A 57,671-nucleotide genomic window follows, 5' to 3' on the forward strand; every position below is an offset into this window, starting at 1 on the left:
TTGTTATTAAACAAGAGATTATGGCTTTTGGCTATTTATGCAGGCTTAATGGTTGGGATTGTTGTTAATGCTTTTTCTGAACTTTACGATGTATTATTTCTTGAGCAAGTTTATGGTATTAGTGCTCATATTGCTGCAAAAATAAGTGTAATGATGTTTGTGGGAATAGCAGTCGGTGGACCTAGTCATGGATTTATAGCAAGCTTATTTGGAGAAAAAAGAGTTTGGATGCTTATATGTAATATAATAACGCTTGGTTTATTTTCAGCTGTGATTTTAGCAAATAACTTCATCTCTCAAGATTTTCTTTATGTGATATTCTTTTTAATAGGTTTTAGTGTTTCTAGTATGCTCTTAGCTTTTTCAGTAGTTGAAGAAATCTTCCCAACCCAAGTCAAAGCTACAGCATTGGCAATTGTGAATATGGTTATTGGTTTATGTGGAGCTATTTTTCAGTACTTTATAAGTTATATAAGTGTCTATATTAATGGAGGACCATTAACAGGAGAAATAAGTGAGAAAGTGTTTGATAAAGCATTTATATTTTTATTACTTCCTCTTCTAGTTAGTACTATAATTATGAGTAAGCTGATTCTAGATAAATATAAAAAAGGTGTATAAAAGGTTTGTAACTACTCTACTATGATAACTTCTTTAGTTGATCTGCAAAAAGTTTCTTTAACTAAGAAAGTACTTATGATTATCCCAAGAGCTGTAAATCCAAGTAAAATGCTTAGACTTATTTCATAATCATGAATACAAGCCTTTTTACCACCAGTTAGTGTATCTAAAACACTACTAACCAGTGGAGCTCCTATCGCTACTGAGAACATAATTAAGAAGTTATTCACACCAAGGCCGGCTGCTCTATAATTAGGCTTACATTGTTCTGCAATGATCGCAAAACCGATGCTTTGCCCACTAGCTCCTAAGCCTAAGCATATAAATGCTGCGTAAAGTATAAATTCATTAATAGGTAAATAAATAATAGTAGCTAATGAAACAAATGCTAATGATACAGCTCCAATCATTACAGGTTTTCTTCTCTTTAAGCTATCTGAAATGAACCCTAAAGTAGGACAACCTATACCGTAACCTAACCAAGCTAGAGTTATAAGATAAGAGCCTAATTTAGCATCATAGCCGTTAAGCTGTAAAAATGATTTAGTGGCATTTTCAGAAAGGTATTCTATAGCAAGATATGTTGTTGCAGAAAATATTGCTATTAACCATACTTGCTTATCTTTAATTAAAGTTTTAATGCCATCTATAAGCCCTGATGAGCTTTCAACGATGACAAATTTATCGGTAGATTCATCATTGTTCTTAACTATGAAAATAGTGATAGCTGCTAAAATAACACCAACAATAGCAAGTATGATAAAGACATAACGCCAGTCAATACCGCCAGATTGAGATAACGAATCTAAAGGCCCAGCCGCCATCATAGGACCTAATACTCCAATAAACTGAGATAATCCTATGAATAGGCCTATGTGCCTATGAGGCAACCAATCATATACAGCGATTAAAAGACATAAGAAACCAAAAGATGCACCAAAACCAATCATCACTCTATAAACAAGAGCTGCTGCAAAACTACTTGATAAACCAAACAATCCAACACCTAAGGCACACACTAGTATTGCTAAGGTGAGGGCTTTTTTTAGGCCAAGTTTATCTGTAATAATACCAACAGGTATTTGCATAACTCCATAAGTAAGCTGATAAGCTGTTGAGCTAAGAACACTAAAAGTAAGTAGGCTTAGATTAAGGTCAGAAATAATTTGATGTTCAAATGTACCAAGAATAGTCCTTAGCAAAAACTCGTACATAAAGAAAATAGCACAAGTTAACCATATTGATATACTTAGTATTGATAGTTTATTATTCATCGTTGAAGTTTTCTTCTGCTATTTTTTCCCAGTCTTCTAGTTTAGCTTCAGCTTTTTCATCATCATGAAATGATGAAACTTTAAAAACTAGATCACCTTCTTTGATAAGAGGATAGTTATTTATACCAACAATTATCCCATCGATTGGAGATCTTAATGCTACAGGTTCATTATTACCAAAAGGGTCTATTAATTTACCAATTTTTTGATTTTCTTTGACTCTAGTTCCTAGTTCTATTTCGGTACGCAAAATGCCTGATTGATCAGAAATAGTCCACTCTGTATCTTCAGATACGACTGGTTTGACTAGCTGTTTATATTCTTCATCATCAAGTACTTCAAGCTTTCTAAATACATTTTTAACACCAGAAACACCAATGTTTATAGCTTCTTCATTAAACTTATTTGCCTCACCAGCTTCATAACAGATGAATGGAATATCTAAATCTTGGTGAATCTTGCGGACACTGGTTCTTGACATGTTTACACTTGTAATTACGGGTGTTTGAAATGCCCTAGCCATCTTCAAAGAAACATCGTCATCGTCATTATAGTAAACTTGAGGAAGAATTTCAGAATCTAAGTTACCAGTTTTGAGTTGGATAGAATAGTCGGCCTTTTTAATAATTTCCTGAGTGATTCTGTTGGCATATCTATGCATATATGAGCCGTTTTCATCACCAGGAAAGGCGTGTTCTAATGGAGTATTATGCTTTACTGTTTGAACAAGGCTAAATATATTTAAAACAGGAATAGCAATAATTGTACCACTTAAGTTTTTAGGATTAACCTCATCGAGTAGATTATTTATGATTTCAATGCTGTTAAATTCATTGCCATTAAGCATACCAAAGACTAATATACATGGACCTTCTTTTGTACCATTTAGTATTTTTATTGGTAAATACATAGGTGCACATGAATACATACTAGGTAAAGGCATCGCAAGAGTAGCAGACTCACCAGCTTGAAAGGTCTTATCAAAGAGTTTAAATTTCATAAATATTTTATTGGCTTAGAAATGTTTTAATGAAGTCATCATTATAGCAAACCTATGGGTTTTAATCAAAATTGCTGTATCTGAATTAGAAATTGCTTTTTAAATGCTATATGGTAGAATCATGAGTTATGATTTTTAGGCTAGATATGGTCTAAAATTTGATTAACTTAGATATAGGCATTTTTAAGTGAGGTGATAAGATATGCCGAGCATTAGAGTTAAAGAACGAGAGCCTTTTGATATAGCGCTTAGAAGATTTAAAAGATCTTGCGAAAGTGCTGGAGTGGTTACAGAAGTACGCAAAAGAGAGTACTATGAAAAGCCAACTAGTGAGCGTAAAAGAAAAAAACAAGCTGCTGTTAAAAGAGCCTATAAAAGCAATATAATAGCAAGAATATAATAATTTAATCGACCTTAAGGGTTTACTTATGGTAAGCTCTTTCTACTACTTTTAGGAATCAATTTTAATAAATGTCACAAATATATCAGCAATTGACTCAAGATATGAAAGAGTCAATGAAAAATAAAGATAAAAATAGACTTACAACTATTCGAATGGCAATGTCTGCAATCAAGCAAAAGCAGATTGATGAAAAAGTTGAGATTACAGATGATATTACTATTGCAATAATCACAAAAATGATCAAGCAGCGCCAAGATTCATATAAACAGTTTATTGAAGCGGATAGGTCTGAGTTAGCTGAAGGTGAAAAAAGTGAGATAGAAATACTTACAAAATATATGCCTAAACAGTTAAGTGACGATGAGGTTATCGAGATAGTTCAAAAAGCTATAGAGTCAGCTGGAGCTACATCTATGAAAGAAATGGGTAAAGTTATGGCAGCAGTAAAAAATGAGCTAGCTGGCAGAACAGATATGAGCAAAGTAAGCGCTATAGTTAAATCAAATTTAGTTTAACCGATAATTCTAATATATGGCAAAGCGGATTCAAAACAACTTCATTAAAGAGCTAGTTTCAAGTGCTGACATTGTTGAAGTTGTTTCTCGTTTTGTGAATTTAAAAAAAGCAGGTAAAAATTATAAAGCTTGTTGTCCTTTTCATAATGAAAAAACACCATCATTCACTGTAAATGCCTCTAAAAACTTCTTTCATTGTTTTGGTTGCCAAGAATCTGGTGATGCACTTACGTTTGTTAAGAAGATAAATAATCTTGAGTTTATAGATGCTGTAAAGACTCTTGCTGAGATAGTTGGAAAACCTATAGAGTATGAAAACTACTCAAAAGAAGACATTCAAAAAGACGAGCTTTATAAAAAATGTATAAGCTTCTTAGAAACAGCACAGAAATGTTATCGTTGGAATTTAGGTAATGCACCTACAAAAGATAAAGCAATTGGATATCTTAAAGAACGAGAAGTGGATGGAGCTTTAGCTAAGACTTTTGGTATTGGATATGCACCAGAAGGATGGACATATGTTACGGATTTTGCAAATAGTATTAAAATACCTCAAGAGATATTACTTGAAAGTGGTCTAGCTATCAAAAATGATAGCGGTAGGGTTTATGATCGTTTTCGCGGCAGGATTATGTTTCCAATTCGTAATATTCAGGGTAGTGTGATTGCTTATGGTGGCAGAGTTATTGAAGATGTTGAAGGAGTTAAATATATCAACTCACCTGAGACACTAGTTTTTCAAAAAAACAATGTGCTGTACGGGCTTTATGAGTATCGCCAATTAAAAAAACAACAACAAGTTAGCGAAAGCCTTGTAGTTGTTGAAGGCTATATGGATGTGGTTGGTTTGGCCGGCTTTGGTTTTTATGGAGCAGTTGCAACGCTAGGAACAGCTTTTTCACAGAATCATGCAAAAATATTGTTTAGAGAAACAAACTCAGTTGTATTGTGCTTTGATGGTGATTCAGCTGGACAAAAGGCTGCGACTAGAACTATCAAAATTGTATTACCAATTTTAGATGCAAATAAAAAGCTTAAAATACTTAGTTTAGCAGATGGTAAAGATCCGGATGATTTTATCAAAAGTCATGGTTTAAGTGTGTTTCAAGAGAAAGTTGAAAATGCTGAACCAGTAGCAGAGTTTTTGGTTAATAGTTTTATTGCTGACAAAGATTTATCAAAAGCTGAATCAAAGGCTGAAGTTGTTGAGAGCCTTAAAGATTTTGTTTCTGAGGTTGAAGCAAATATATATTCTGAAAGCATTATAGCTACTATTTCAGAGAGGATTGGTTTAAAGGTGGAGCAAATACAGAAGCTTTTAAAATCGCGTAAAAAATTCGTAGACGTGAACGATGAAAATCATCCAAATCAGCCAAAAATAGTACAGAAAAAAATAGCTCAAAATCTTTTGTTAGAGGAGAAGTTACTTGCTGAGATTTTTGTAAATACACAGGATGTGATTGAAGCTATAAAAAGCAAAGATGTTGAGGTTTTTGAAGGTTCAAAAAGATTAGCAATATTATCAAAGGCCTTGAAAATATTAAAAGAAGACTCATCTATAGATATGCAACCAGTAATATTGATTCAGCTTTTGTGTGAAGAGTATCCAGATTTTAGAGATTATTTTTTTGAATTGATGAGTTATGGATTAGAGCATAGTTTTAAGAAAAACTGTGAAAGCTCTTATAATCATCAGCTTTTAAGTAATTTAAAAGTTGCTGAAAGCCGTAGTATTAGACAAAGACTTAAATATCTGGGGACATTGCCTTTTAGAACAGAAGTTCAGGAGATGGAGAGGAAATATTTGGTAGCAAAAATGAGTAATTAGTTTAAAATATAAAAGATAAAAACCTATTATATAAAATATAGAAAATCCTATTGGAGTATTATAATGACAAAAGAAGACTTACTCTCGGACTTAAAAGATCTGATAGTTGATGGTAAAGAAAGAGGTTATTTGACTAGAACCGATATCCTTGATGCTCTACCAGGCGATGTCTCAGACGACCCTAAAAAATATGAAGAAATTGAAGCAATATTAGTAGATGCTGGTATCGAAGTATATGATAGAACTCCACAATTAGAAGAAGAAGATGAAAGAAAAGTTAGTGAGGCTAATCTTGATGACCTTAAAGGAAAAACTTCTGACCCTATCCGTATGTATATGCGTGAAATGGGGATTGTTGACCTTTTAGATAAAAAAGGTGAAACAGAGATTGCTATTAGAATTGAAGAGGGTACGACAGAAGTTTTTAGTACAATTTTAGAATACCCTATAGTTATCAAAACATATATTGAAAGATTTCGTGAGATAGAAGAAAAAGCTAAAGACTATATGAGTTCTCAAGATATAGAGGATGAACCAGTAGCTAAATATCTTCGTTTTAATGAAATTATGGCAGGCTTTAGTGATGAACAAGTTTCTGAGGAAAAAGTTGCTGAAGATGATCATGATGAGAAGATTGATACACAAAGGGCTTATAATTTCTTTATTGATCTTGAAACTCAATTTGATAAGTACCGTAAAAAACCTACTAAAAAACTATATACTCAAATAGTTAAAGAGTTTGATTGTCTAAGGCTTTCAACAACTCATTTGCAAAAACTCGTTGACTATATCAAGCAACCTTTTGTGCGAGTAAAAGAGTTTGAAAGAAAGATTATGCGACTAAGTGTTGAACGAGCAAAAACTCCTAGAGCTGAGTTTATAAAAGTTTATACTATTGGTAAGACTGATTGGCTTGCTCCGTTGACTAAAAAATATAAGTTTACTGATAATATCGTTCGAGAAATTGAACTTTTAACTAAGCAAGTTATCCAGTTTCAAGATTTAATGATGATGGATATTGCAGAGCTTAAAAAAGTAAATATAGAAATATCTAAGAGTGAAGCAAAAATTACTCAAGCTAAAAAAGAGATGATTGAAGCAAACTTAAGATTGGTTGTTTCTGAAGCTAAAAAATATACAAACAGAGGTTTACACTTCTTAGATATTATCCAAGAGGGTAATATTGGTCTAATGAAGGCCGTTGATAAATTTGATTATCGTAAAGGTTTTAAGTTTTCAACTTATGCTACTTGGTGGATTCGTCAAGCAATCACAAGATCTATTGCTGACCAAGCTAGAACTATTCGTGTGCCAGTACATATGATAGAGACTATCAATAAAGTTAATCGTATTAAACGCCAAGTTTTACAAGAAAAAGGACGTGAAGCGACGGAAGAAGAGATTATCGAATTTACTCCAAATATGACTAAAGAGAAGCTTAAAAAAATTCTTAACATCTCACATACTCCTATTTCTATGGAAAGTCCTATTGGCGATGATGAAGATTCTACTGTTGGTGATTTTATTGAAGATAAAAACAACTATTCTCCAATAGAAGCTGCAAACCTAGAAAATCTTCGTGAAGCTATAAAAGAGCTTATTGAAACTGGGCTTACAGAAAGAGAAGCAAAAGTTTTAATGATGCGTTTTGGTATAGGTATGAACACAGACCATACTTTAGAAGAGGTTGGTAAGCAGTTTAATGTAACTCGTGAGAGAATTCGTCAAATTGAAGCAAAAGCTCTTAGAAAACTTAAGCATCCATCAAGATCATCATTCTTGAAAACATTTTTATAATTTAAGGTAAGGTTTTTTAGTATGAAAAAAATACTTTCAGCAATTATTGGAGTTTCTGCATTAGCATTAGTGAGCTGCTCAAATAAATCAGAGCCACCAGTAGCCCCAGAAGCATATACACAAACTCAAGCAAATGGGTTTGTAGAGACAATTGTAACACCAGTAGTTATTAATGAAATCCTAAATGATCCGAAAACTCCAACATTTGGACCTAAAGATGCAAAACAAGCAGTCGTTGTCTTTTTTGATTTTGGCTGTGGAACATGTGCTCAAATCTCTAAGCAGGTTGCAAAGCTTACGAAAGAGCATCCTAATGCTAAATTTATTTTTAAAGCATATCCATCACCAAAAAGAGATGCAAAAGTTCCTAACTATGCATCACTAATTGCAAGTGAAGCATATCTTCAAGGTGGATCAGAGTTGTTTATGGCATATGATAAAGCTATCTTTGATCAGCGTATTGCTAATGGTAAACTTACAGAGTCTGATGTTGATGGAGTAGCTAAACAGTTAGGTATAGATTTTGATAAAAAAGAACTATTAGAAAAAGCCAAAACAGAAGAGTTACAAACAAGAAAACTTGGCAAAACAATTGGTTTTAAAGGTCCTCATGATATTATTATTATGCCTACTAAGCTTGCTGGAATGAGTCAAGCAGAATTAAATCAAAATGCTGATAGCATAAAAAAAGATATCTTTGTTATTTCACATAGAGATGCTGAAAAGAAAGGCTTAGATAGTGTTGGCATAGCTAAGTGGGAAGGTCAAGAAATTACAAGGACATTAAATAAGGTTGGAAAATAAATCTTATTAGCTTCTATCACTAAAATATATTCTAAAAAGTTTTTGATACGTTTATTATTCGTTGATAAACGTATTTCTTCTTGTAAGATTCTTTACTCAAACGCTAGATGTAGTAATTTGACAGCCTATCTTAATTATTAATATTTTTTCATATATTTTATTGGTGATTTTGTTTTATGAGTTGCTAAGGTTATTTAAAATCTGCGATAATACAGTAATGCTTATATAAATCTTGCTTCATACAATGTTTCTTACAGAAAAACAAAATAGAGAAATAGAAGACTATGCTATTAGTGAAAATCTTAATCTTATAGATCTAGCTTCAGATGAAATTGTAAAATTTATAAAGAATAAATTTAATAAAAAAACCAAAATTCTTCTGGTTGCGGGCACAGGTAATAATGGCAGTGATGCAATAGCAACAGCTATTAAATTAATTCATAAAAACTATTGTGTTGACCTATATCGTTATAGTAAGCAGACAAATGAAATTAATAACATATATTATCATGAATACTGCCAGCTGAAACAACCTTTACTTAAGCTGCCTAAAGTTAGTAAGTATGATGTTGTGATTGATGGGCTATTTGGTATTGGACTTAATCGAAATCTAGATACAGATATATTAGAGTTAATAAGTGCTATAAACAAGCAGTCAAAATACACTTTAGCAATAGATGTTCCAAGTGGATTAGGTGCTTTTAATGCGAAGATTTATGGTGATGCAATAGTAGCTAATGAAACCATTACATTTTTATCAAATAAACAAGGTTTGCATACAGGTGCGGGTCTAGACCATGCTGGTATGGTTACAGTGTCTAAACTCATCGATAGCTCTATAATCAAGCTTAGTGAATCAGGTTATTGTGTTTATAAAAATACAGTAAAAAATATTGATTTGACTACTATACTTAGAAAAAAGAAAAACACTAATAAAGGTACTTACGGCAATCTTGGCATTATCGGTGGTAATACGGGCATGAATGGAGCATTGCAGTTAGCAGGTGCTTCGGCTCTTTATAGTGGATGTGGTAAAGTTTCAATGATACCTTTAGATCAAAGTTTTAAAGCTGATATGTCTATGCCTGAGCTAATGACTAAATCTTTGAAAAATGTCCCTAAAAATATCAATATTTTTTCAGCTTTAGCCGTTGGTGTTGGTTTTGATACTACTGATGACTCTCAGCAAATTTTAGAATCGATAATTGATAATCTAACTCAACTAGCAATTTTTGATGCAGATGCGCTAAATATAATCGTAACAAATCAGCAAATTAGAGAGAAGTTCATAAATTTAGAAAACAAAATAATAACACCTCATCCAGCGGAAGCTGCAAGGTTGCTTGATTGTACAACCAAAGAAATTCAAGAAGATAGATTTACTGCAATTAGAACTTTAGCTAAAAAATATAATGCTACAGTAGTACTAAAAGGAGCTGGAAGCTTAATTTGTAAAGATAATAAAATATATATAAATACTACTGGTAATCAAGGTATGGCAGTAGCAGGGCAAGGCGATGTTTTATCTGGAATTATTGGAGCATTTTTAGCTCAAGGTTTAAATACTCTATCAGCAAGTAGATTAGCCGTATATGTTCATGGTCTAGCTGGTGATAACGTAGCAAAAAAACTTGGAGGTTTTGTTGGAATATTTCCGAGTAGGGTTGCTGAAGAGGTTTGCGAGGTTTTGAATAAGATAGGAGATGAAAATGCAAATATATCTAACTAATGTTAAATATGAAGAAAATAGTAGACAAATTAGTTTCATATTTAATGATGGGTATAAGTATGTTAAAGAAGTCCCTATAAATTGTCATATTTCATTAATAGAAGATAATATCCCAGAAAAATATAATGTTATAAAAAAGAATTTTGTGATTTTTCTTAAAGATTTACCTAATTTAGAAAATTGTTCTAGTTTGAGAGGTAAGCCTATCTCTACTATTTATTTTGATATTTCACCGATAGATATATTTAAAGAGGATAAACTTCAATGTTCTGGATTTATTGACTGTATATTTACATCTTCAGATCTTTTGAAAGAAATACTGAACAAAAATGATAGTAGTAAACATGTAGGTAACATTCAAATAATTCGTTGTCATTTTCTCAGACTTGATCATATACCTAGTTTAGAATGTGTAGAAAGAGTCTCTTTTGAAGGTTGTTATTTTAATCAGCTAGAAATAACTAAAAATTGCTCTAATTTAGAGTTTAAAAAGTGTGCATTTAAATGGCTAAATATAGATGAAAACATAGAGTTTACAGGTAATATTATATTTAATAATTGTTCTTTTTTAGAAAAATTCGATTGTAGCTTACTTTTTAAAAATGCTAAAAGTGTATCTTTTACAGAGAATATTTTAGATAAAGCTTTTATGTTTAATGATACGCAGGAGACTAAAGCAGAATATGATTTCTCAAATAATACCTTTAATGGAAAAGTAGAAATTAAAAATAATACTTTTATGAGCGATATATTTTTTAGTAATTCTTCATTTAATGGCACAGCTGATTTCTTTGGTACATGCTTTGAGCAAAAAGCAATATTTAGCAGAGTTAACTTTAATGATATTTCTGTATTTGATAAGGTGATTTTTGAGACTAAACCTAGTTTTCAGTATACTACTTTTTATGATTTAGTAGTGCTTAGAGATACTGTGTTTAACAAGGGACTAAATCTTGCATATATAAACTTAAGAGATAAAGGAGGCTTAGGTTTTTATAATGAAAGTATCAAAAATATGGATTATAATTGTATAGATGATCAAGAAACTTTTAGAATACTTAAAAGTGAGGCTCAAAAAAAAGGGGACTCAATTAAAGCTATAGAGTATTATCAGAAAGAATGTGAAAGTCATAGAAAAAGTCTAAATTTTTTTAAGAATTCATCACTTGAGCAATTCTTTAATAAATTCACATTAAGTTATGAGAAGGTAGTGAGTAATTATGGTACATCCATACCCAAAGCTCTTTTTTGGGTTCTAGCTTTTAACTTTGCCTGTTTTATATGTTTTATAGCAAATCCAATATATTTTAATTGGGACTATTATACTTTCAATAATATAAAGTCTTTGATAGATGGTTTTTTTAGCAGTTTAACTCCTAATATATTATCTGGAGGAGAGAGTTTTTATAAGGAAGCTTCAGGATTGTTTAGGTTTATTAATATTTCATTTAATATTTTACTGATATATGAATTACAAAAGAGTTTTAGAAAATATTCTAGAAAGTTATAAGATTTGTGGAGAACTATTTAAAGGTTTATAATATTTATATGATTTTTCCAATGCATAGGCTTATAGAGTGATAAATACATGTAAAAAAATTATACTATACCGCATGATAACCCCTGAGAAAACTTGTCCGTATGGTGTAAAAGCAAAAGAACTATTAGAAGAAAAAGGCTTAGAATTTGAGGATATTATTTTAAAAACTAAAGCTGAAATAGATGCTTTTAAAGCTAAGCATAATCTTCAAACTACACCTTTGATACTCATTGATGAAAAGAAAATCGGTGGTTATAGTGATTTAGTTGAATTTTTGGGTAGCCAATGAAAAATCAACTGAAATACTTTGTATATCCAACAAAAGTTTTACCAGAACATATTGACCCAAATAACCATCTAAACAATATTGTTTATCTACAATGGATGCAAGATATTGCTATTGAGCATGTCAAAGCTAACGGAGTATTTGAAATTACTGAAGAATTAGGACTTACATGGTTTGCAAAAAAACATACTATTGAATATATGTCTCAAGGGTTTTTAGGTGATGAAATTACAGTTATTACATGGGTTGAAAGTGCGACAAAGATTTCTACTTTGCGTAAGTATCATATATACAGAAAATCAGATAAGAAACTCTTATGTAAAGCTGAAACCTTATGGATTATGATAAATTTAGAAAAAGGGCGACCAGCTAAGATCCCTGCTGACTTGATAGGAATATTTGATAAATATAATGGTTTTGAAATAGATGATGTTTCTAGTTTAGTCTAGTAGTTCTAGTTATTTTTCAAACACTTTTAAAGCTTCTAAAAACACATCTACGCTAGCACCTTTTTTATTAGTATTTTCACTTAAATACCTACGATAAACTTTAGCATTTGGTAAGCCATTAAATAAGTTTAGAGTGTGTTTTGTGATGTTGTTTAGCTTAAGGTTTGAGTCGCGCTCCATTTGTGTTTTTATATATTCAGCCATTTTATAGGCAACCTCTAAAGGTGTTACAGGCTCTGTTTCAGTACCATAAAACTCATTATCAAAGTCGTTAAAAATCATAGGATTATGGTATGCTTCACGACCAATCATAACGCTATCAATATGTTGTAAATGCTCGTGCGATTGTTCAGCAGTTGTTATGCCACCATTTATACCAATCTCAAGATTTGGGAAGTCTTTTTTGATGTTATAAACCGTATCGTATTTTAACTCAGGGATGGTACGGTTTTCTTTGGGAGATAAGCCACTTAGCCAGCCTTTGCGAGCATGAAGACATAGATAGTCAACACCTGCATTAACTTGTTTTTCAACAAAGTTATAAAGCTCTTCATAATTATCATTATGATCATAACCAATGCGTGTTTTTACGGATACTGGGATACTAAGATTATCTTTCATAGCTTTAACACAATCAGCTACTAAGTCAGGCTCTGCCATCAATGAAAGACCAAAATTACCTTTTTTAACTCGCTCACTAGGACAACCAACATTTATGTTTATTTCATCATAACTTAGGCTTTGTGCTAATTTACCACAATAAATGAAATCTTCAGGAACGCAGCCACCAAGTTGAAGAGTTACAGGGTTCTCTTCGGCATTATAATTTAGTAAAAAGTTTTTATTTCCATGAATTATTGCGTTTAAGGTTATCATTTCAGTATAAAGCATCGTGTGTTTAGTGATTAAACGCATCATGTAACGATAATGTCTGTCAGTCCAATCAAGCATCGGTGCGATACAGATTCTACGAGGGGATATATTCATATTGGAAATACAAGTTTAAAGTGGGTCATCATCATAATCTATACGGTGTATGATACTATCAATTTGTGTGCGATATTTTTCAGTGTTTTTTGAGTATCTAGTGTATCTGGGGTCTGGTCTATCATTCATCCAGTTTGCTAAATCCCAGTTATAGGTCGTTTTAAAACAGAGCTTACCAAATTCAGTAAGATTAAAGTCGGCTTGAGTTTGTAAGCAACCGGTTAAAAAGACATCAGCATAAGTCTGCAAGATAGGGAATTTCTCAGTAGGGAACTCAGCATCTTTGAAGTCTTTTACATACATCCAATAGTCACCTTTAGGCAAGCTTTTCACACCAAGAGGTAGTAAGTCTTTTCTTGGTATTTTGACTCTGCAATAAGAAGCTTCGCGAAGATCTGTTGCTGAAATATCACTAGCTTTAGCTTTGTAGTATATAGCATTCATTACATAACCTTTATTAGGGATTCCTAAAAGGAATGTAGCCTTAGATTTGTTACCTCTAGAAGCCCAAATTCTTTCAAAGTTCTTAACTAATATAGGAGCTGCGTATGTAGCATCTGGAACAGTGATGTTACGAGAGTCTTTGTTCATTAAACTACCATAACCAATTACATAATTATTTCTCTTGGAGCTGACCCCAGGTCTACAGTCAGTAGAGTCTTCAGGTGTTTGAGATTCAAGATTTTCTTTTAGTATTTTTATCTCATTCTCATGGATGTTCGTCGCCTTTTTGACGCCTTGTTTTTGGCCTATCAAAAAACTGCCAAGGACTACGACAGATATTATAGAGATGACTACAATATTTTTCTTTTTTATCATTGTGATGTTATATCAGACCATATTAATTAGATATCTTAGCTATTTTTGAGTGAAATTTAAAGTTTTTGTTTATAAGAGGTCTTAAAGTCTGTTATATATGGGTACTAAGATGTGGTATAATACCGACTAGTTATTTTAAAAATATCATAAATAAATTGGAGTTTATGTAATGTCTGAAAATCAAGCTTATGACTCAACGAGTATTAAAGTCTTAAAAGGTTTAGATGCTGTAAGAAAAAGACCAGGAATGTACATCGGAGATACTGATGATGGCAGTGGTTTACATCATATGGTATTTGAGGTTCTTGATAATGCGATTGATGAAGCTTTAGCTGGGCATTGTGATGATATTAAAGTTATTATAAATACTGATGGTTCGGTATCTGTTAGTGATAATGGTCGCGGTATTCCAACGGATATTCATAAAGAAGAAGGCCGTTCTGCAGCTGAAGTTATTATGACGATACTTCATGCAGGTGGTAAGTTTGATGATAATTCATATAAAGTTTCTGGTGGTCTACATGGTGTTGGTGTATCTGTTGTGAACGCACTATCTGAATCTTTATCTTTAGATATTTGTCGTAGTGGTCACAGATATTTTCAAGAATATGTTCATGGTGTGCCGCAATATCCATTAAAACAACTAGAAGAAACTGATAAAAGTGGTTCGATTATTACATTTAAACCAAGTAAAGAAACTTTCTCATTTGTAGATTTTGATTATGACATTTTGATGAAGAGAATTAGAGAGCTTTCTTTCTTAAATTCAGGTGTAAAAATAGAGCTTATCGATAAGATTGCTGATAGATCAGAAACTTTCAAATATGATGGTGGTATTAAAGCGTTTGTATCTTACTTAAATAGAGCTAAAAAACCTATCCATGAAGATGTAATCGCTGTAAATGGTGAAAAAGATGATATTGCTGTTGAGTTAGCTTTACAGTGGAATGACTCGTATAAAGAATCAATATTTTGTTTTACAAACAATATTCCGCAAAGAGATGGTGGTACACACTTATCTGGCTTGAAAGCAGCTGTAACTAGAACTATGAATGCTTATATAGAAGCAGAAGGTTTCAATAAAAAATTAAAAATATCTCTTACTGGTGAAGATATGCGTGAAGGCTTAGCTGCAGTACTATCAGTGAAAGTGCCAGATCCAAAATTCTCATCTCAAACAAAAGATAAGCTAGTTTCATCTGATGTAAAATCAGCAGTTGAATCTCAAGTTAATGAGAAGCTACAGGAGTTTTTACAAGAGAATCCTAAAGAAGCAAAAATTATTTGTGAAAAAATATTAGATTCTGGTAAAGCTCGTGAAGCTGCTCGTAAAGCTCGTGATATGACTCGCCGTAAAGGCGCTTTAGATATCGCAGGGCTTCCCGGTAAATTAGCGGATTGCCAAGAAAAAGATCCAGCATCTTCTGAATTATACCTGGTGGAGGGAGATTCAGCAGGAGGTTCAGCAAAACAAGCTCGTGATCGTAAATCTCAAGCGATACTACCTCTTAAAGGTAAGATTTTAAATGTAGAGAAAGCTCGCTTTGATAAAATGCTAGGTTCAGCAGAGGTTGGTACTCTTATCAAAGCTTTAGGCTGTGGTATAGGTGTTGAGGACTATAATCCTGATAAGACTAGGTATCATAAAATCATATTAATGACGGATGCCGATGTCGATGGCTCTCACATTAGAACATTGCTTTTGACATTCTTTTATAGACAAATGCCTGAGCTAGTTGATAGAGGGTATCTATATATTGCTCAACCCCCTCTATTTAAAGTAAAACGTGGTAAGCAAGAAACATATTTAAAGGATGAAGATGCTTTAGCAGAGTATCTTGGTAATATTGGTCTTGAAAGTGCTGTGATACAAGCAAAAGATACAGCTATATCTGGACAAATTTTAAACAACTATTATGAGTTGTACCAAAAATCAGAAAAAGTTATCAATAAGTATGCAAAAATTTATCCTGAAAAATTGCTTAGGGTAATGGCTTATAACACTAAGTTTATTGATGATAATATCTCACAATGGTGGACAGAAATTGTTGAGAAATGTAATGAAAAGTCTCTTTCTTATGAAAAATTTAAACTTATAGAAAATAGATCTACTGATGAAGAGGGTGTTGAAACAGTTGCATATGGAGTGAATCATTATATAAATGGTTACGATACTGATTATGTAATGAAAAATAGTTTCTTTACTACAAAAGATTATGAAGATCTTATCACTTACGGTGAAGTGTTATCGGATATATCTTTTGAAGGTGCTTTTGTTGAAAGAGGTAATAAAAAGCAGTTTGTTGATAATTTTGAGATGGCTATTACATGGCTACTTAAAGAGGCTCGTCGTGGTCATGATATACAACGATACAAAGGTCTTGGTGAGATGAATCCCGAGCAGCTTTGGGAAACTACTATGGATCCTGATAATAGAATTTTATTACAGGTTACAGTTAAAGATGCCATTGAAGCTGATTCTTTATTTACTACGCTAATGGGTGATGAGGTAGAACCTCGTAGAGACTTTATTGAGTCAAATGCTCTAAATGTAATGAACCTAGATGTATAGTTAAACTATATTTTTCAAATATCCTAATTTATCTCAATGCAAATTTTTATCTACAAAAACTACTTAATTAATCATAAGGTATTTAATTTATCATGTCTTTTAAAATAGCTGATATTGAAATAGAAAATAATGTAGTGCTAGCTCCTATGGCAGGCTTTTGTGATAGTGCATTTAGGACTCTTTGCAAAGAGCATGGTGCTGGATTGATATACACTGAAATGGTAAATAACAAAGGTGTAGCAGATAGACATTGGGAAACTATGGAAATGCTCTATATGGAGGACTCGGAAAAGCCTCTTGGTGTACAGATTTTTGGTACAGACTTAGATAGTTTTGTTGGAGCAACTAAGTATATTGCTGAAAATACTGAGTGTGATTTTCTTGATATAAACATGGGTTGCCCGATGCCTAAAATTGCTAAAAAACTTCAAGCTGGAGCAGCGCTTTTAAAAGATGTTGATAGGATTCATGAAATTTTGAGTACTATAGTAAAAGCAGTACATAAGCCTATAACTGTTAAAATGCGTATTGGTTGGGATGATCAGAGTATAAATGCTGTAGAGGTCGCTAAAGCTTGTGAAGATGCTGGGGTAAGTGCGATAGCATTGCATGGCCGTACACGAGAACAGATGTATACAGGTAAAGCAAATTGGGATGTTATCCGAGATGTGAAAAAAGCTGTAGATACCGTAGTGATAGGCAATGGTGATGTATTTTGTCCACAAAGTGCAAAAGCTATGATGGATCATACAGGAGTGGATGCTGTGATGGTAGGGCGTGCATCTCGTGGAAATCCTTGGATATTTAAGCAAATTGCAGAATACTTAAACACTGGTGAGATAATCCCACCACCAACGGCTTTTGAGCGAGTTGATGTGTTAGGAGAGCATTTAAAAAGGCTTATTAAATTAAAAACTGCAAAAGTAGCTGTTAGAGAGATTCGTACTCATGCGAGTTTCTATTTACAGGATATACCAAACTCACGAGAGTTCAGAGCTAAGTTAAATCAGCTTGATAATGAGTCTGAAATTTTTAAGGTTTTAGGTGAGTATAAAGCTAGTTTCTAGTGGGGCATCATATTTAAAAATTAACATCAACAGCCTTTCATCAGTAAACTAAGATATGATTGAAGCTAAATTACCGATATATAGTAAATATCTAGCGTTTCAAAATATCATCATTTTTTACTTTTGTCCATTTACCTTCGGACTTATCTATATATTGAAAATATTCATTAGTGAAAGCTCCTTGAACACAAGTTTCTCTAGCGTATCTCCATGTAGTATTTTCATTATTAATGATTTTACCCATAACACCTGGTCCTGTGAGGTTCCATACTCCTAAACTTGTATCACCACTTTCTATGTTTGTTATTATAGTATTAATACATTGTTGAATTTTTTCATTACCAGGAGCAACAGCAAAGTAATAGTTTGTAATATATAACTGTTTTGCTTTTATAAACATTTCAGTTTTATCTTTTAATATTTTAGATGGTTTAGCAACTAAGCAACCGTCCATATCAATATAAATACCTCCATGTTCATATAGAGCTAGAAGACGCCACAAGTCAGCCTTTGATGCTCCAACAGTTAGCTTAGAGTATGCATCAAATGCATATGGATAATTATCTTTGATATACTGGTCAATATCTAAAATAAATCTATATTCATAACTTGGAGCAATGACTCTATTAAATAGATAATTAACATAAATAGGTAATGATACCTGATTTGTGAAATTTGTTTGCCATATGATTTTTGGTATTGCTATTTGTTTCTTTGATTTTATTAGTGGTGCACTATACTCAGGAATTGTAAACCTTTTGTTGGGAAATATTTTATGAAAAGCTATAGATATACCCTTAACTAAATTTCCTAGTATTCTTATTATTCTACTATTAATTAAATCAATATTTACCATATTGTATTGCTGTTTGAGTATACTTATTAATATTTGTATATTATATTCTATTTGATTATTATTGTTTGATTATTTTGCTGGGGTTTATAATAGGATTATAAAATAAAATATTGAGAGGGATCTTTATACTAAGTATTTATGTTTATTAAAAACAATACTTCGAGATCTCTCCGCAAAAGTAACTATACCATTATCAATGAAACTATCTGTTATTGCTTGAGGAATGTCTTTATCAAGGTTCCTTGTGATAAGTCTATAAAAAGCCTCTTTTTCAGTTTCATTAGTCTGTCTTTTAAACTTTTGATTTACAACCTCATTAAAGCATTCTAAGAAGTGTTTTATTCTAACTTTTGGATTTGTGTTACTTGTACCTATATTACAAGCATTTGGCGCTGATGTTGATATGTTAAAGCCTTTACGAGTGTAGTAGGCTGCAATTCCTTTAAAAATTCTATCATTACTAAAAATTGTAATAGTCAGGTATGTTCTATAATCTTTGTATCTTTCAACATACTCACCTACTTTAGCACAAATGTAACCATCCATGTTGTCCTTATTACCTTCACCATAAATAATAGGCACAAGTTCAAAATTATTATGGATTTGAGTCTTTTTGAAGTTTGGGTCTAGTTCTTGACTATTAGTAAACACTATAGCTCTATCAAAGTTACCTTCAGCAATAGCATCAAACTTATTATAGTTTTCAGAGTCAACAATAGCTAGTTTAAGATATTCCATAATACACAATACCAAGCACTATCAATAAATATATTTTATCTTAAAACTATCAGATTTTATAAATTTTGTTACAATTATACCAATTTAGTATAGTTTAATAGAGTTATGATTGATTTAAACCAAAGTTATAAAGAATTATCACAAGAGTTTTATACTGAGCAAGGTGTATATAAATATCCAAATGCAGAAATAGTGATATTTAATGATGAACTTGCAAAAGAATTAGGTATAAGGTTTGATGATCATAGTACTAGAGAAAAACTTGGTTTTTTATTAGGATATTCTGCAAAACAGCCAGTAGCTCAAGCTTATGCAGGACATCAGTTTGGGCATTTCACTACTCTTGGTGATGGTAGAGCTATACTTTTAGGAGAGTGTAAAAATAGTGAAGGAGACAGTGTAGATATCCAGCTTAAAGGAGCGGGTAGAACAGCGTATTCACGCGGTGGAGATGGTAAGGCTCCATTAGGGGCGATGCTTAGAGAGTATATTGTTAGTGAGGCAATGTATAGTTTAGAAATACCAACCTCAAGAATTTTAGCTGTAATCATTACAGGTGAAAATATTCAAAGAAATACTTTAGAGCAAGGAGCTATAGCAGTAAGAGTTGCAAGCAGTCATATTCGTGTTGGGACATTTCAATATGCAGCTACACTAAGCGAAAATCACTCTCAAGAGCTTTTAGACTATACGATTAAAAGACATAATATTCCTTATGAAGATAATAAAGCTTTAGGCTTACTGGATTTTGTAATTGATAAACAAAGTACTTTAATAACAGAGTGGGAACGCGTAGGTTTTATTCATGGGGTGATGAACACTGATAATATGACAATATCAGGTGAAACTATAGATTATGGTCCATGTGCTTTTATAAATAAGTATGATCCTCAAACAGTCTTTAGCTCTATTGATAGAAGGGGGCGTTATGCTTTTGCAAATCAGGCAAATATAGCGGGTTGGAATATCGCAAGGTTAGCAGAAAGTGTATTGCCTTTGATTAATTCTAACCAAGATAAAGCTGTAGAAATTGCTCAACAACGTTTAGACAATTACGCTGGATTATATACAAAAAAATGGCAACAAATGATGTCAAATAAATTTGGTTTTGAAAGTTTTGATGATAAAGAAGTATCTGAATATTTAACTAAAATGCAATCACAAGAGTTAGATTATACAAATTCATTTATTGATTTAACTCATACGAAACAACCAATTTTGGAAGTGATGAAAAACTCTAACCCAACTGTTATTCCTAGAAATCATCAAGTAAATAAAGCCATAAAACTTGCTGAAGATGGCAATTATAGTTTTTTAAATGACTTTGTTGCGACTTTAAAAAAACCTTATGGAATTAATCAAAAAACTAAATTTTATAATCAATCAGCATCACACGATGAAGATGTAGAGTTTACTTTTTGTGGTACCTAGTTTGTATTTGATAAACAAATGTTTTAAAAGCAGTAAATAAATTGTTTTAAATCTTATATAATGAATGAATAGTCTCTTAAAATATAAGATAATGAGCAAAGTAGACACTAAAAAAATAGATGTAATAGCCCCTTCTTTAGGGCGTCGATTTTCTGGTATAAATGCTAGTATGATGGCAGTAATTCCAGAACAGACCAAGTTAACTGGTATAGTAGGGCTTGGGCTCAATCTTGACTCTAATAAAGTTCCAGTAATTTCATTTAAGCAATTTTTATTTGGTTGTTGGCGAGATAAATGGCGTATTTGGCATGCGCGTAGAAATATAGATATGTTAACAGGTATTATTTTAAAATATGTTTTTAGATATAAGATAGTCCTAGTATTTACTTCTGTAGCACAGCGTTATCATAAGAGTTTGACTAAATTCTACATAAATCAAATGTCAGAGATTATCTGCCCATCAAATATTTCTGCATCATATCTAGAGTATAAGCCCAATATTGTTCCTCATGGTGTTAATACTAGTATATTTTATCCATCAACTAGTGAAGATAAACAGTCAGAGAATATTGTAGTGCCTTGTGAAAATACAATAGGCATTTTTGGAAGAATAAGAAAGTCAAAAGGCACAGAAGAGTTTATTGATGCTGTTATAAAAGTTTTACAACATCATGATAACTGGGGTGCTGTTGTTATAGGTGAATCTACACCAAAAGATTTAGAATTTAAAAAAATGCTCGAAGATAAAGTTTTGAAAGCAGGGTTAGAGTCAAGAATAGTATTTACAGGATTTTTGAAAGATTCTGCAGAAATTCCTAAATGGTATAGAGCTATAGATATAGTCGTTTGTGCTAGTCATAATGAAGGTTTCGGCTTACCAGCACTAGAAGCAATGGCATCTAAATGTAGTGTTATAGCAACTAAAGCTGGAGCTTGGCCTGAGTTTATTACAGATGGTGAAAATGGTTATCTTGTAGATACAAAATCATCTGAGCAGATAGCTGAGAAATTAGAAATCTTAATGAGTAATGATAGTTTAAGAAATCAAATAGCTCAAAATGGTTATAACCTAGTTACTTCAAAATATAAAATTGAAAATGAAGCTGAAGGCATACAAGAGATTTACGATAAACTTTTAGCTGAGAAGAATAAGGGTTGCTAGCTGTTTCTGGTACATTAACCAAAATGTTTGCTAGAATATATTTCATAAGTTTTTTTTAAACTTTATTATTAACTAGATCCATGAAAAGTAATAAAAGATTATCCTGACTCAGGGAGGTTTTGATGTCATTCTACTCTATCCAAAATAAGCTTCTAGAGAACTATAAATCCGAAGTTGAGCTTAAATATAAAATGCTAAATGGACTTTTTTTAAGTACTCCTTTAGATAAAGAGCATAATGCAACCTCAAGGTTAGCAACATTTTCTAATATTTGTGAGAATGAACTAGCGAAAGGTAAAGATCCAATAGAAATTATAAGAAGTCTATATCCTGATATATCCGAAGAAGAAAAACTCCAAATATTTATAAAATTCATACGCTATATAGAAAGACAAATAGTTCTAATAGATGCTATTGAAGAAGCTGCTTATGCAAAAACTCATGATTTAAATGGTGAATATAGCATTACTAGGCTGACAAGAAGAGTCGAAAGAAATTGTAAAGAAAATGCTCTAACAAGTGCTTTGAATGAATATAAAACGAGACTTGTCCTTACTGCTCATCCGACTCAATTCTATGCAAAACTTGTACTACCTATCATTCATGACCTTAAAAAAGCTATCATCGATAACGATATAAATAAAATTAGAGATATTTTTCTACAAATGGGAAAAACTAGATTTAGTAATAAAACCAAACCAACTCCTGAAGGTGAAGCTATATCTATTATATGGTACTTAAACAATATTTTTTATAATATTATCCCTAAAGTTCAGCATAAATTAACAAACAACAATACCAATATTGAAATAGGTTTTTGGCCTGGTGGAGATAGAGATGGTAACCCATTTGTTACAGCAAATGTAACTAAGAAAGTTTCTAAACATTTAAGAAGCAATATTTTTAACTGCTACAATAAAGATCTAAAAAGACTTATTAAAAAACTTACTTTTGAAGGTGTACACGAAGAACTCACAAAAATTAGAAAAAAACTAAAAGAAAATAAATATATTAGCGCCAATGATTTTATAAATTCTCTTAAAAAAGTAAAAAATGTAGTTGATGATAAATATGATTCTTTGTTCGTAGATAAGCTAGATAGCCTTATTTTAAAGGTTAAAATCTTTGGATTTCATTTTACAAAATTAGATATTCGTCAAAATGCTAAAATACACAATTTATTCTTTAATGAAATTTTTAAAGAAAACTATAACCTTGATTATCAAACACTCAATGATGCTGAAAAAATTAAACTTTTAACAAAATTAAGTAAAGAAAAAAGTCTAGTTGAGCTAGATTTTAGTAGTGATCTTGCTAAAGAACTACTAGAAACGATTAATACAATACAATATGTCCAACAACAAAATGGCTATAATGCTATTGAAAGATATATTATTAGTAATGCAGACTCTGCTGCAAGTATATTAGAAGTTCTAACAATATTTAGACTTTTCAATAAAAATATCAAAAACAATAATAAAAAAATCAAAATTGAAGTTGTTCCCTTATTTGAAACAATGGAAGATTTAACCAACTCAACTAAAATAATTGATGAACTACTTAAGACAAAACTTTACACCGACAACCTAATTATTTGGGATAATACTCAAACGATTATGCTAGGGTTTTCTGATGGGACAAAAGATGGTGGCTATTTTATGGCTAACTGGTCTATCCTTGAAGCCAAAAGAGAGCTTAGTAGATATTTTAATTCTAAAGGAATTAAGCCTATATTCTTTGATGGTAGAGGTGGACCTCCTTCTCGAGGCGGTGGAGATATGTTTTTATTCTATAAAGGACTATCAAATGTAGTTTCTAACCATGATGTACAGGTGACTATTCAAGGCCAAACTATATCTGCAAAATTTGGCAATACTGATAGCGCACAATATAATCTCGAGCAGATTTTAACCTCAGGATTATACGGAAAGCTAAATCTACATAATGCTCCAAAATTAACTCCTATAGAGGTAGAACTTATTGATGAGCTAGGTAAACTATCATTTGACACATATTCTGACCTAAAAAATCATCCAGAATTTATCGACTATCTTACAGAAATTACTCCATTAAAGTATATTAGTGAAATGAAAGTTGGTTCTCGTCCATCAAAACGTAATTCCGGAGAGAAAATCAGACTTGATGATCTTCGAGCTATTCCGTATGGTGCAGCTTGGGCACAAATGCGCCAAAGTATTTTAGCATTTCATGGTCTTGGCACTGCTATAAACACAATAGTAAACAGAAATGATGACAACTTAATAGCTTTAAAGAAAATATATGAAAATTCACTCATAATTAAGGGGATTTTTGATAATGCTCTACAAAGTATAGAACAGACTAACTTTAATATTACCAAACATATAAGTAAAGATGTTAAATATAAAGACTTTTGGCAACAGATATATAATGAATATACTCTAGCTAAGAAGTTTTTACTTACAATAACTGGTAAAAATGAGAAGTTTTTACATGCTAATCCAATAAAAGAAAGATCTATTCGGATGAGAGATAATATAACCTTGCCACTGGTTATATTACAGCAATATGCTCTTGATTGTCTAAGGCATAACTCTGAACACAAACATAAAGAACTTCTCGAAACTATTATTAAAAAATCTTTAGCTGCGAATATAAATGCTAATCAAAACTCTATATGACTAGATGTAAATTTTCATAAGGTTATGGCTGTTAGTTATAGTATTTAGTAAAATATATAGAGTTATTATAGTAAAACCTTAATTTCCTAAAATCAGGAAATTACTATAATGTGTCTTTCTCAATTATGATTAAAAAACTTGTAACTACTTAAGTTCTTTCAAAAAAATCTCGATAAACTCTATTCTTTGTTCAGCAGTTTTAGTTGCTTTCGTGATTTGTAAGTCGTGATCTTTAGTCAGTTTAAAATCAGTTGATTTTGATTGTATTAGCTTAATAAGTTTTTGTAAATCAACCTTTTCTGGTTCAGCAAATACAACTTTACCACTTGTTGCAAACATCTTTATTTGAGTGATACCAATTTCTAAAGCATCAAGGCGAATATGAGAGGTTTTAAGTAGATATAGCACTTCAAGAGGGAGTTTTCCAAACCTATCGATTAGCTCTATTTTGATATTGATAAGTTCTTGATGGTTAGCTTTAGAAATTCTCTTATACACATTCAAACGAGTATTTACATCATAAATGTAATAATCTGGAATTAATGTAGGGATATTTAGTTCAATTTCACATGTATTTGAATTTACTATCTGTTCAATATCTAACTTTTTACCAGTTTTGAGATTTTCGATTGTTTTATCTAAAAGCTCCATGTATAGATTTAGTCCAATACCATTAATATTACCACTTTGCTCTTTACCAAGTATTTCACCAGCACCACGAATTTCTAAGTCATGATTAGCTAGTGTAAATCCACCACCAAGAGATTCTGTGCTTCCAATAGCTTGTAGGCGTTTTGTTGCATCTTTAGTTATACCAAGTTCAGGGGTTAGCAAATATGCGTAAGCCTGATGATGAGAGCGACCAACTCTACCACGAATTTGATGAAGTTGAGCAAGCCCAAGGTTATTAGCATTTTCAATAATTAGCGTATTAGCATTTGGTATATCTATACCTGTTTCAATAATGGTGGTGCAAAGTAAAATGTGATATTTATTATGCTTAAAATCAAACATGATTTTTTGAATTTCTTTTTCACTCATTTGTCCGTGAGCGATTGCTATTCTTAGGCGAGGAAATATTTCTTGAATAATTTCTCTTTTCTTTTCTATAGTCTCGACATTATTATAAAGATAAAAAACTTGCCCACCACGAATTGTTTCACGACTAACCGCTTCTCGAATAATACCAGCATCATACTCTTTAACAAATGTTTTTACTGATAATCTTTTTGCTGGTGCTGATGCAATAATAGATAAATCACGCAAAGCAGAGAAAGCCATACTTAAACTTCTAGGAATAGGTGTAGCAGACATAGTCAAAATATCTATCTCAGCCTTTAGTGATTTGAGTTTCTCTTTTTGAGCTACACCAAAGCGATGTTCTTCATCTATTATAAGTAATCCAAGGTTTTTAAAATCAATTTTTGATGATATAAGCTTATGTGTGCCGATAATTATATCTACAGAACCATTTTTTAGATTATCGAATAATTCATTTTGAGCTTTAGTTGTTTTTGAGCGAGTAATAACATCTATATTTACCGCAGTATTTGCAAATCTATCACGGAAGTTATTAAAATGCTGTTGAGCTAATATAGTTGTAGGGACAAGTATAGCAACTTGTTTATTATTTTGAGTTGCTAAAAAAGCTGCACGCATGGCAATTTCAGTCTTGCCAAAACCAACATCACCGCATATAAGCCTATCCATAGGTTTAGCAGAAATCATATCTCTAAACACTTCAGATATGGCCTTTAATTGATCAGGTGTTTCATCATAAGGAAAGTCAGCACAAAAGCGTAGATATTCTTCTTCATCAAAAGAGTTTGTGAAGCCTTGTCGCATTTCTCGTTTGGCATAGATATCTAGTAAATTTGCTGCAGTATCGACAATTTTTTTGATGGTTTTTTCTTTTTGTTTACGCCATTTATCAGATCCAAGCCTATTTAATGCAATACTATCATCAGCAGAAGAATTATATATGCTGATCAGATTTAGTGAAGTGATTGGTACATAAATCTTAGCGTCATTTGCATATAGAAGCAGTATAAATTCATCTTTTTTGTTATTGAGTTCGATAGTTTCAAGACCAATATACTTACCTATCCCATGATCAATATGTACTATATACATACCTTGTTTTAGCTCAGCTAAATCTTTTAGATCAACCGTAGGGTAATGATCATGCTCACTAGCTTTTGACTTGGTGATATGCTCAGGAAAAAGGTCAGTTTCTGTTACAAATAAGATTTTGTCTTCTATAATTACACCATCTTCAAATGGTGAAACTATCATATTATAGAGATTGTTATTATTTAATGCTTGCTCAAAACTTTTAGCAGTTTTTATATTTAAATGTAGTTTATTTAAATGTTCTAAAAGTAAATCCGCTCGACCATTTGAATCTGTTGAAAATATTATTTTTTCAAACTTTGATTTAGCAATAAGTTCTTGTAGGTTTTTAAATGGATTACTAAGTTTATAATTTGCCGAAACCTTCTCTAAAGGTTTTATTGCTAATTGTTTTGATTTTGACTTAGATTCTATGTGCCATTTTAGCGGACTAAACTTAGCTACAGACTGACTAATTTCCTGTTGTGATAAATACAGATTATCAAAATGTAAAATAGGACGATCAATATCAAATTTTAGATCATTGTATCTTTGTTTTACCTCATCTGAAAAAGCACTTATTGAGCTTGTAGTATTTCCAAGTAAGTGTATTTTTGTATTATTTGGAATATAGTCAAATATACTCGCTAACTCTTTATAAAATAATGGCAGATAAAACTCTATACCACTAAAATACTCATTATCTTCGATATATCTACAGATTGTTGAACTAAGAACTTCAGTTGAACATAGATTTTCTAATTGTTGAAAAGCTAGTTCTGTATTTTCATTATTATAAATAAACTCATGAGAAGGCATTAAATCAATTTGTTTGACTTCATTAGCTGAGCGTTGTGTTTCTAAATTTAGCTCTTTGATGCTATCAACTTCATCATCAAACAAGTCTATTCTGTAAGCACATTTCGCACCAATAGGAAATATATCTATAATACTCCCACGAATACTAAATTCACCTTTCTCAAAAACATTATTTACTAAAGTATACCCAGCTTCTACAAGTTGAGTTTTTTGTTTTGTAATATCTAGAGTATCTTCAACCTTTAAAATAAAACTATGTTCTTTGATAAAGTTTGCAGGAGGAAGTTTTTTTAAAATTGTTGCAATACTTGTTACTAGTATCGTTTTTTTAGGGTTTTTAGTTAGTTTATAAAGTATGCGTTGGCGTTGCGATATAATGTCTATTGAAGTCGAAAATCTATCATAAGCAAGAATCTCTAAATCTGGAAAATAGAGTATTTCAAATTTAGAGTCTTGAGCTAAAAACTGTAATTCTTTATAGACTTTATAGCTTTGTTGAGAGTCTTCTGTAATTATTAGGTTAAAGTCATTATTTGACTTTGCGTATTCATTTAAAAGTATACTAAAAGATGCACCGTAGGCATTAGATACGATAGTATCTTTTTTGGATATTTGATTTGAAAGCATTTGCGAATAATTAGAAAGAAGTAGTTTAGATTAGATTCTAATATAAATTAGTCTCTGTTGCCAGCAACCGCACCGAAGATTTGTAATAAAGTAATAAAGATATTAAATAGAGAAACAAATATATTAACAGTAGCTAATATGTAGTTAGTCTCTTCACCTCTAACGATAGCATTTGTTTGCCAAAGGATAAAACCACCTGAGATAAATGCAAATACTAAAGATATTACAAAACCTAACGCTGGAATTTGTAGGAATATGTTAAGTACCATCGCAACGATAGCAACAATAGCACCAACTGCACAGAAAGAACCTACACGATTAAAGTTTCTCGCTGGAGACATTGCTACTGCAGATAGCCCTAAGAAGATAAGTCCAGTAGTACCAAATGCCATCATAATAAGCTCAGCACCATTTGTGAACTGCTTGATGTACATATTTAATATAGGACCTAACGAGTAGCCTAAAAGTCCAGTTAGAGCAAAAGTTAACACTATGCCCCAAGGAGAATTTTTAGTTGCATTAATACCGAATAGTAAACCGATATAAGCTACAATCATGATGATTGGGTTAAGCATAACGCCAGCACCATTAGATGCCTGTACAAAAGCTATATAAGCAGTGAAAGCACTAAATAGTAAAGTCATTGAAAGTAGTAAGTAAGTATTTTTAAGTACTTTATTTGCTCTTAAAGCCATTTCTGGACTTAGTGAGTCTATAACACGAGTGTTATTGTTAAATTGATTCATTTTTTTCTCCTTTGAGGTATTTTGTTTTATTCAGCATTTAAAATCTACATAAAGATAATTATGTAATACTTTAATTACATAAAAATCTTATTAACCAGCATTATATCACAACTATTTATAATTGATATATGGGGTAAATAGCTAAAAATTAAAGGATAAGTTTGCACTATATGAAAAATCATAGAGAAGAGACACAAATATTAACGATGAAAATATCATGAATAACAAGGTAGTTGTGAAGATTTCATTTTTACCACCAGCTAATATTTTTCCTAGTGAGAAATAAATTGGAGTTATGAAAATATTTAAGATAAGCCCTAAAACTGTTGCAAAGATAATCATAATATTACTTATAAGCTCATTTATAGTAAGGATTGATATTACCAAAATTGCTACTCTTATAGCTTCTATATATAGCATAGTCTTCATAAGACTAGAATTTGTTATAGACTCTACTTTTAGTGTTATAATTTTAAACCTCCAACCTACATAGATACATAAACATAATATATAAGTTAGAAGTAAAAATAAGAAGGTGCTAATTGGTGAGTTTAAGTAGTCTGGATCAATTCCAGTTTCATATCTTAAAAAGCTTAAGAACAGGAATTTATTAACAATTAGTAGAATTAAGCTAAAATATACATATTTAAGCAATATTGAACCATTTTCTTTATTATTTACACGGGTTAAAACATGTAATATAATGAGGCAAATAGGTAAAATTAGAAGATTTATTATACTAAATAACCCTATGTGAATCATTAGGTAAAAAAGAGTCAATGCAAACGTTAAATATATAACAAATACCCCATAAAAGCTTATTTCTATTCTTTCAGTTTGGCTAGTTAAAGAAGTGTTTAGTTTATAACTATTTTTTAAAAAGAACATTAACAATGAAATAGTTAATAATAAATAAAATATTTTGAAATGAAAAAAACTATTAAAGAGAACAAACTTAAGTAAAATGCCAAACGCAATACCAAGTATGGCACTCGAATAAACACCTACAAACCCATATAATCGACGTAAATCAGTTTTAAGATAAAAAGAACTAAGGTTGAGAAGTAAGTTCACAATTACAATAGCTAGACCAACCCATAAAACTGCAGAACTAAATAATTCGATATTTCTAATAAAGGATAGTAATAATGCCAGTACTATAAATTGAAGCCCATGGACTATGGATTTGGTTGAGCCAAGAAAATAATTGCTTATACAACCAAAAATACCAGCAAAGAAAATTACAAAGATTTGGTCATTACGGTTATAAAAAAAGTTAATATCGCCATGCTGGGTTTGTAATGCTATAAATGGAGCAACACTCATACAAATACAAAAAGTAATTATTGCGATAATATGTAAGCCTTGAGGCTGTTTAAAATCTATATTAGCTTTTGATATTTTTTTTGAGATTAATCTTTTCATCATATTTACTTAGTAATTAATCCTTGTAAATTTGCTAAATATTTTGATTCATCAGGAGCGCAGTTATATTTTTGTGAACTCCACATTTCTTCAGCTAGATAGTCTATCATAGTGTGATGAACCTTATGCTCATCATGGTTGTATTTTACCAGTAAATCTTTATAAATCTGATTAATACCAGCAGGGCGATTTGTTTGCACTTGTTCAATAATAGCAAGGTGTAAGCTTATATGCAAAAAAGGATTAACTTGTCCCATATCTGGCAAGTAGTCAGTGTCAATATTTTGCATAGTAAATTGATTATGGTACTCAGGGTGTAACTCTATAATTCTAGCAATTTGTTCTTCTATGGCTGTTAGTGGTTGTTTAGCTACAAATTTTTGCCAGCTTGATATCATCATACCTCGCAATTCAACTCTATCATTAGAAAATATCATATATATTTTTCCTTATCTTTAAATTCACAGTAGTCATATATAATACAGTTACGGCATTTTGGGCGTTGAGCAGTGCAAATATATCTACCATGAAGGATTATCCAATGATGAGCGTCTTGTAAAAACTCTTTAGGAATTACACGCATTAATTTTTTCTCAACTTCATTAACAGTCTTTCCTTTAGCTAAAGGTATACGATTTGCAAGCCTAAAAATATGTGTGTCAACAGCCATAACAGGTTTACCAAAAGCAGTATTTAAAACTACATTTGCTGTTTTACGACCAACACCGGCTAGAGATATTAGACTATCAAAATCATCAGGAACAGTACTATCAAACTTTTCTATCAAGTCTTTGCTAGTTTTGATTACATTTTTGGCTTTTGTCTTATATAGTCCAATAGATTTTATATATGTAGCTAATTTTTGTTCACCAAGTGCAAGTATTTGTTCTGGAGTGTTTGCCTTTTTATATAAAACCTCAGTAGCTTTATTTACAGAAACATCAGTCGCTTGAGCAGATAGTATCACGGCAATTAAAAGTTCAAAAGTAGAGTTAAACTCTAGCTCTGTTGTTGGTTTTGGATCATTTTCACGCCAAATCTCAAATATTTTAGTGCGTTTTTCTTTATTCATTGCGAGTAGTAGCTTTTTTCTTGTTTTTATACCTAGCTAATGATGCTGCTATATAAGCCTTTTTATCCATATCTTTAGCTCTTGCTATATTTGTATAAGCTTGGCGTTTCTGCTCTTTGTTTCGTTGTTCTTTTTCTTTGTGATAATCATACCTGTTACGATAATGATTTTTCTGATCTTCGTATTCGTTATCGGTTAAATTTTCTGGTTGTCTTTCAGTTGCAATATCAACTAATGAAATACAATCCATCGGGCAAGGCTCTATGCACAGCTCACATCCTGTACACTCACTTTCAATAACTGTATGCATAAGCTTTTTAGAACCAACTATTGCATCTACAGGGCAGGCTAAAAGGCATTTTTCGCAACCAATACACATTGACTCATCAACAACTGCACTAGCACGAGTCTTATGCTCACCTAGCGTGCTATCAAGAGGGAGTTCAGGTTTGTTTAAAAGTTGTGATAATTCTTTTAATGTCTTTTCACCGCCAGTTATACATTTGTTATGTGATTCACCATTTGTGATAGCTTTAGCATAGCTATAGCAGTCATCGTAAGTACATTTTTGGCACTGAGTTTGAGGTAGTATTTTATCTATTGATTCTATGGATATTATCATCTTAGTATAGTTCTATGTTTGTTTTACTTTCAATATTTTGTATGTATTTAGCTATGTTTTCAGGAAATTCAATCATTCCTTTTGCCATCGTTAGTATAAAAAATGTCGGAAAAATATTTATATCATCCCAAGAAAAATTATCTCCATTAATAAAGGGCGTGTTTATAAAAGGGTCAATTTCTTTAAGTATTTTATTTATAGCTAGTACAGCATCATACGGAGGATTTTTGAGTAATGCATCCATATCTCCAATATATTGAGATTTTTTAGATATAAAATATTCTCTAGCACTTTGGGTAGGAAAATCACACTCATTTGCAGGATGATAAGGGACCCTAGGATATACTACTCGACGGTAATGCTCTGGTAATAATGCTAAGTTTTCTTTTACTGAATTATCAATGTTTGAGTTCTCAATGTTAAAATCTTTAAGTTTTGCAATATATTTGCAAATATTATCACTTTCTTTTATAAAGCTACCATCATTAAGCTCAATAAATGGAACTTGTTTTGAGCCTATTTTATCTATATGAGATTTTTCATCATCATTAGCTAGAAAGACTAACTCATAACTTAGACTACTTAAATCTGCAACAAGTCTAACTTTAATGCAATAAGGACAGTGATGGTATACATAAAGCTTCATGTTTTAAATCTGCTAAATAATTCTTGAGAAGTATTATAACAATTATGCTAGAAGTAGAGTAGCCTTAACAATGTTTTGAGTGATATTTATTAATACTGCAAAACATGGACTATTAGTTTAATAGTAAGTGCAGTTAGCATTAAATATAAGTATTGAAATAAGTTTTTTGAAAATATAGATAGATGTGAAACTATAAAGTTCCAGGAGAGAAAGATCTTTTAGCAGCTTCTTGATCTAGTAAGTATAAACCACTATCTTTCACTAATTTTATTTTATTAATCATGTCACAGACTGTAGCTTCCTCTTCAACTTGCTCATCTATAAACCATTGTAAAAAGCTTTTAGTTGCATGCTCTTTCTCATCTAAAGCAATATCCATTAGGTGATAAAGTTTTGATGTTATATCTTCCTCATGTCTTAATGTTTCTTCGAAAACTTCAAGTAGCGAGTTAAAATGATTTTGAGGAGCAGCAGTTGCTTGAACTTCAATGCGACCATTTTTATCATTGATAAATTTCATGACTTTCTTAGCATGAAATAACTCTTCCTCATATTGAGCCATAAACCAGTTTGTAAATCCACCAAGACCTAAGTCCTCAGTGTATCCAGCCATTGCAAGATAGATATTTGCTGACTCTAATTCATAGTTAAACTGATCATTAAGTGCTTTTAAAAGTTTTTGTGATAGCATTTTTATTCCTTTTTTGTAATGTTCAAGGTAAGTTTAAATGTTTTTTAGTGGGTTTCCAAATTTTTTTAAGTATTCTTTTCCTAGTAACTCAGATCCAATATAGTTAAGGTGATTTGAGTCAGCATATATCGGTGTGTTATCTATTTCAGTATTACAGTATTTATCGTTGCATAGTGCTTTTTTAGGATCTATAACTATCAGCTGGGGATAATCTTTCTTAATTTTACCCACCAAACTTATAAAAGATTGTTGTTGCTGAGATACATAGTTAACATCAAGTTGACAAGCATTTTCTTTGAAAAGAAATGGTAAGCTTTGTTTTTCTAATGAGCAAAGATTATTCATGCTAGGGGAAAGTATAGGAGTATCTAGTATTAGTATTGGTATTGAGCCATTATCTATAATTAGTTTTACAGACTGTTTTAATGAATTTATATAATCAGAATAAATGTCTTTAGACCATTCTCCAGATAATACAACGTATTTATATTTTTTTGATTTTATCAGGTTCTTTATAGCATTATTTCTATCAGGGGCGGATACGCCCTCAATAATATTAGCTAAGTTGTAAAGAAAAGGAGTCGTTTTTTGAGTCACAACAAAGGCTTTTTGATTAACATTTTTCAACCATATTTGAAGCATTGGTACTTCAGATCTTGCATGTGAATCACCTATAATTAGATAATTAGTCTGTTTAGAATCAGCATCACCAAAAGTACAATACTTAGGGTTAGGTAGTTGTTTTGAGTACAGTTCAGTAGATTGTCTCATCAAAAAACATTTATTGTTATCAATGCTGTCAAACTTATATGAATAAGTTAGTGTATTTTGATTTGTTTTTGGTTGATTAAAACCAATATTAAGATACTTTGCTGACAAACAAAATGCAGCAAAAAATATAATTGGAAGTATCCATAAAAATAACACACTTTTGGAGAAATTAAACTTGTACTTATATCTAAAAGGTTTCTCTACAAACAAGTAGGATAATGTTGCAATAAGTATGCTAATAACGAGTATAGCAAAACAAACTAGAGATGTTTTATCTATGCTTAGGTAGTTAACAAAAGCTATGATTGGCCAGTGCCATAAATACAGAGAATAAGATATAAGACCTATAGCTACAAAAGGCTTAAAAGATAGTAACCTATTGCAAAAAGGTTTAACCTCGCCACTGCCACTATATATAAATAAACTAGCACCTAAGCAAGCAACTATTGTCCAGTAACTAGGGAAAGGTACTTCCACAAAGTATACCGGAGTGATTAAACAAATAGCGGCAATTACAGATAGAGTGTTTAGTAAAGTTTTGTTTGAGCTATAGGCTTTATATTTAACTAGTATTATCGATAATATACATCCGAAAAGTAATTCAAATGCTCTATGGAGAGGGAAATAGTACCATCTTTGAGAATTTAAAATATAGATGTTTGAGTTTACTGATAAGAAAAATAATATAGAAATTGTAAATAGTATCGTTGAGATAGTAAGTAGAGATTTTCTGCCAGAAATCTTAGCCTTATACATAACTGCTAAAATCACTGGCCATACGATGTAGAATTGTTCTTCAACACCTAATGACCAGGTATGTAAGAGAGGTATAGTTGCTGAATCAGCTCCAAAATAGCCAAAATCAAGCTTAATAAAGAAGAAAAGATTAGAAAATGATGCAATTGCACTAGTAGCTGATTCTGAATAGTTAACTAGGTCTTGAGGCAGAAGTATTAACCATGCAAAAAAAGTTGAGAATAACAATACAACTATTAATGCAGGTAGTATTCTCCTTATTCTTCTTAAATAGAAGTTTTTGATAGAAAACATTTGATTTTCTAAATCTCTAATAACAATAGTTGTTATTAAATAACCAGAAATTACAAAAAATATATCGACACCTAAAAAGCCAGATTTTACCCAGCTGATATTAAGATGAAATAAAACTACTGAAATAACAGCAAAAGCCCTTAATCCATCTATATCTTTTCTATACTGCATTAATTATAAAATATTATGAAAATATAATAGGTTAGATAATACATTCTTTTCCTATTGATTTAAACTTTTTGAAAGTGCTATGTTTACTCAAAACTATAAATTTTAATAAAAGTAACTAATAAACAAGATATAAACGGATACAAATATTGCATTTACTAGTAGGCTTTGGTAGATTAACACTTATAATTTTCTATAGTTTTATTTCCTATGAAAAAACCACATTCTGAACACAAGAAAAGATACCATAATAACAATAATAGTCGTTTTAAAGGTAAGCCGGTTGTTGACTATACAAGTGAGTTTGATAACAAAAAGTTGCAAACTCAATCAGGTGATGTAATTGAACTTTTTAAAATGATTCAAGCAGTTAGGTATGATAGAACTAGCTTTCAAGAACTATATAATGAGTCTAGGCAAAAGCTTAATAATGACCGTATGAACCTTGAATCAGAAGTCATAAAATTAAAAAAACACTATAATGCTAGAATAACTGCTTTGCAGGAAGAATATAATTCTGTAAAATCAAACAATAAGTTAGAGTTAGCCCGACTTAGAGAAGGCTAAAACTTATAAAGTTGGTCGGGCAGTCGCGCTTATCTATTTGTTTAGAGAGTGAGGAAAGTCCGGGCTTTATAGAGCAAGATGCCAGATAACATCTGGGGGGCGTGAGCCTACGGAAAGTGCAGCAGAAAATATACCGCTTTGCATAGCAGAGTAAGGGTGAAAAGGTGTGGTAAGAGCGCACCGCATTGGTGGTAACATTCAATGGCATTGTAAACCCCATCTAAAGCAAGACCAAATAGCGTCACTATAGTACTGCTCGTACTGTGGCAGGGTAGGTTGCTTGAGTATGTTAGTGATAACATACCTAGATAAATGACTGTTTATTACAGAACCCGGCTTATAGACCAACTTTATATTTTTTACTTAGTGAGTATTTATGCAAGTTATTGATTCAAAACTTTTAAATAGTAGTGGCCAAATAAAGGATGATTTGCTCATAGCTGAGTTAAGTGATTTCTATTCTGATGACAAGTTTGGAATTATAAATTCAGCATTAAATTTACTCAAAGATAAAAGTTCTGAAAGTATAAGACATCCAACAGGAATTAGTTCTTTTTTATACGCGATTGAAATGGCGTATATACTATTTAAAATTCGTGCTGATGAAGAGTCTGTTGCTGCAGGCATATTATATGAGCTATATAATTTTGCTGATATAACAGATGAAGAAATAGAAGCTTCTTGTGGTAAGACTGTGCTTCATATTTTACAAGGTACGCGTAAAATGTCTGCGATTAGAATGTATAGATCATCTTCTATATCATTAGAGCAGATAGATACCTTTAGAAAAATGCTCTTAACAATTATTGAAGATGTACGGATAGTATTAGTAAAAATTGTAGATAAACTTTGCACCATAAGACACCTTAAGTCATTAAAAGCTGAAACACAGCAAGTTATAGCTCGTGAAACGCTAGATATTTATGCGCCGTTGGCAAATAGATTAGGTTTAGGTAGTATCAAATGGGAACTAGAAGATAGAGCTTTTTTCTTTCTTGAAGCAGAAGAATATAAAAAAATAGCAAAAAGTCTAGGTGTGACCCGGGTACAACGAGAACAGTTTCTCATAGATGTTATTAAAGACTTAAAAACAACCCTCAAAAAATATGATCTTCATGCTGGTGTGCAAGGTCGTGTTAAACATATTTATAGTATCTATAAAAAGCTCCGCAATAAAGGCTATAAGGACATTGATGCACTTTTTGATATAACAGCTGTAAGAGTTATTACTAGTAATATTGATGAGTGTTATAAAGTTCTTGCTGAAGTAAACAATCTATACTCACCTGTACATGAAGAGTTTACTGATTATATTGCAAACCCTAAACCAAATGGCTATAAATCAATACATACTGTTGTTAGAAAAAATGGTAAAAACCTAGAGATTCAGATTAGAACTCATGAAATGCATGAGCAGTCAGAATTAGGTTTTGCCGCTCACTGGCGTTATAAAGAGGGTGTTAGGTTTGATGCTTCTTATGAGGCTCGTGTAGCTTGGCTTAGATCTCTTCTTGAATGGGAACAAGAGATCAATGAGGAAGAAAGCAATATTACAAAAGAATTAAATAATAGACTTTATGTATTTACTCCAGCAAATGAGTTAATTGATTTATCTGAAGGATCTACAGTTTTAGATTTTGCTTATTCTGTCCATACAATGGTTGGTCATAGAACTAAGGGAGCTAAGATAAATGGGAAAATAGTATCTTTAACAACAAAATTGGTTACAGGTGATAGGGTTGAGATTCTTACACAGAAAGAACCAAATCCAAGCAAAATGTGGGCATCTGAATCATTGGGGTATTTATCATCAGCTAAAAATCGTTCGCGTGTAACGAAGTGGTTTAATGAGCAGAATAAAGAAGATAATGTGATTCTTGGAAAGGAGAGGCTTCTTAAAGAGTTAAAGGGCTATGATGTTGAAGAGGTCAATTACCTTGAAGTTGCTCAAAAATTTAATTTTCAATCAGTTGAGAGTTTATTTGCAGCTATTGAGAATGGTAATATTAGGCTTAAGAGTGCTGTTAATCATATAATTGATGTTTATACGGCAGAAGAGACCTTAAACAAGAAAAATCAGAACAAAAATGCAAACTCAAAGTCTAACGTTAAAAAGATTTTAGTTTCAGGTTTTGATGGTATGAAATATGAAATGGCAAAATGTTGTCAGCCAGAATACCCAGATGCTATTGAGGGGTATATGAGTGTATCTAAAGGTGTAGTTATTCATACTACTAAGTGTCCTAACTTGGATCATTTAAAAGAAAAAAATGCTGAGAAGTTTATAGAGGTTAATTGGTTCAATTAGAAGTAATGTTAATTCTAATATAAATCCATGATAAAAGGTTAATACGTATTGGTATAAAACATAAAAAGTTAATTGTTTGAAACTGTCTAATAATAAGCTTTTAGTTTGCAGCAGCCCTTCGGTAGTTGCCAGTATTTTTCATCTGTTGAATCGTGCCGTTAAATATACCTAGAGTTGCTTCATTTGTGGATTTTATTTGCTGACCACCGGCTGTAGTTCCAGCAACTGTAATTTTATTTTGACCTGGCTCTGGTCTAGGTATTGTCCAAGAACCATTTTGGAAATTACCGGGAACTTTAGAACCATTTACTAGAAATTCAGGATGATCATCAGCAGTAATTGCTGGATCTGTAGTAATAGGGATTTGCTCCTCTTTAGAGAATTTGTTTTCTGTTTCTGATGGAGAGGTTATTGTTACCTCAAGAATTTGACTTTGAGCACTATCTAGTTCCTGCTTATTATTTTCAGCAAGCTTAGAGTTTGCTAGTTTTTCTATATCAGATTGACCAATTTTAATATCTTTAGTCGATTTTTTGGAAGTTTTTGTATCAACTACGGTTGGTTTTCCAACATTTATTGTTTTATAGTCTACATTGTCAGCGGGCTTTTCTTCTGAAAACACTACATTACCATTTTCAGATCTCCATGAATAAACTTGTTGAGAATCAGCAAGAGCGATAGAGTATGAGCTAGCCATGGTTAAAGTTATTAAGATTTTATTTATTTTATTCATGAGATGATAATAAACCTATACTTTATGTAAATTTATTATAACGAAAATACTTAGCTTACGAAAGCGTTATGAAGGTAATAAAGAAATTATCTTCCCATAACATTTCTTATGTAGATTTGACTATCACTTGATGAATTTATAATCTTGTGATCATGGGTAGTACCTCGGACACTTATACTAACCCCTCCAGGGTTAGGTCTATAAACCATCCAAACGCCATTTTCATAATGACCTCGAGTGGAAATGTCATTAATAAGGAAAACAGGGTGGTCTTCAGCAGTAAGAGTAGGCTCAAGTATTATTGGTAGTTTAGCTCCATGAGCAAACACCTTATCACCCTGTGCAGGAGATATAACTCTTACATTAATAGTCTCTCTACTTTGAGAACTTTTTTGAGGCTGATCTTGAGTTTCTTCAGATTTAATATACAAATTATTAGCTTTTATTGAGTTTAGTTGTTCTAGTATCGGAGAAGGTTCATGATCATCTTGACTAACATGTACTCCAATTTCTTCAAACTCATTATCAAACAAGGGTTCAGTTTGAGAAAAAACAGTATTGCCTCGGGAATCTTGCCAACTGTATACGCTATCAAGAGCATATAAGCTGTTAGTTACGAACAGTGATAAACTAAAAATTGTGATCTGCTTTTTAAAAGACTTCATAATATTACTTTATATATTGTCAGATAATAGTAGTATATATTCTTTTGATTAAACAAAACATACCGGGGTATAAATTTATATGATTACACTTAATGATGTAATGTTAGAATGTTTTGGCAATTTAATGTTTTTTATATTTGCCATCTTACTTTACAAACAAAATAGGCTAGCATGGTCATTTGTTATACTAAATATTCTCATAATAACTTATTTATCGGCAAAATATAGTATATCAACAGCTTTAATTTTTATGTCAGCTCAGATAGTTGCAGTGCTTATAGTAGGTGTTAGCTGGTTTATTAAACCTATGTTTGAAGCTATTGATAAAATAAGACTGATACTTGCAATTATTGTAAGCCTCTTAATATTAGTTATATGGGTGCTATTAATGTATTTTTTTGTTAACCCATATATCTTAAATTTTAAAATGCTATTTGGGTTTGATTATCTTATATATATGCTGTTTGTATTGGGATGTATATTTGTCGCATTTAGATTATCGATAGGGTTAATAATTCTAGCTACAGTATTTATTAGTAAGTCATTTTATTATAGCCAAACTATCGTTGATATCAGTAATGCTCCTGCACATATAAAAGAATTTACTCCATATTTTCTTGTAAGTGCTTGCTGTATGATTTTGGCAGGAGTATTTTTAGTTGTAGCATATACAAGAGCTAAGAAAAACTTAATCTAAATGCTATAAATATCAAATCTATTTGATTTGCCTTTTATTTGTGAAGAGGGTGTTTTAGCAGATAAGAATTCAGCATTAACTGGTCGTTTTATTACTAGCTTTTTAGTCTTTTGTGACTGTATTGAATTTTCAACTAAAAGGCTGTTTCCTTTTTCATCATTAAATGCAATATCATGCATAATTTGCATGTTTTGTTTTACTTTGGCACTTTTTTTACGTTCAGGGAACATTGGGTCAATATAAATACAGTCAAAAATTAGAGAGCTATTGTTTTTTATATAATCATTAGCATCTTGGTTTATAAGAGTTATTTTATCTGCTATGTTTTTCAAGTCTTCAATCTGTTTAGCTCTTTCTAGAGCATTTTTTAAGAGTAAAAATATGTAAGGGTCTTTTTCAATAGAAACTACGTTATGACCCCTTGCTGCAAGTGTAAATGAATCTCTACCTAATCCAGCTGTTGAATCAAGAATTAGCATTTTATCTTTTTTTCTTCCTTCTACAGCTTGGACAACACTACATTTTTTTAATTTTGGATTTATCCTAGAAGCTATGTCATTATCAGAAAAATCTATATAAATTTTTTTTGAATCAGTTAATAGTGATAATTGATTATTTTTATAAAGTAATTTCTTTTTAGACGCTGAAATAGAATATTCTAGTTGACTATAGGTTTGTTGCAAATATATCAAAGTTTCAGTATTTACAACATTTATAAGATCAGTTTTCATATAATAAAAGATATTAGATTTTTTAAAATTATTTATAGTCTGAAACTTCTATTTCATTATGAAATATTCCAGCACCAATAAATTTTGATACTATTGGCGTCGAAGAGATATTTACAGTAATAGTAGAAAGATATTTTTTGAAAACTTCTTCAGGTGCTGATGTTGAAAGATTCATTAGCCCAAGTTTTTGCTTTCTGTCGATTATCTCTTTTAGTTTATTTTGCCATGCTGGGAAAGCAACTTTGTAATCACCTTTAGCTTTATAAAGCTCACCAGCTAATACATAAGCCTCAATAATAGCAAATATACTTCCTTGTCCCATAAGTATGGAAGGACATGATGCAGCATCACCAACTAAGGCGATCCTATTATTATACCAGTTATTCATCTTCACTTGAGTAACACTATCAAAATAAATATTATCAACATCATTTAATCTTGATAGAAGCTCAGGTGCTTCCCATTGAATATCTTTAAATACTGATCTAATGATTTCTTTTTTTTCATCTAATGTTGTAGGAATTTTATCAACAAGGTTAGAGCTCATCGTAAACATAACTAAAGTTTCCCCAGTTTCTAATGTTACGCGAGAGATTTGTCTATCATCTTCTATACACAGTCCATAGGTGTAGTTTTCATGAAACTTGTAGTCTTCTAATGAAAAGGCTGCAACAAAAGTATTTAGGTCATGTTCTTTAAACTCAGAATCACTAAAAGCCAAAGATCTTGTGTGTGAGTGTAGTCCATCAGCACCTATAACTAAGTCAAAAGATTCTTTTGTTCCATCAGAGAGATGAGCGATAACCTTATCATCATTATTTTCAACGCTTGTTACAAAAGTACCAAAACGAGTTTCGATCTCACCACAAGCATTATAAATAACGGAGGAAATATCTCCTCGTTTAACACTTAGAAATTCGCCATAATTATCTTCTATAAGAGATGAGATATTTACTTTTGAAGATCTTCTACCTCTACCATTAAAACAATGAATATTTTTGATTTTATAAGATTTGTTTTTTAGTTCCTCAAACAGCCCCATTTTTTTGAGTACTTCACATCCAGCTCCCCAAAAATCAACTAAATAACCTCCGGTTCTAAATTCAGGAGCTTTTTCAAATAACACCGGTTCAAAACCATATTCTTTAAGCCACCATGCTAAAGTAGGACCAGCGATTCCAACACCATTAATTGCTATTTTCATAATTATTCCTTCAATGTGATAAAACATATATTTTATATATAGATTGTAGAATGATATTTAGAGTTATTCAATAAAGATATACTAGCTTTGCTATATTATGTTGTAGATAATTAAAAATTACAGATATTTTTATATATAATATGAATGGTACAAAATAATATCAATTTATAGATTATAGGAATAACTAATGTTAGAAAAAATGAAAAAAAGGTTGTTTTGGTATAAAAACTCAGAGCAAGGCCCACCAGACTTAGAGGAAATGATAAAGAAGTTCTTTGGGAAAAAGAAAAAAGATAGCGCTGATGATAGTGAAAGTATTTATTCAAAAAACGCGGATAAAAACCAACCAACATTAGAGAATTTCCCAATAAAAAAGATAGCTAGTATAGTTATTGCAGTTATTGTAGCTGCATGGGTAGGTTTTGGTTTTTATGTGGTACAACCTGCAGAGCAAGCCGCAGTCTTACGACTTGGAAAGTTTTCTAAAATGGTTGAGCCAGGACTTCATTGGTATCCGCTTGGTTTTGATAGTGTTTATAAAGAAAATGTTCAAGAGTTAAAAACTATTTCTTTAAAAAGAGATATGCTTACTTCTCAAGAAAATATAGTGCATATTTCATTTACAGTACAATACCGTATATCTGATTTAGAGAAATTTTTGTTTGCAAATAATAACCCAACTAAATTACTTCAACAGACTTTAGAAAGTGCTGTAAGACAGGTTGTAGGTGAAAATAAGCTTGAGGAAATACTTACAACTAATAGAGCTGTAATTACTCAACAAGTACGCAAAGAAATGGAAAACCTTCTTCAAACGTATAATACTGGTATTTATGTGAGTGAAGTGATTATGCAACCAGCTCAAGCTCCAGATGCTGTGAAAAGTGCATTTGATGATGTGATCAAAGCCCGTGAAGATCGTGAAAGAGAGCAAAATGATGCTGAAAGTTATGCAAATAGAATTGTACCAGTAGCACAGGGTAAAGCACAAAGAATTCTTGATCAAGCAAATGCTTATAAGCAAAAAATTGTACTTGAAGCTCAAGGTGAAACAGCCCAATTTGAGCAGTTATTACCGATCTATAAGAAAAATCCTGACATTGTTACAAACCAAATGTATTTTAATACTATTTCAGATGTACTTCAGCATAATAAGATTTTCTTGATTGATGGTGATGGTGCGAAAAATATATTTTATGGTTTAGGTGAAAACAGTAAAAAAGCATTAATGCCAAGTTTAGATACAAACAGTCAAGGGAGTAACTAAAAAATGAATAAAATTTTAAAAATATTCTTAGTGGTTGTAGTTGTTGCATCTATTGTTATTTTAAGTACTAAGTTTATAGTAAAACAAGGTAGTGAGTCGGTTATACTGAGGCTTGGTGAACTTAAAAAAGATAGTTCTGGACAAGTTATCGAGTATGAGCCAGGTATCCATATTAAAGTTCCACTTTTAGATACCGTTAAAACTTATGATATGCGTAACCGTATATTAGAAGCAGATTCGGCTAGAGTTGTTACTAAAGAACAAAAAGATGTGTTGATTAATGCTTATGTCGTATGGAAAATTGATAACATCTCTAAATTCTTTACAAGTACAAGTGGTAATGTTGATAGAGCTGAGACATTGCTTAAGCAATTCTTAGAGTCATCTTTGCGTGCAGAAGTTGGTAATAATGATATTCAAAGCCTTATAAACAATAATCGTGATAAGTTGATGATAGCACTTACTAAGAGTGTACAAAAACAAGCTATACAAATAGGTGTATCTGTAGTTGATGTGAGAGTAAAACAAATTGATCTACCAGATACTGTGACTGATTCGATTTATCAAAGAATGAAATCATCTCGTCATAAGGTAGCATCTTCTATAAGAGCAGAAGGTGTACAATTAGCTGAGAAAATAAAAGCATCAGCTGATGCAAAAGTTACGGTAACTATAGCACAAGCTGAAAAAGAATCTAAGACTATAAGAGCAGAAGCTGACGGTAAAGCTGCAAAAATATTTACAGCAGCTTATGCAAACTCTATACCATTGTACGAGTTCTTAAAAAGTATGAATTCATATAAAGAAAGCTTTAATGGTAAAAATGAAGTTGTGTTTATGCTTAAACCAGATAGTAAATTCTTTCAAGGTTTTAAGTTGCAATCAAATAGTAAACTTGCAAAAGATATGAAGGAAGCTAAGTAGTTATGAGTAAAGGTCGAGATATGATAAAAGTATTATTTGTTTGTAAGGGTAATATTTGTAGATCCCCGACAGCACATGGGATTTTTAGAGATATTGTAGACTCTAATGACTTTAGTAATAAAATTGAGATAGCATCTTGTGGAACTAGCTCACAAAAGTGGGGGCATGAAGGTGATCACGCCGATTTTAGAGCACAAGAAATGGCTAAAAAATATGATTGTGATTTATCAGATCAGAAATCTCAACAGTTACTAGAGTCAGATTTTGATGATTATGATTATATAGTAGCGATGGATCAAGAAAATATTGATACTATGAAAGTAATGTTTCCTTGTGCAGACTTTTCAAAAGTTACTAAGATGCTTCAATATGCACCAGCAATAAGTCTAACAGATGTTCCAGATCCGTATTATGAAGATAATTTTGAAAAAGTTTTTTTAATGATAGATACTGCTTGTCATGGACTTTTTGAAAAGATTAAATTAGAGAATGAATTATGATATATAGAAATGCAAAATACATCATGGGAGCTGCTAAAGTTTCGCAACTTCCTGAAGATGTCGGAATAGAGGTGGCATTTGCAGGACGTTCAAACGCTGGTAAATCAAGTGCCTTAAATACTCTTACAGAGCAAAAAGCTTTAGCTAGAGTTAGTAAAACACCTGGTAGAACACAGCTTATCAACCTATTTGATATTGGTGAAGGTAAAAGACTTGTTGATTTGCCTGGTTATGGTTATGCAAAAGTTTCTGAGAAAATTAAAAAACAGTGGCAAAGTGAAATGGAGCTATATTTAACTTCACGAGAATGCTTAACAGGAATTGTACTTTTAGTTGACCCTCGTCATGATCTTAAAGAGTTTGACTGTTTAATGATAGAACTAGCAATAGCTTGTAACCTTAATTTACATATATTACTTACAAAAGCGGATAAGCTAAATAATAAAGAAAGGGCTCAAGCAACTAAGATGTTAGATAGTTTTTTAGCTACTTTCAAGACTACAGATAAAGTGTCATATCAATTATTTTCAGCTCTTAAAAAAATGGGACTTGAGAAATTCAAACAAAAACTTGATAGCTGGTATGAATAATTAATGTTTATATCATTATTTTTTTTAGTTAAAAATACAAATATATAATTTCTGCTATAATATTTTGAAATATTTATGATTATTGGTATGATGATTTGTAGAGTTATTTATTATTAATAAGAGTTCGTAATGTTAAAAAATATTAAAATGCTTAGTAGTTTAGTTTGTGTTGGGATGTTAGGCAGTTGTGCTATTATTGAACAAAAAGAAAAAACCTACGATCTTAAACACGATAATGAACTTATTGTACATCTTAAAGATACTCAGACAAATAAAGAAGTAGGAACCATTACTATTGCTCCATACGTTACTAATGGTGATCAAGAAGGTTTACTTATTACTCCTCATTTATATAACTTACCACCCTCAACTACTCATGGTATGCATATACACATTAATCCAAGTTGTGCGGATGGTGGTAAAGCTGCTGGAGGACATTGGGATCCTGAAAACACTAATAAGCATTTAGGTCCATATAGTGATAATGGACATAAAGGAGATTTACCTGTACTGATTGTTAATCCTGATGGGAGTGCTACAAAACCAGTTGTTGCGCCTAGATTAGCTTCATTAGAGGAACTTGAAGGACATAGCTTGATGGTGCATGAAGGATCAGATAATTATTCCGATGATCCAGAACCTCTAGGTGGAGGTGGAAATAGAATGTGGTGTGGTGTAATAAAAGATATCTGATATTATAAATTACTGGATAGCTATATTTAAATGACTGAAGTAACTATTAGATTAATATTTTTCATTGGTGTATTACTAATAGTTGTAACACTTGAATTATTTTTCCCAAAAAGAAAATTACAACAAAAAAAATCTATTCGCTGGTTAAATAATTTATTATTAATATTTATAAATACTATTCTGCTCAGAGTTCTTTTCCCTATTGCTGCAGTTGGTGTAGCTTTATTTTGTGAAATAAACAAAATTGGGATTTTGAATTATTTTGAGATTACTCAGCTACTGAAAATAGTAATTGCTTTTATAGTGCTTGATTTTTCGATATATCTACAACATTTAATATTTCACTATATTCCAATTTTATGGCGTATTCATAAAGTGCATCATGCTGATATGGATATTGATGTAACTACAGGGCTTAGATTTCATCCATTAGAGATGATTTTATCAATGCTGATAAAAATGGTGGTAGTAGCCATAATAGGAGCGCCAGTACTAGCAGTTATAATATTTGAGATTATTTTGAATGCGAGTTCACTGTTTAATCACGGTAATATTAAATTACCTAGGATTTTTGATAAAATACTAAGGTTTTTTATAGTAACACCTGATATGCATAGGATCCACCATTCAACTATAGTAAATGAAACAAATTCAAATTTTGGTTTTAATTTTTCTATATGGGATAGGCTTTTCAAAACCTATAAGGCTCAACCTATTAAAGGTCACTATGATATGAATATAGGTCTTGATGAATATAGAGATACTAAAACTACTCAAAGCATTAAAAGTATGCTTAAAATGCCATTTTAAAAATTATAAATGAAGTAGTGTACTAAACATAAACTTGAGTTTAAAGACAAAGAAAGTATGTATGAGATTGTGTTGCTATTGCTACTGTAATAGTAACCTTGAATTAGCTAAAAAAATAGCTGATAATGTGTTTTGTAAAGTAAACTAAATAAGGATAAATAAAATGTCTGATTTAAATGAAACAGGTAAGATTTACGAACGCCCATGGGGTACATATCAAACCCTTAATTTCACAGATAAGAGTCAAACTAAAATTATCACAGTAAAGCCAAAAGGACAGTTGTCATTGCAAAAGCACTTTAAAAGAGCTGAGCATTGGGTAGTTGTTACAGGTAGACCAACTATTACAGTTGATGACAGTGTAAAAGAGTATAATGTGGGTGAAAACGTATTTATACCAAAGGAGTCAGTACATAGATTGGAAAATTTTACAGATAGTGATATTCAAATCATTGAAGTACAGGTCGGTGATTACCTTGGTGAAGATGATATCGTAAGACTTGAAGATATATATAAACGCGATTAATACTACCCTAATACAAATCAACACATTCTCTCTTTATAATTTACATAATATTTTAAACCTTTAGAATAATCGCTCTATAATTAGAGTTGGCATAATAATTCATAAAAATCTTTTCTATTCTAATTTTTATCATTAAAATCATATTTATAAATTAAGTTTTTTATGAGTAATTCTATGACTATTAAATCAAAAGCAGCAGTTGCATATAAAGCAGGTGAACCACTTTCTATAGAGATTGTAGATGTTGGGCTACCTAAAGATAATGAGGTTTTGGTTGAGATAAAAGCTACTGGTATTTGCCATACTGATGCATTTACACTTTCAGGTATGGATCCTGAAGGACTTTTTCCTGCTATATTAGGGCATGAAGGAGCAGGAGTTGTGGTTGAGGTTGGTAAGAATGTAACATCCGTAAAAAAAGGTGATCATGTAATAGCTCTATATACACCAGAATGTAGAGAGTGTAGCTTTTGTTTAAATCCTAAAACAAATCTTTGCCAGTCTATCCGTGAAACTCAAGGTAAAGGTCTGATGCCTGATGGTACATCTCGTTTTACAACAGCAGATGGCCAAGCAATTCATCATTATATGGGGTGCTCAACATTTTCAAACTATACAGTACTTCCTGAAATAGCCGTTGCTAAAATTCGTAAAGATGCACCTTTAGATAAGGTTTGTTATATAGGTTGTGGTGTAACAACTGGTGTGGGAGCAGTAGTTAAAACTGCTAATGTTGAAGCAGGCTCTAGTGTAGTGGTATTTGGTCTTGGTGGTATTGGCTTAAATGTGATTCAAGGTGCAAAACTTGTTGGTGCTGGGCAAATTGTTGGTGTAGATATTAGCAACGATAAAAAAGATATCGCTACAAAATATGGCATGACAGATTTTGTTAATCCTACTGAAGTAGATGGTGACTTAGTTGAGCATTTAGTGCGCCTGACAGGTGGGGGAGCTGATTATAGCTTCGAATGTATTGGTAACACTGATGTAATGCGTCAGGCGTTAGAGTGTGTGCATAAAGGCTGGGGTGAGAGTGTAATTATTGGTGTAGCAGGAGCAGGTCAAGAGATTTCAACTCGACCATTTCAACTTGTAACAGGACGTACTTGGAAAGGTTCAGCTTTTGGTGGTATGCGTGGGCGTACTGATGTTCCAATGATAGTTGACTGGTATATGGACGGTAGAATTGATATTGATAACCTTATAACTTCAAATATTCAAATAGAAGATATAAACAAAGGTTTTGCAGATATGCATAAGAATATTAGAACGGTTGTTAAGTTTTGATATTTTAAACAGATAATTATTTTTGAGCTTAATGCACCATCGTTATAAAGGATAAATATTTAACATATTATACTAAAAGTAATACCCCTTTTAGTTTTTATTATATTGAACTACCTATTTGATAATCTGAAATAATATGTGGAACTGAGTGGTCACAATCTTCGTAGATGTTGATTTTTTTTGAGTTTATCATTTCGGTTAAAACATCATTATCAATATATTGAGTATCAAAATCTATATACATTTTACCAAGTAGGTGTGCAAATTCATGCTGAAAAATTACAGCAGCTAAATTACTTAATGAGCCTTTAATTATTTCACCATATTGGTCATAAGCTTGATACTCTATCTCTTTATAAGTAGCTAATTTAGCTCTTTTGTAGCCAATAGCACTGAGACATCCGTGCCAGAAACTTACATTTTGATTCGAGTGTTTGTTTATTGTAGGGTTTATAAAAACTTGGAATGGGACGTCAGGTAAATTGATGGTATATCTGCTGGTATTTTTCTTATCAAACTCTATCATAAATATCTGATAAGGATAACCAATTTGATTTGCTGCTAAGCCTAGCCCGCCAATAGCTCGCATTTTGGTTTGCATCTCTTTAATGATATTTTGAATATGTTGAGAGTTTATATCTTTAACTAATTCACATTTTGAATATAAGATATCATTATATTCATCATCATATTGTATAAATTGCTCTTTCAAGTTGGTTTACCTTTATGTTGAACTTATTTGCTCTATTTAAAGCTTAGAATTATAAAAGAAGTAGGTATAACATCAGTTAATTATTTCATTTAAATGTTCAAGCGTAATTTCTTGCTTTTCTTGAGTTTTACGATTTTTATATTCAATCAAGTTCTGCTCTAGTAGTCTATCACCTATTACAACATGATGAGTATAGCCGACTAAGTCAGCATCAGCAAACATCACACCAGGTCTAGCACCTCTATCGTCTAAAAGCACATCTATACCTTTAGCTAGAAGTTCTTGATACAAATTATCTGCAACCTCTTTAACTTTCTCAGATTTATTGTAATTAATAGGCAGAATAGCTACTTGGTATGGTGCGATAGCTTCAGGCCATATAATACCTCTATCATCATGAGATTGTTCAATAGCTGCAGCCATTACACGAGATACCCCAAAACCATAGCAACCCATAAGAATAGGCTTGCCTTTACCATCTTGACCAATCACAGTAGCGTTCATTGGTTTAGAGTAAACATCTCCAAGCTCAAAAATATGACCAACCTCAATACCATTTGTTAGCTCTAATGTACCATTGCCATCAGGAGAAATATCACCAGTTACAACATTACGAATATCAGCCGTTTGGTAATCTGTTACATCTCTGTCCCAGTTTACATTTGTTAGGTGATAGTCATCTTCATTTGCTCCACAAACTATATCTATAATTTCAATAGCACTAAAGTCTGCAATAATAGTAATAGGGCAATTATATATGCCAAGCGACCCAGGGTTTGCATTAAAAATAGAAAAAATTTCTTCTCTAGTGGCAAGAGCGTATGGAGCTGTAATTTGTTCTAATTTGTTTATTTTAGTTTCATTAAGTTCATGGTCGCCACGAACCACTAAAGCAAAGAAGTTATTATCGGCATCTTTGATAACCATAGTTTTTATGGTTTTTTTAATATTAAAGTCCATCTCTTTGCAAAGTTTTTCGATAGTTTTTATATTTGGAGTATGGATTTTTTCTATAGTGCTAGAAGAGGTTGCTTTTTTACTTAAATCAGGTTTAGCATAAGTAGCTAACTCCATATTTGCAGCATAATCACTACCATTACTATAACAAACAATATCTTCACCAGCATTCGCAAGTACTTGAAACTCATGGCTATTATCACCACCAATTGCTCCAGTATCTGCTTTTACAGGTCTATATGTAAGTCCAATATGACTTAAGATATTACAATAAGCTTGAAACATAATTTCATATGACTTATGTAAACACTCTTCATTCTCATGGAAAGAATAAGCATCTTTCATAATAAATTCTCTAGCACGCATTACACCAAAACGAGGACGAATTTCATCTCTGAATTTTGTTTGTATTTGATATAGATTTAGAGGAAGTTGCTTGTAGCTTTTTATAGTATCTCTAGCCATATCAACTATTGGCTCTTCATGTGTTGGGCCATAACAAAAATCTCTATCATGTCTGTCTTTTAGTTTTAAAAGCTCAGGGCCAAATTTATCCCAACGATGAGTTTCTTTTAATAACTCTGAAGGTAGTACGCTTGGAAGTAAAAGCTCACTAGCTCCAGCCTTATTCATTTCTTGACGAACTATATTTTGGATTTTATGAAGTACTTTTAAACCCATTGGCATCCAAGTATAAATGCCTGATGCTAGTTTTTTAATAAGCCCAGCTTTTAGCATATATTGATGAGATGTTAAAACTGCTTCTTTAGGTAGCTCTTTCGTTGTAGCTATAAATGTTTGAGATGCTTTCATTATGATTAAAATTTCTGAAATAAATATGAGCTAGATTATATCAAATAATAGATTTTTTTTATAAAAAGATTTAACGATAGTTTTTAGTTATTCTCTTAAATAGTTCAAACTCATGATGGCAAGATTGTATATTAGAAAATTGCACAGCTGTTTTTTTGCATACTTCTTGAGGGATAGGTTTTATTTTTTGACCTGTAGCCAAGGTTTTAACTTCTATTTCGATTGCTTGCTCAAAATAATAATGTTTATAAATAGCTTTTTCGATAGAGTCAGCAGTTGTTATAACTCCGTGATTATCTAATATCATCATATTATTTTTTTCACCAAGACTTTCAGCTATAGCTTTACCTTCATTCTCAAGAGCAAGACCATCGTAGTGGTGGTATGAAATATCATCATAAAATCTTAGTGATTGTTGGTTGCAAAATTGCATGCCAGACTCTAGTGATGATAATGCTACAGCATATTTACTGTGTGTATGAATAATTGCATTAATATCTTTCCTAGCATTATATGTTTCAAGATGAATATTGGCAGCTTGTGGCATTACCTTGTAGCCATTATCAGAGATTGTATTGCCATCTAAATCAACTGTGACTAGATTCTTCTTAGTCACTTTATCGAAAGATACATTATGAGGAGTAATGATAATATTTCCATCAGGTAATCTAGCAGAGATATGAGTTGCTAATAAATCATCCCATCCATAGTGATGTATAACATGATGAGAAATAGCTAAGTTTTTACGATATTTTTTTTGATTATTCATAAAAATTGGAATTCATTATCTAGGTAACTGATTTTATCACTTTTATAAATCTATTTGTGAAGATTGTTTATTTATTTGGGATTTAGCCCTATATGCTATGTATAACTTATAACTACTGATGTAAAATATTTTTTGTAAGTTAAATTATTTTATTTAAGAAACTGTTATGACTAAACAGAAGCAAAAACCAAAAACTGTACCGACTAAAAAACCTGTAAACAATTTTTTTCGAAATTTAAAAATATTAGTTGTCTTGGGAGCGGCGATATCAGCTGGCTTTTCAGGTGTATATTTTGATAAATATAATCTTAAGCAGAAATTTATAGATTTTAGACATCAGGTCTATGACTATTTTACGCGTGAGCCTATTAAAAACTTTAAGCCGAAAGATAATCAAAATATAGTAGCAAGATTTTTCTCAGAAAGTGATGAGGCAAAAGAGCAACCTAAGAAACAAAATCAGTTTGAAAACTTAAAACAGTATGCTCCTGAAAGAACCATGCCAGCAGTTAGTAAATACTGTCATGATTTCCTTGCGTATGGTAACCCTAGTTTTGATGTAACCTCAGGTCTAGGTCAAACTAATCTTTACTTATGCAGAGATGGTTATGTTGTTGGTTATAATTATCAAACCAAACAGGCAAGTTGGGTAGCATTTAAGCTTACAAAGTCAAAAGTGGCAAATAAGCTGAAACGAAAAGATAGGTTCAAAGAAGATAGTGATGTACCATTTGTATATAGAGCTACTATGAGTGACTATAGTAAATCTGGATATGATAGAGGACATTTAGCGTCTTATGCATCGATGGATTTTAGTCAAAAATCTGCTGATGAATCATTTTTACTATCAAATATGTCGCCACAAAAGGCGGGCTTAAATAGGCAAGGTTGGGAAAGATTAGAAACAGATGAGAGAATCTGGGCAAATATGTATGATAGTATTTATGTGTATACAGGTCCAATATATAAAAAGCAAAAAGTATATAAAACTATCGGTTATAACAAGGTTGCTGTGCCAGATTATTATTTCAAAATAATATATGTGCCAAGTAAAAATAAAGCCATAGCTTTTGTAATGCCTAATGCGAGAGTTAATAAGACAAAAATCGCAAACTATAGAACTTCAATTAAAGATATTGAGCAAAGGACAGGGCTACATTTCTTAACTAATATTGATGATAGAGCGGCAGTTGTTGATAATGTATCATCAATGTGGCGAACTAGTTATTTTTAGGTTTATAAAAGTAACTAGTTTAGTTAAGACCTTTTATATTGAATTGGTGATTAACTTAGTTGCTTCTTGAATAATCTTCTCATTATTCTTAGCGTTTTTATTTTCAGGATTAGTATATAAAATACCTAAAGCAATAGAGTTTTTTTTGTTTGGTGACCATAGTATAGCAACATCGTTAGTTGACCCGTATTCACCACAAGTCCCCGTTTTATCTCCTATTATCCAGTTCTTTGGAGCATTAAGAGCAATTCTGTTTTTGCCTGTATTATTATCTTGTAACCATTTTATAAAAATTTTCTTATGTTTATCATCGAGAATGTTGCCAAAAATCAATTCGTTAATATCTCTAGTAATACTTTTTGGTGTCGTTTTATTTATATTGCTTTCTGGAGTAGTATTATTAACTTTTGGCTCATTATTATTAATGATTGTATTTTCATCACCTAGATTTTTAATGAACAAATTTAATTTGTTTAATCCGCCTATTTGTTCAATTAAGATATTTCCTGCCGCATTATCACTTAGAATTGCAGCAAAGGATAGTTGAGATATAGTTAAATGTTTACCAATATTTTTACCAGTTATAGGAGTGTATCCAAGATTAGTAATATCTTTCTTTGTAATCAGTATTTTTTTATCTAAAAAGCCTTCATTTTGCATGTCTTCATGAAGTACAGCCCCAACTAGTAATAGTTTGAAAACACTACAAATTGGAAAGTGATAGTTTTCATTATATTCTATGAGCGATTTGTCAGTATTATTTATACTATAAACGCCAATTTTACCACTATATTTATCTTCTAATTTTTTGAAAGAAGCATCTAGAGGAGAGTTTGCTAACAAAATAAATGGGAGAAAAGAAAAAAATGCTGTTAATACGTGTTTCATTTTAATATACTGTTATTATTCTAAATGATATCATTTATCATATTTCAAAAAACATAATAAATCTATTATTTATAGCAATATCTTATTTATAATGTCTAGTAGTTAATATCCATAAGCATGATCTGTCTTTTGATCAATACATAAAAAAACCTTGATTTAGTCGTTATAGAAATAAAGATTATGATAATGTATCATCAATGTGGCGAACTAGTTATTTTTAAATGGAGAATTTATATGAAACTGCCACAATCATCAAGATTAACTTATAGACTTATTTCACGAAGTGAAGAAGATAGAAAGTTACTGGAAACTTTAGATACTAATCCTATCAATAGAGAATTCTTTCCAAATGGAGCATTAGATAAACATCAAATTCCTACTATGGTAGAAAGATTTGTTGGAGGATATGGAAAATATCAAACACCTGTTTTTCTAGTTTTTGATAAACAAGAAAATTTTATTGGCAGAGCAGGATTCGCCTATACAGAAGAATTAGATGTTGTTGAAATGGGTTATGTTTTAGATTATAAGTTTTGGGGGAAAGGTTATGCTACAGAAATTGCTAACACATTATTAGAATGGGCTAGATCTAGTTTGGAGTATAAAGAGGTTTTTGCTTTTACAGGTGTTGATCATATAGCTTCGATTACAATAATGAAAAAAACTGGTATGGAATATGTAGAAACTAGAACTTTAAAAGGAATCGAGTGTGTTTTATATAAGAAAAACCTTTAATCTTGTATATCCCAAATTTTTCTAAATTCTTTAATTATTTGATCATGCCTGAGTAGAAAATCTTTAGTATTATAATCCTCATCAAATTTTTGAGTTTTAACAACTCGCTTATCTTCATTTAGAATGATTTTATTTGTAATACTAAACACTAAGTCAGCTAAAGGCTTAATAGGTTTTGATATTAAAAATTTACGATAATTAATAAGATACAGTTTAGTTTTATTTTCATTTATAGGCACAAAATACACTGTGATTTTTAGAGAATCAGCATTATTTAGCATCCAAAGGTTAGGTAGTATATATTTAAGCATTAGCTTGTTATCTTTGTAGGCCGCCAAATAGTTGTTTGTCACTTTTAAATCAACATTTTGAGGGATTTTATACCCTCTACCGATAGATTTTTTATGAACTGTAGCTAAGTGTGTATAATCTAGCTGGTTCTCTATACAGTGACGAATATTATTATTCCAGGTGTCTGTGAAAATAGAGTATTTACCTTTGAATTCATTGTGTAAACTTTCTATAAACTCAAATGCATAGCTGTTGTCTAAATCTTCACCAAATATGTTTATCCATAGCATATCTGCAACTATCTTAGTTGGATAAGTTTTGGCTTTTAGCTTAGGTATACTAGATTGAGTTTCAGGCGTATAACGACATCGACCTGTAGTATCAAATTCAAAACCATGAAAAGGGCATTTGATAGCATTATCACAAACTTTTCCTAAGCTAAGCTCTGCACCTCTGTGAGGGCAGCGGTTCTCCATTACAATTATCTCTGAATTACTTCTCCAAGCAACAAGATTTTTACCAAACCTTTCTAGTTTGGTTGGCTTGTTTTTTATTTCTTTAATATGAGTAATTGCATACCATGATTTTAGATAATTCATTTGCTAGATCTTAATCTTTTAACATATCAGTACGATATGGACCAACATCATAATCTACATTATCAATATCGTGAGCGTGCTTAAATTTTTCGTATCTTTCTGTATTTAAACCTTTTCTTTTAAAGGCTTTATCTCTTAAGGCTTGAGTTCTACTGCTAGGAGGAGTACAACTTACAAGGATTAAACAGACAAGTAATAAAATAATGTTTTTCTGTAACATACTACACCTATATACTATCTTTGAGCCTGTTGAATATACCATTTATCAAGAGATACTACGCAGTTACCATATTTGACTGATTTGTAGCTACCTCCTTCATAAGTTGAACTTATATCATTGCATATTTTATCGCGGTAGTTCTTAAAATTTACAATATCATGATTTTCAAGTTGGTTGATTTTAGACTCAAAGTTAGCCATTTGAGATTTTAAATATTGGTTTATCTCGTAGCTATTGCCATCATACTTAACATCTGCAAAAGTAGTAAAAGGTGTTATAAGAATCGTTGTGAATATAAGTGTTTTATGTAAATTCATTTTCAAAAAAGGTTATATATTTATAAGAGTATTATAGCTTAATTATTCTATTTTCTATGACAATATGAGCTAAGATTTTTGCTTTATCTTTAGTAGGTATAAAGTTTGCGATTTTAATTACTGTAAATATGCAAATAAAATTGCAATATCTAACTTGGGTTCTATAGTAGCAACTAAAACAAGAGTGGTTATTTTTGATTAGAGCTATCAATTTTTATTATATGTTTCGTTTATTAGCATTGTTAATATTCTATGAGTTTATAAATCATAAGATATAAACATGTCTTTATATGGCTTAATATAAATAAGAAGAGGTTATGATGAAAGAAAGAGGATTTACTTTAATTGAGTTAATGATTGTAATAACAGTAATTGCAATATTAGCAGCCATAGCTATACCTATATATAATAACTATACAACTAGAAGTAAAGTATCTAATGCTGAACATGAAGCTCGGTCTTTTGTTAAAAAATTGCAGTTATATTCAAGTGAAAATGGTGGGTTTCCACCAGATGATAGTAATGTATGGAAAACTACTATACTTAATACAAATTATGTCAAAGAAATAGTTGTTGAAAAAGAATCAGATACAGAAGCTTTAGTAAAAGTGTATCTAGCAAGCTCTGTACTTTCTAGTGATTCTTATTTTCAATATAGGTTGACTATTATTGATTAGTTTTGCTTAACTGTTATTTAGATAATGGGACTCTTTATAACTTAAAAAGCTAGAGCTGAAGATAGTATATTTGAAGTGTATCAATCATGAATGAAGTAAGAGGAAAAAAATGATTATTAAACGAAAAAGGTTATCACTAATAGTATCGCTAGTTTTTGGAACGATGTCGCTATGCACAGCATCAACACTTATAGTAGTCAATAAAGAAGCTGGAAATATACCTGAGAAGTATATGTCTAACATTGCTACTAATAGTAATGGGACATTAGTTGGAAGCATAGTAGACTCTTTATATGATGCGGCTGCCGATGAAGATCCTTTTACTTTCACTCAGAATATTGGAGGTACTGAACATACTGGAGTAAATGCAAACTGCACAGATTTTAAATGCACAGTTACTGAAATTAATGGCGAAAGATGGATGGTTCAAGAGATTCCTAGCAATAATCAGCTTCAGTTATACAAAGAAGATTCTGATGATGCAATTACTCTATACTCTTCATTTGAAGGAGGTACAACGATAGATACATCAAGAGAGGATGCAGAACAGTTGCAACAAGTTGTTGATGAATCTATGGCGCTATTTGATGAAAACTAGGATTGATAAATAAAACTCTTCGCAAATACTATTACATAATTAATAAATGCATCATAGCTCAATTAATCTACT

At 31.4% G+C, this 57,671-nt stretch carries 57 protein-coding genes and 1 other RNA gene (2 of these 58 running past the window's edge); 31 read left to right on the forward strand and 27 right to left on the reverse strand.

Features of this window, described 5'->3' with window-relative positions; all coding sequences use genetic code 11:
* Nucleotides 1-621, forward strand: the 3' end of a protein-coding gene (locus tag CDH04_RS03345; protein ID WP_112869679.1) for an MFS transporter. 630 nt of this gene lie to the left of the window's left edge; the window shows 621 of its 1,251 coding nt (coding positions 631-1,251); its start codon lies off the left edge, out of view; it ends in the stop codon at nucleotides 619-621.
* Nucleotides 622-632: 11 nt separating this feature from the next.
* Here the strand turns inward: CDH04_RS03345 and CDH04_RS03350 are convergent, their stop codons facing one another.
* Both CDH04_RS03350 and CDH04_RS03355 read right to left on the reverse strand, forming a co-directional pair.
* Nucleotides 633-1,895, reverse strand: a complete 1,263-nt coding sequence (locus CDH04_RS03350) for an MFS transporter (RefSeq protein WP_112869680.1) — start codon at nucleotides 1,893-1,895, stop codon at nucleotides 633-635.
* Nucleotides 1,888-2,895: a succinylglutamate desuccinylase/aspartoacylase family protein gene (locus tag CDH04_RS03355; protein ID WP_112869681.1), complete on the reverse strand. Its 1,008-nt coding sequence runs from the start codon at nucleotides 2,893-2,895 to the stop codon at nucleotides 1,888-1,890. Before CDH04_RS03355 ends, CDH04_RS03350 begins: the two co-directional genes overlap by 8 nt.
* Nucleotides 2,896-3,097: 202 nt before the next feature.
* Between CDH04_RS03355 and rpsU the strand changes: the two genes are divergently transcribed.
* From rpsU to CDH04_RS03400, 9 genes are all read left to right on the forward strand, one after another.
* Nucleotides 3,098-3,295, forward strand: a complete 198-nt coding sequence (gene rpsU, locus CDH04_RS03360) for a 30S ribosomal protein S21 (RefSeq protein WP_112869682.1) — start codon at nucleotides 3,098-3,100, stop codon at nucleotides 3,293-3,295.
* Between the two features lie 71 nt (nucleotides 3,296-3,366).
* Entirely contained in the window at nucleotides 3,367-3,813 is a 447-nt protein-coding gene (locus CDH04_RS03365) for a GatB/YqeY domain-containing protein (protein WP_112869683.1), read from the forward strand.
* Between the two features lie 16 nt (nucleotides 3,814-3,829).
* Nucleotides 3,830-5,641: a DNA primase gene (gene dnaG, locus CDH04_RS03370; RefSeq protein WP_112869684.1), complete on the forward strand. Its 1,812-nt coding sequence runs from the start codon at nucleotides 3,830-3,832 to the stop codon at nucleotides 5,639-5,641.
* A 63-nt stretch (nucleotides 5,642-5,704) separates the two neighbouring features.
* Nucleotides 5,705-7,438, forward strand: coding sequence for an RNA polymerase sigma factor RpoD (gene rpoD / locus CDH04_RS03375; RefSeq protein WP_112869685.1), 1,734 nt, complete (start codon nucleotides 5,705-5,707; stop codon nucleotides 7,436-7,438).
* Between the two features lie 21 nt (nucleotides 7,439-7,459).
* Entirely contained in the window at nucleotides 7,460-8,242 is a 783-nt protein-coding gene (locus CDH04_RS03380) for a thioredoxin domain-containing protein (protein WP_112869686.1), read from the forward strand.
* A gap of 244 nt (nucleotides 8,243-8,486) precedes the next feature.
* Complete coding sequence (locus tag CDH04_RS03385) at nucleotides 8,487-9,971, forward strand: NAD(P)H-hydrate dehydratase (RefSeq protein WP_112869687.1); 1,485 nt, start codon at nucleotides 8,487-8,489, stop codon at nucleotides 9,969-9,971.
* A complete protein-coding gene (locus CDH04_RS03390) occupies nucleotides 9,952-11,481 on the forward strand; it encodes a hypothetical protein (protein ID WP_112869688.1) in 1,530 nt (509 codons plus the stop codon). Before CDH04_RS03385 ends, CDH04_RS03390 begins: the two co-directional genes overlap by 20 nt.
* Nucleotides 11,482-11,584: 103 nt before the next feature.
* Complete coding sequence (locus CDH04_RS03395; protein WP_112870882.1) at nucleotides 11,585-11,800, forward strand: glutaredoxin family protein; 216 nt, start codon at nucleotides 11,585-11,587, stop codon at nucleotides 11,798-11,800.
* The gene (locus CDH04_RS03400) at nucleotides 11,797-12,246 is read left to right on the forward strand and encodes an acyl-CoA thioesterase (RefSeq protein WP_112869689.1); all 450 of its coding nucleotides are present in this window, start codon (nucleotides 11,797-11,799) and stop codon (nucleotides 12,244-12,246) included. The genes CDH04_RS03395 and CDH04_RS03400 overlap by 4 nt, the downstream gene beginning before the upstream one ends.
* Nucleotides 12,247-12,255: 9 nt before the next feature.
* Here the strand turns inward: CDH04_RS03400 and dusA are convergent, their stop codons facing one another.
* Entirely contained in the window at nucleotides 12,256-13,233 is a 978-nt protein-coding gene (gene dusA, locus CDH04_RS03405) for a tRNA dihydrouridine(20/20a) synthase DusA (protein ID WP_112869690.1), read from the reverse strand.
* Nucleotides 13,234-13,248: 15 nt separating this feature from the next.
* Nucleotides 13,249-14,049, reverse strand: coding sequence for a gamma-glutamylcyclotransferase ChaC (gene chaC, locus CDH04_RS03410; RefSeq protein ID WP_112870883.1), 801 nt, complete (start codon nucleotides 14,047-14,049; stop codon nucleotides 13,249-13,251).
* 172 nt (nucleotides 14,050-14,221) lie between these two features.
* On the opposite strand from chaC, the gene gyrB reads away from it, so the two are divergent.
* Nucleotides 14,222-16,624, forward strand: coding sequence for a DNA topoisomerase (ATP-hydrolyzing) subunit B (gene gyrB / locus CDH04_RS03415; protein WP_112869691.1), 2,403 nt, complete (start codon nucleotides 14,222-14,224; stop codon nucleotides 16,622-16,624).
* A 92-nt stretch (nucleotides 16,625-16,716) separates the two neighbouring features.
* Nucleotides 16,717-17,691 carry a tRNA dihydrouridine synthase DusB gene (gene dusB / locus CDH04_RS03420; RefSeq protein ID WP_112869692.1) on the forward strand — a complete coding sequence of 325 codons (975 nt, stop codon included), beginning with the start codon at nucleotides 16,717-16,719 and terminating at the stop codon, nucleotides 17,689-17,691.
* A gap of 91 nt (nucleotides 17,692-17,782) precedes the next feature.
* On the opposite strand, the gene CDH04_RS03425 is transcribed toward dusB, so the two are convergent.
* Both CDH04_RS03425 and CDH04_RS03430 read right to left on the reverse strand, forming a co-directional pair.
* Nucleotides 17,783-18,547, reverse strand: coding sequence for a glycosyltransferase family 32 protein (locus tag CDH04_RS03425; protein ID WP_112869693.1), 765 nt, complete (start codon nucleotides 18,545-18,547; stop codon nucleotides 17,783-17,785).
* Nucleotides 18,548-18,670: 123 nt separating this feature from the next.
* A complete protein-coding gene (locus tag CDH04_RS03430) occupies nucleotides 18,671-19,285 on the reverse strand; it encodes a PIN domain-containing protein (RefSeq protein WP_112869694.1) in 615 nt (204 codons plus the stop codon).
* Nucleotides 19,286-19,390: 105 nt separating this feature from the next.
* On the opposite strand from CDH04_RS03430, the gene CDH04_RS03435 reads away from it, so the two are divergent.
* From CDH04_RS03435 to CDH04_RS03445, 3 genes are all read left to right on the forward strand, one after another.
* Nucleotides 19,391-20,716, forward strand: a complete 1,326-nt coding sequence (locus CDH04_RS03435; RefSeq protein ID WP_112869695.1) for a protein adenylyltransferase SelO — start codon at nucleotides 19,391-19,393, stop codon at nucleotides 20,714-20,716.
* A 91-nt stretch (nucleotides 20,717-20,807) separates the two neighbouring features.
* Nucleotides 20,808-21,878, forward strand: coding sequence for a glycosyltransferase family 4 protein (locus CDH04_RS03440; RefSeq protein WP_112870884.1), 1,071 nt, complete (start codon nucleotides 20,808-20,810; stop codon nucleotides 21,876-21,878).
* A gap of 122 nt (nucleotides 21,879-22,000) precedes the next feature.
* Nucleotides 22,001-24,538 carry a phosphoenolpyruvate carboxylase gene (locus CDH04_RS03445; RefSeq protein WP_112869696.1) on the forward strand — a complete coding sequence of 846 codons (2,538 nt, stop codon included), beginning with the start codon at nucleotides 22,001-22,003 and terminating at the stop codon, nucleotides 24,536-24,538.
* A gap of 144 nt (nucleotides 24,539-24,682) precedes the next feature.
* On the opposite strand, the gene mfd is transcribed toward CDH04_RS03445, so the two are convergent.
* From mfd to CDH04_RS03490, 9 genes are all read right to left on the reverse strand, one after another.
* A complete protein-coding gene (gene mfd, locus CDH04_RS03450; RefSeq protein WP_112869697.1) occupies nucleotides 24,683-28,096 on the reverse strand; it encodes a transcription-repair coupling factor in 3,414 nt (1,137 codons plus the stop codon).
* A 47-nt stretch (nucleotides 28,097-28,143) separates the two neighbouring features.
* On the reverse strand, nucleotides 28,144-28,842 hold the full coding sequence (locus CDH04_RS03455; RefSeq protein WP_112869698.1) for a Bax inhibitor-1/YccA family protein: 699 nt from the start codon (nucleotides 28,840-28,842) through the stop codon (nucleotides 28,144-28,146).
* Nucleotides 28,843-28,983: 141 nt separating this feature from the next.
* A complete protein-coding gene (locus CDH04_RS03460; RefSeq protein ID WP_112870885.1) occupies nucleotides 28,984-30,267 on the reverse strand; it encodes a hypothetical protein in 1,284 nt (427 codons plus the stop codon).
* 5 nt (nucleotides 30,268-30,272) lie between these two features.
* Complete coding sequence (locus CDH04_RS03465; protein ID WP_112869699.1) at nucleotides 30,273-30,704, reverse strand: DUF1841 family protein; 432 nt, start codon at nucleotides 30,702-30,704, stop codon at nucleotides 30,273-30,275.
* A complete protein-coding gene (nth, locus tag CDH04_RS03470) occupies nucleotides 30,701-31,339 on the reverse strand; it encodes an endonuclease III (protein ID WP_112869700.1) in 639 nt (212 codons plus the stop codon). Before nth ends, CDH04_RS03465 begins: the two co-directional genes overlap by 4 nt.
* On the reverse strand, nucleotides 31,332-31,961 hold the full coding sequence (locus CDH04_RS03475) for an RnfABCDGE type electron transport complex subunit B (protein ID WP_112869701.1): 630 nt from the start codon (nucleotides 31,959-31,961) through the stop codon (nucleotides 31,332-31,334). The genes nth and CDH04_RS03475 overlap by 8 nt, the downstream gene beginning before the upstream one ends.
* A 1-nt stretch (nucleotide 31,962) precedes the next feature.
* Nucleotides 31,963-32,607, reverse strand: a complete 645-nt coding sequence (grxB, locus tag CDH04_RS03480) for a glutaredoxin 2 (protein WP_112869702.1) — start codon at nucleotides 32,605-32,607, stop codon at nucleotides 31,963-31,965.
* 190 nt (nucleotides 32,608-32,797) lie between these two features.
* Nucleotides 32,798-33,298 carry a ferritin gene (locus CDH04_RS03485; protein WP_112869703.1) on the reverse strand — a complete coding sequence of 167 codons (501 nt, stop codon included), beginning with the start codon at nucleotides 33,296-33,298 and terminating at the stop codon, nucleotides 32,798-32,800.
* 33 nt (nucleotides 33,299-33,331) lie between these two features.
* A complete protein-coding gene (locus CDH04_RS03490; RefSeq protein ID WP_112869704.1) occupies nucleotides 33,332-35,290 on the reverse strand; it encodes an acyltransferase family protein in 1,959 nt (652 codons plus the stop codon).
* A gap of 207 nt (nucleotides 35,291-35,497) precedes the next feature.
* Here CDH04_RS03490 and CDH04_RS03495 point away from each other — a divergent pair, with 207 nt between their 5' ends.
* From CDH04_RS03495 to CDH04_RS03505, 3 genes are all read left to right on the forward strand, one after another.
* Nucleotides 35,498-35,854, forward strand: a complete 357-nt coding sequence (locus CDH04_RS03495; protein ID WP_112869705.1) for a hypothetical protein — start codon at nucleotides 35,498-35,500, stop codon at nucleotides 35,852-35,854.
* Nucleotides 35,855-35,861: 7 nt separating this feature from the next.
* Nucleotides 35,862-36,210, forward strand: an RNA gene (gene rnpB / locus CDH04_RS03500) — RNase P RNA component class A.
* 20 nt (nucleotides 36,211-36,230) lie between these two features.
* Nucleotides 36,231-38,162: a RelA/SpoT family protein gene (locus tag CDH04_RS03505; protein ID WP_112869706.1), complete on the forward strand. Its 1,932-nt coding sequence runs from the start codon at nucleotides 36,231-36,233 to the stop codon at nucleotides 38,160-38,162.
* 100 nt (nucleotides 38,163-38,262) lie between these two features.
* On the opposite strand, the gene CDH04_RS03510 is transcribed toward CDH04_RS03505, so the two are convergent.
* Both CDH04_RS03510 and CDH04_RS03515 read right to left on the reverse strand, forming a co-directional pair.
* Nucleotides 38,263-38,895 carry a DUF4124 domain-containing protein gene (locus tag CDH04_RS03510; RefSeq protein ID WP_112869707.1) on the reverse strand — a complete coding sequence of 211 codons (633 nt, stop codon included), beginning with the start codon at nucleotides 38,893-38,895 and terminating at the stop codon, nucleotides 38,263-38,265.
* 86 nt (nucleotides 38,896-38,981) lie between these two features.
* Complete coding sequence (locus CDH04_RS03515) at nucleotides 38,982-39,560, reverse strand: DUF4124 domain-containing protein (protein WP_112869708.1); 579 nt, start codon at nucleotides 39,558-39,560, stop codon at nucleotides 38,982-38,984.
* A 79-nt stretch (nucleotides 39,561-39,639) separates the two neighbouring features.
* Here CDH04_RS03515 and CDH04_RS03520 point away from each other — a divergent pair, with 79 nt between their 5' ends.
* On the forward strand, nucleotides 39,640-40,257 hold the full coding sequence (locus CDH04_RS03520) for a hypothetical protein (RefSeq protein WP_112869709.1): 618 nt from the start codon (nucleotides 39,640-39,642) through the stop codon (nucleotides 40,255-40,257).
* Here CDH04_RS03520 and CDH04_RS03525 read toward each other — a convergent pair.
* The gene (locus CDH04_RS03525; RefSeq protein WP_409254763.1) at nucleotides 40,254-40,973 is read right to left on the reverse strand and encodes a class I SAM-dependent methyltransferase; all 720 of its coding nucleotides are present in this window, start codon (nucleotides 40,971-40,973) and stop codon (nucleotides 40,254-40,256) included. The genes CDH04_RS03520 and CDH04_RS03525 overlap by 4 nt on opposite strands.
* A 43-nt stretch (nucleotides 40,974-41,016) precedes the next feature.
* Nucleotides 41,017-42,195: an FAD-binding domain gene (locus CDH04_RS03530; protein ID WP_112870886.1), complete on the reverse strand. Its 1,179-nt coding sequence runs from the start codon at nucleotides 42,193-42,195 to the stop codon at nucleotides 41,017-41,019.
* A 184-nt stretch (nucleotides 42,196-42,379) separates the two neighbouring features.
* Between CDH04_RS03530 and hflK the strand changes: the two genes are divergently transcribed.
* The 8 genes from hflK to CDH04_RS03570 all read left to right on the forward strand — a co-directional run bounded on the left by hflK (nucleotide 42,380) and on the right by CDH04_RS03570 (nucleotide 48,789).
* Complete coding sequence (hflK, locus tag CDH04_RS03535) at nucleotides 42,380-43,459, forward strand: FtsH protease activity modulator HflK (RefSeq protein WP_112869711.1); 1,080 nt, start codon at nucleotides 42,380-42,382, stop codon at nucleotides 43,457-43,459.
* A gap of 3 nt (nucleotides 43,460-43,462) precedes the next feature.
* A complete protein-coding gene (hflC, locus tag CDH04_RS03540; protein ID WP_112869712.1) occupies nucleotides 43,463-44,383 on the forward strand; it encodes a protease modulator HflC in 921 nt (306 codons plus the stop codon).
* Between the two features lie 2 nt (nucleotides 44,384-44,385).
* Nucleotides 44,386-44,883 (forward strand): low molecular weight protein-tyrosine-phosphatase, encoded by a 498-nt coding sequence (locus tag CDH04_RS03545; protein ID WP_112869713.1) that lies wholly within the window; start codon nucleotides 44,386-44,388, stop codon nucleotides 44,881-44,883.
* Nucleotides 44,880-45,473 carry a ribosome biogenesis GTP-binding protein YihA/YsxC gene (gene yihA / locus CDH04_RS03550; protein ID WP_112869714.1) on the forward strand — a complete coding sequence of 198 codons (594 nt, stop codon included), beginning with the start codon at nucleotides 44,880-44,882 and terminating at the stop codon, nucleotides 45,471-45,473. The genes CDH04_RS03545 and yihA overlap by 4 nt, the downstream gene beginning before the upstream one ends.
* Nucleotides 45,474-45,647: 174 nt before the next feature.
* On the forward strand, nucleotides 45,648-46,166 hold the full coding sequence (locus tag CDH04_RS03555) for a superoxide dismutase family protein (protein ID WP_234393374.1): 519 nt from the start codon (nucleotides 45,648-45,650) through the stop codon (nucleotides 46,164-46,166).
* Between the two features lie 30 nt (nucleotides 46,167-46,196).
* Nucleotides 46,197-46,976, forward strand: coding sequence for a sterol desaturase family protein (locus CDH04_RS03560; RefSeq protein ID WP_112869715.1), 780 nt, complete (start codon nucleotides 46,197-46,199; stop codon nucleotides 46,974-46,976).
* 163 nt (nucleotides 46,977-47,139) lie between these two features.
* Nucleotides 47,140-47,502 (forward strand): phosphomannose isomerase type II C-terminal cupin domain, encoded by a 363-nt coding sequence (locus CDH04_RS03565; RefSeq protein WP_112869716.1) that lies wholly within the window; start codon nucleotides 47,140-47,142, stop codon nucleotides 47,500-47,502.
* Between the two features lie 174 nt (nucleotides 47,503-47,676).
* Nucleotides 47,677-48,789, forward strand: a complete 1,113-nt coding sequence (locus tag CDH04_RS03570) for an S-(hydroxymethyl)glutathione dehydrogenase/class III alcohol dehydrogenase (protein ID WP_112870888.1) — start codon at nucleotides 47,677-47,679, stop codon at nucleotides 48,787-48,789.
* Nucleotides 48,790-48,889: 100 nt separating this feature from the next.
* On the opposite strand, the gene CDH04_RS03575 is transcribed toward CDH04_RS03570, so the two are convergent.
* The 3 genes from CDH04_RS03575 to CDH04_RS03585 all read right to left on the reverse strand — a co-directional run bounded on the left by CDH04_RS03575 (nucleotide 48,890) and on the right by CDH04_RS03585 (nucleotide 52,040).
* Nucleotides 48,890-49,501 (reverse strand): peptide deformylase, encoded by a 612-nt coding sequence (locus CDH04_RS03575; RefSeq protein WP_112869717.1) that lies wholly within the window; start codon nucleotides 49,499-49,501, stop codon nucleotides 48,890-48,892.
* A 72-nt stretch (nucleotides 49,502-49,573) separates the two neighbouring features.
* Entirely contained in the window at nucleotides 49,574-51,271 is a 1,698-nt protein-coding gene (locus CDH04_RS03580) for a proline--tRNA ligase (protein WP_112869718.1), read from the reverse strand.
* 70 nt (nucleotides 51,272-51,341) lie between these two features.
* Nucleotides 51,342-52,040: a class II aldolase/adducin family protein gene (locus CDH04_RS03585; RefSeq protein ID WP_112869719.1), complete on the reverse strand. Its 699-nt coding sequence runs from the start codon at nucleotides 52,038-52,040 to the stop codon at nucleotides 51,342-51,344.
* Nucleotides 52,041-52,206: 166 nt separating this feature from the next.
* Here CDH04_RS03585 and CDH04_RS03590 point away from each other — a divergent pair, with 166 nt between their 5' ends.
* The gene (locus tag CDH04_RS03590; RefSeq protein WP_112869720.1) at nucleotides 52,207-53,274 is read left to right on the forward strand and encodes a DNA/RNA non-specific endonuclease; all 1,068 of its coding nucleotides are present in this window, start codon (nucleotides 52,207-52,209) and stop codon (nucleotides 53,272-53,274) included.
* A 33-nt stretch (nucleotides 53,275-53,307) separates the two neighbouring features.
* Here the strand turns inward: CDH04_RS03590 and bla are convergent, their stop codons facing one another.
* Nucleotides 53,308-54,162, reverse strand: a complete 855-nt coding sequence (bla, locus tag CDH04_RS03595; protein WP_112869721.1) for a class A beta-lactamase — start codon at nucleotides 54,160-54,162, stop codon at nucleotides 53,308-53,310.
* A gap of 234 nt (nucleotides 54,163-54,396) precedes the next feature.
* Between bla and CDH04_RS03600 the strand changes: the two genes are divergently transcribed.
* Nucleotides 54,397-54,897, forward strand: a complete 501-nt coding sequence (locus CDH04_RS03600; RefSeq protein ID WP_162699190.1) for a GNAT family N-acetyltransferase — start codon at nucleotides 54,397-54,399, stop codon at nucleotides 54,895-54,897.
* Here the strand turns inward: CDH04_RS03600 and CDH04_RS03605 are convergent.
* Genes CDH04_RS03605 through CDH04_RS03615 form a run of 3 tightly spaced genes read right to left on the reverse strand, consistent with a single transcriptional unit; the run spans nucleotide 54,894 to nucleotide 56,324 of the window.
* Entirely contained in the window at nucleotides 54,894-55,787 is an 894-nt protein-coding gene (locus CDH04_RS03605; RefSeq protein WP_112869723.1) for an aromatic ring-hydroxylating oxygenase subunit alpha, read from the reverse strand. The genes CDH04_RS03600 and CDH04_RS03605 overlap by 4 nt on opposite strands.
* Before the next feature lie 10 nt (nucleotides 55,788-55,797).
* Complete coding sequence (locus CDH04_RS03610) at nucleotides 55,798-56,007, reverse strand: hypothetical protein (protein ID WP_112869724.1); 210 nt, start codon at nucleotides 56,005-56,007, stop codon at nucleotides 55,798-55,800.
* Nucleotides 56,008-56,021: 14 nt separating this feature from the next.
* Nucleotides 56,022-56,324 carry a DUF1311 domain-containing protein gene (locus tag CDH04_RS03615; protein ID WP_234393369.1) on the reverse strand — a complete coding sequence of 101 codons (303 nt, stop codon included), beginning with the start codon at nucleotides 56,322-56,324 and terminating at the stop codon, nucleotides 56,022-56,024.
* A 317-nt stretch (nucleotides 56,325-56,641) separates the two neighbouring features.
* On the opposite strand from CDH04_RS03615, the gene CDH04_RS10025 reads away from it, so the two are divergent.
* Both CDH04_RS10025 and CDH04_RS03625 read left to right on the forward strand, forming a co-directional pair.
* Entirely contained in the window at nucleotides 56,642-57,001 is a 360-nt protein-coding gene (locus tag CDH04_RS10025) for a prepilin-type N-terminal cleavage/methylation domain-containing protein (protein WP_174208882.1), read from the forward strand.
* Nucleotides 57,002-57,110: 109 nt separating this feature from the next.
* Nucleotides 57,111-57,599, forward strand: a complete 489-nt coding sequence (locus CDH04_RS03625; protein ID WP_162699191.1) for a hypothetical protein — start codon at nucleotides 57,111-57,113, stop codon at nucleotides 57,597-57,599.
* A gap of 51 nt (nucleotides 57,600-57,650) precedes the next feature.
* On the opposite strand, the gene recF is transcribed toward CDH04_RS03625, so the two are convergent.
* Nucleotides 57,651-57,671 carry the final stretch of a DNA replication/repair protein RecF gene (gene recF / locus CDH04_RS03630; RefSeq protein WP_112869727.1) on the reverse strand. It continues 1,029 nt past the right edge of the window, so only the last 21 of its 1,050 coding nucleotides appear in the window; its start codon lies off the right edge, out of view; it ends in the stop codon at nucleotides 57,651-57,653.

It is taken from the genome of Francisella adeliensis (assembly GCF_003290445.1).
GTDB classification, from domain to species: domain Bacteria; phylum Pseudomonadota; class Gammaproteobacteria; order Francisellales; family Francisellaceae; genus Francisella; species Francisella adeliensis.

Excerpts from the sequence above, each read along its gene's own strand:
- CDH04_RS03560 (WP_112869715.1), top strand. The coding sequence starts at position 46,197 with ATGACTGAAGTAACTATTAGATTAATATTTTTCATTGGTGTATTACTA.
- CDH04_RS03570 (WP_112870888.1), top strand. The coding sequence starts at position 47,677 with ATGACTATTAAATCAAAAGCAGCAGTTGCATATAAAGCAGGTGAACCA.
- CDH04_RS03580 (WP_112869718.1), bottom strand. The coding sequence starts at position 51,271 with ATGAAAGCATCTCAAACATTTATAGCTACAACGAAAGAGCTACCTAAA.
- CDH04_RS03390 (WP_112869688.1), top strand. The coding sequence starts at position 9,952 with ATGCAAATATATCTAACTAATGTTAAATATGAAGAAAATAGTAGACAA.
- CDH04_RS03430 (WP_112869694.1), bottom strand. The coding sequence starts at position 19,285 with ATGGAATATCTTAAACTAGCTATTGTTGACTCTGAAAACTATAATAAG.
- CDH04_RS03505 (WP_112869706.1), top strand. The coding sequence starts at position 36,231 with ATGCAAGTTATTGATTCAAAACTTTTAAATAGTAGTGGCCAAATAAAG.
- CDH04_RS03435 (WP_112869695.1), top strand. The coding sequence starts at position 19,391 with ATGATTGATTTAAACCAAAGTTATAAAGAATTATCACAAGAGTTTTAT.
- CDH04_RS03365 (WP_112869683.1), top strand. The coding sequence starts at position 3,367 with ATGTCACAAATATATCAGCAATTGACTCAAGATATGAAAGAGTCAATG.
- CDH04_RS03475 (WP_112869701.1), bottom strand. The coding sequence starts at position 31,961 with ATGATAATATCCATAGAATCAATAGATAAAATACTACCTCAAACTCAG.
- CDH04_RS03445 (WP_112869696.1), top strand. The coding sequence starts at position 22,001 with ATGTCATTCTACTCTATCCAAAATAAGCTTCTAGAGAACTATAAATCC.
- CDH04_RS03440 (WP_112870884.1), top strand. The coding sequence starts at position 20,808 with ATGAGCAAAGTAGACACTAAAAAAATAGATGTAATAGCCCCTTCTTTA.
- CDH04_RS03355 (WP_112869681.1), bottom strand. The coding sequence starts at position 2,895 with ATGAAATTTAAACTCTTTGATAAGACCTTTCAAGCTGGTGAGTCTGCT.
- CDH04_RS03350 (WP_112869680.1), bottom strand. The coding sequence starts at position 1,895 with ATGAATAATAAACTATCAATACTAAGTATATCAATATGGTTAACTTGT.
- bla (WP_112869721.1), bottom strand. The coding sequence starts at position 54,162 with ATGAAACACGTATTAACAGCATTTTTTTCTTTTCTCCCATTTATTTTG.
- CDH04_RS03615 (WP_234393369.1), bottom strand. The coding sequence starts at position 56,324 with ATGAATTTACATAAAACACTTATATTCACAACGATTCTTATAACACCT.
- CDH04_RS03585 (WP_112869719.1), bottom strand. The coding sequence starts at position 52,040 with ATGAATAATCAAAAAAAATATCGTAAAAACTTAGCTATTTCTCATCAT.
- CDH04_RS03515 (WP_112869708.1), bottom strand. The coding sequence starts at position 39,560 with ATGAAGTCTTTTAAAAAGCAGATCACAATTTTTAGTTTATCACTGTTC.
- CDH04_RS03605 (WP_112869723.1), bottom strand. The coding sequence starts at position 55,787 with ATGAATTATCTAAAATCATGGTATGCAATTACTCATATTAAAGAAATA.
- CDH04_RS03510 (WP_112869707.1), bottom strand. The coding sequence starts at position 38,895 with ATGAATAAAATAAATAAAATCTTAATAACTTTAACCATGGCTAGCTCA.
- CDH04_RS03495 (WP_112869705.1), top strand. The coding sequence starts at position 35,498 with ATGAAAAAACCACATTCTGAACACAAGAAAAGATACCATAATAACAAT.
- CDH04_RS03400 (WP_112869689.1), top strand. The coding sequence starts at position 11,797 with ATGAAAAATCAACTGAAATACTTTGTATATCCAACAAAAGTTTTACCA.
- CDH04_RS03455 (WP_112869698.1), bottom strand. The coding sequence starts at position 28,842 with ATGAATCAATTTAACAATAACACTCGTGTTATAGACTCACTAAGTCCA.
- gyrB (WP_112869691.1), top strand. The coding sequence starts at position 14,222 with ATGTCTGAAAATCAAGCTTATGACTCAACGAGTATTAAAGTCTTAAAA.
- CDH04_RS03395 (WP_112870882.1), top strand. The coding sequence starts at position 11,585 with ATGATAACCCCTGAGAAAACTTGTCCGTATGGTGTAAAAGCAAAAGAA.
- hflC (WP_112869712.1), top strand. The coding sequence starts at position 43,463 with ATGAATAAAATTTTAAAAATATTCTTAGTGGTTGTAGTTGTTGCATCT.
- hflK (WP_112869711.1), top strand. The coding sequence starts at position 42,380 with ATGTTAGAAAAAATGAAAAAAAGGTTGTTTTGGTATAAAAACTCAGAG.
- CDH04_RS03600 (WP_162699190.1), top strand. The coding sequence starts at position 54,397 with ATGAAACTGCCACAATCATCAAGATTAACTTATAGACTTATTTCACGA.
- CDH04_RS03385 (WP_112869687.1), top strand. The coding sequence starts at position 8,487 with ATGTTTCTTACAGAAAAACAAAATAGAGAAATAGAAGACTATGCTATT.
- CDH04_RS03485 (WP_112869703.1), bottom strand. The coding sequence starts at position 33,298 with ATGCTATCACAAAAACTTTTAAAAGCACTTAATGATCAGTTTAACTAT.
- CDH04_RS03590 (WP_112869720.1), top strand. The coding sequence starts at position 52,207 with ATGACTAAACAGAAGCAAAAACCAAAAACTGTACCGACTAAAAAACCT.
- grxB (WP_112869702.1), bottom strand. The coding sequence starts at position 32,607 with ATGAAGCTTTATGTATACCATCACTGTCCTTATTGCATTAAAGTTAGA.
- rpoD (WP_112869685.1), top strand. The coding sequence starts at position 5,705 with ATGACAAAAGAAGACTTACTCTCGGACTTAAAAGATCTGATAGTTGAT.
- dusA (WP_112869690.1), bottom strand. The coding sequence starts at position 13,233 with ATGAATATATCCCCTCGTAGAATCTGTATCGCACCGATGCTTGATTGG.
- CDH04_RS03625 (WP_162699191.1), top strand. The coding sequence starts at position 57,111 with ATGATTATTAAACGAAAAAGGTTATCACTAATAGTATCGCTAGTTTTT.
- CDH04_RS03490 (WP_112869704.1), bottom strand. The coding sequence starts at position 35,290 with ATGCAGTATAGAAAAGATATAGATGGATTAAGGGCTTTTGCTGTTATT.
- mfd (WP_112869697.1), bottom strand. The coding sequence starts at position 28,096 with ATGCTTTCAAATCAAATATCCAAAAAAGATACTATCGTATCTAATGCC.
- dusB (WP_112869692.1), top strand. The coding sequence starts at position 16,717 with ATGTCTTTTAAAATAGCTGATATTGAAATAGAAAATAATGTAGTGCTA.
- CDH04_RS10025 (WP_174208882.1), top strand. The coding sequence starts at position 56,642 with ATGATGAAAGAAAGAGGATTTACTTTAATTGAGTTAATGATTGTAATA.
- yihA (WP_112869714.1), top strand. The coding sequence starts at position 44,880 with ATGATATATAGAAATGCAAAATACATCATGGGAGCTGCTAAAGTTTCG.
- CDH04_RS03465 (WP_112869699.1), bottom strand. The coding sequence starts at position 30,704 with ATGATATTTTCTAATGATAGAGTTGAATTGCGAGGTATGATGATATCA.
- CDH04_RS03610 (WP_112869724.1), bottom strand. The coding sequence starts at position 56,007 with ATGTTACAGAAAAACATTATTTTATTACTTGTCTGTTTAATCCTTGTA.
- CDH04_RS03555 (WP_234393374.1), top strand. The coding sequence starts at position 45,648 with ATGTTAGGCAGTTGTGCTATTATTGAACAAAAAGAAAAAACCTACGAT.
- CDH04_RS03565 (WP_112869716.1), top strand. The coding sequence starts at position 47,140 with ATGTCTGATTTAAATGAAACAGGTAAGATTTACGAACGCCCATGGGGT.
- rpsU (WP_112869682.1), top strand. The coding sequence starts at position 3,098 with ATGCCGAGCATTAGAGTTAAAGAACGAGAGCCTTTTGATATAGCGCTT.
- CDH04_RS03425 (WP_112869693.1), bottom strand. The coding sequence starts at position 18,547 with ATGGTAAATATTGATTTAATTAATAGTAGAATAATAAGAATACTAGGA.
- CDH04_RS03520 (WP_112869709.1), top strand. The coding sequence starts at position 39,640 with ATGATTACACTTAATGATGTAATGTTAGAATGTTTTGGCAATTTAATG.
- CDH04_RS03545 (WP_112869713.1), top strand. The coding sequence starts at position 44,386 with ATGAGTAAAGGTCGAGATATGATAAAAGTATTATTTGTTTGTAAGGGT.
- CDH04_RS03460 (WP_112870885.1), bottom strand. The coding sequence starts at position 30,267 with ATGAAAAGATTAATCTCAAAAAAAATATCAAAAGCTAATATAGATTTT.
- CDH04_RS03380 (WP_112869686.1), top strand. The coding sequence starts at position 7,460 with ATGAAAAAAATACTTTCAGCAATTATTGGAGTTTCTGCATTAGCATTA.
- nth (WP_112869700.1), bottom strand. The coding sequence starts at position 31,339 with ATGAATAAAGAAAAACGCACTAAAATATTTGAGATTTGGCGTGAAAAT.
- dnaG (WP_112869684.1), top strand. The coding sequence starts at position 3,830 with ATGGCAAAGCGGATTCAAAACAACTTCATTAAAGAGCTAGTTTCAAGT.